This window comes from Pseudoalteromonas sp. PAST1 (assembly GCF_021532515.1).
GTDB classification, from domain to species: domain Bacteria; phylum Pseudomonadota; class Gammaproteobacteria; order Enterobacterales; family Alteromonadaceae; genus Pseudoalteromonas; species Pseudoalteromonas simplex.
In genome coordinates this window covers 1-57,671 of the sequence record NZ_JAKGBH010000020.1, presented here as the reverse complement: position 1 = coordinate 57,671, position 57,671 = coordinate 1, and the positions used below count along the sequence as shown (strand labels likewise).

The 57,671-nt window shown below is 40.8% G+C and carries 50 protein-coding genes and 2 tRNA genes (1 of these 52 running past the window's edge); 37 read left to right on the top strand and 15 right to left on the bottom strand.

The annotated features are described in order from the left end of the window. The 11 genes from L1272_RS11585 to L1272_RS11535 form a co-directional block, all read right to left on the bottom strand. A protein-coding gene (locus L1272_RS11585; RefSeq protein ID WP_235373478.1) for a cupin domain-containing protein crosses the window boundary here: on the bottom strand, positions 1-465 show its 5' end (the start). The gene continues 681 nt to the left of window position 1, outside the view; the window shows 465 of its 1,146 coding nt (coding positions 1-465); its start codon is at positions 463-465; the stop codon falls past the left edge of the window. A 73-nt stretch (positions 466-538) separates the two neighbouring features. Continuing rightward, positions 539-1,909, bottom strand: coding sequence for an adenylosuccinate lyase (gene purB, locus L1272_RS11580; RefSeq protein ID WP_166340281.1), 1,371 nt, complete (start codon positions 1,907-1,909; stop codon positions 539-541). Between the two features lie 33 nt (positions 1,910-1,942). Further along, positions 1,943-2,545, bottom strand: a complete 603-nt coding sequence (gene hflD / locus L1272_RS11575; RefSeq protein ID WP_054561602.1) for a high frequency lysogenization protein HflD — start codon at positions 2,543-2,545, stop codon at positions 1,943-1,945. Next, positions 2,545-3,645, bottom strand: a complete 1,101-nt coding sequence (gene mnmA, locus L1272_RS11570; RefSeq protein WP_054551934.1) for a tRNA 2-thiouridine(34) synthase MnmA — start codon at positions 3,643-3,645, stop codon at positions 2,545-2,547. Before mnmA ends, hflD begins: the two co-directional genes overlap by 1 nt. Positions 3,646-3,732: 87 nt before the next feature. Continuing rightward, on the bottom strand, positions 3,733-4,167 hold the full coding sequence (locus L1272_RS11565) for an NUDIX hydrolase (protein ID WP_235373477.1): 435 nt from the start codon (positions 4,165-4,167) through the stop codon (positions 3,733-3,735). Beyond that, on the bottom strand, positions 4,160-4,807 hold the full coding sequence (locus L1272_RS11560) for an rRNA large subunit pseudouridine synthase E (RefSeq protein ID WP_235373475.1): 648 nt from the start codon (positions 4,805-4,807) through the stop codon (positions 4,160-4,162). The genes L1272_RS11565 and L1272_RS11560 overlap by 8 nt, the downstream gene beginning before the upstream one ends. Further along, the gene (locus L1272_RS11555) at positions 4,807-5,136 is read right to left on the bottom strand and encodes a TusE/DsrC/DsvC family sulfur relay protein (RefSeq protein WP_054551404.1); all 330 of its coding nucleotides are present in this window, start codon (positions 5,134-5,136) and stop codon (positions 4,807-4,809) included. The genes L1272_RS11560 and L1272_RS11555 overlap by 1 nt, the downstream gene beginning before the upstream one ends. A gap of 3 nt (positions 5,137-5,139) precedes the next feature. Continuing rightward, positions 5,140-5,406: a DsrH/TusB family sulfur metabolism protein gene (locus L1272_RS11550; protein ID WP_054551403.1), complete on the bottom strand. Its 267-nt coding sequence runs from the start codon at positions 5,404-5,406 to the stop codon at positions 5,140-5,142. Next, the gene (tusC, locus tag L1272_RS11545; protein ID WP_138600636.1) at positions 5,403-5,759 is read right to left on the bottom strand and encodes a sulfurtransferase complex subunit TusC; all 357 of its coding nucleotides are present in this window, start codon (positions 5,757-5,759) and stop codon (positions 5,403-5,405) included. Before tusC ends, L1272_RS11550 begins: the two co-directional genes overlap by 4 nt. Next, the gene (gene tusD, locus L1272_RS11540; protein ID WP_235373474.1) at positions 5,756-6,109 is read right to left on the bottom strand and encodes a sulfurtransferase complex subunit TusD; all 354 of its coding nucleotides are present in this window, start codon (positions 6,107-6,109) and stop codon (positions 5,756-5,758) included. Before tusD ends, tusC begins: the two co-directional genes overlap by 4 nt. Before the next feature lie 55 nt (positions 6,110-6,164). Continuing rightward, a complete protein-coding gene (locus tag L1272_RS11535; protein WP_054551400.1) occupies positions 6,165-6,830 on the bottom strand; it encodes a Bax inhibitor-1/YccA family protein in 666 nt (221 codons plus the stop codon). Positions 6,831-7,089: 259 nt separating this feature from the next. Here L1272_RS11535 and L1272_RS11530 point away from each other — a divergent pair. The 21 genes from L1272_RS11530 to L1272_RS11430 all read left to right on the top strand — a co-directional run bounded on the left by L1272_RS11530 (position 7,090) and on the right by L1272_RS11430 (position 36,198). Beyond that, positions 7,090-7,180 (top strand) — tRNA-Ser (locus L1272_RS11530). A 41-nt stretch (positions 7,181-7,221) separates the two neighbouring features. Next, positions 7,222-7,312 (top strand) — tRNA-Ser (locus tag L1272_RS11525). 152 nt (positions 7,313-7,464) lie between these two features. Then, positions 7,465-7,860: a hypothetical protein gene (locus L1272_RS11520; RefSeq protein WP_235373473.1), complete on the top strand. Its 396-nt coding sequence runs from the start codon at positions 7,465-7,467 to the stop codon at positions 7,858-7,860. Between the two features lie 125 nt (positions 7,861-7,985). Next, positions 7,986-8,447, top strand: a complete 462-nt coding sequence (locus tag L1272_RS11515; RefSeq protein WP_054561594.1) for a GAF domain-containing protein — start codon at positions 7,986-7,988, stop codon at positions 8,445-8,447. Continuing rightward, positions 8,444-8,722, top strand: coding sequence for a hypothetical protein (locus tag L1272_RS11510; protein ID WP_054551397.1), 279 nt, complete (start codon positions 8,444-8,446; stop codon positions 8,720-8,722). Before L1272_RS11515 ends, L1272_RS11510 begins: the two co-directional genes overlap by 4 nt. A gap of 14 nt (positions 8,723-8,736) precedes the next feature. Next, the gene (proQ, locus tag L1272_RS11505; protein ID WP_166340275.1) at positions 8,737-9,387 is read left to right on the top strand and encodes an RNA chaperone ProQ; all 651 of its coding nucleotides are present in this window, start codon (positions 8,737-8,739) and stop codon (positions 9,385-9,387) included. A gap of 27 nt (positions 9,388-9,414) precedes the next feature. Beyond that, positions 9,415-11,439, top strand: a complete 2,025-nt coding sequence (gene prc, locus L1272_RS11500) for a carboxy terminal-processing peptidase (RefSeq protein WP_199529679.1) — start codon at positions 9,415-9,417, stop codon at positions 11,437-11,439. A 178-nt stretch (positions 11,440-11,617) separates the two neighbouring features. Beyond that, on the top strand, positions 11,618-13,099 hold the full coding sequence (gene nhaC, locus L1272_RS11495; protein ID WP_235373471.1) for a Na+/H+ antiporter NhaC: 1,482 nt from the start codon (positions 11,618-11,620) through the stop codon (positions 13,097-13,099). Positions 13,100-13,140: 41 nt separating this feature from the next. Next, positions 13,141-15,735: an aminopeptidase N gene (gene pepN, locus L1272_RS11490; RefSeq protein WP_235373470.1), complete on the top strand. Its 2,595-nt coding sequence runs from the start codon at positions 13,141-13,143 to the stop codon at positions 15,733-15,735. Beyond that, positions 15,735-15,956 carry a DUF2835 domain-containing protein gene (locus L1272_RS11485; protein ID WP_082389168.1) on the top strand — a complete coding sequence of 74 codons (222 nt, stop codon included), beginning with the start codon at positions 15,735-15,737 and terminating at the stop codon, positions 15,954-15,956. The genes pepN and L1272_RS11485 overlap by 1 nt, the downstream gene beginning before the upstream one ends. A gap of 297 nt (positions 15,957-16,253) precedes the next feature. Then, positions 16,254-18,338 carry a DUF1302 domain-containing protein gene (locus L1272_RS11480; RefSeq protein ID WP_054551392.1) on the top strand — a complete coding sequence of 695 codons (2,085 nt, stop codon included), beginning with the start codon at positions 16,254-16,256 and terminating at the stop codon, positions 18,336-18,338. Between the two features lie 12 nt (positions 18,339-18,350). Further along, the gene (locus L1272_RS11475) at positions 18,351-19,715 is read left to right on the top strand and encodes a DUF1329 domain-containing protein (RefSeq protein ID WP_235373500.1); all 1,365 of its coding nucleotides are present in this window, start codon (positions 18,351-18,353) and stop codon (positions 19,713-19,715) included. A gap of 123 nt (positions 19,716-19,838) precedes the next feature. Beyond that, complete coding sequence (locus L1272_RS11470; protein WP_235373469.1) at positions 19,839-20,843, top strand: WD40/YVTN/BNR-like repeat-containing protein; 1,005 nt, start codon at positions 19,839-19,841, stop codon at positions 20,841-20,843. Next, on the top strand, positions 20,843-23,167 hold the full coding sequence (locus L1272_RS11465; protein WP_054551390.1) for an efflux RND transporter permease subunit: 2,325 nt from the start codon (positions 20,843-20,845) through the stop codon (positions 23,165-23,167). The genes L1272_RS11470 and L1272_RS11465 overlap by 1 nt, the downstream gene beginning before the upstream one ends. Positions 23,168-23,379: 212 nt before the next feature. Continuing rightward, on the top strand, positions 23,380-28,218 hold the full coding sequence (locus L1272_RS11460; protein ID WP_187489256.1) for an NAD-glutamate dehydrogenase: 4,839 nt from the start codon (positions 23,380-23,382) through the stop codon (positions 28,216-28,218). Between the two features lie 114 nt (positions 28,219-28,332). Then, a complete protein-coding gene (gene pyrD / locus L1272_RS11455; RefSeq protein WP_199529676.1) occupies positions 28,333-29,343 on the top strand; it encodes a quinone-dependent dihydroorotate dehydrogenase in 1,011 nt (336 codons plus the stop codon). A 120-nt stretch (positions 29,344-29,463) separates the two neighbouring features. After that, positions 29,464-29,994, top strand: a complete 531-nt coding sequence (locus tag L1272_RS11450; RefSeq protein WP_235373467.1) for a cell division protein ZapC domain-containing protein — start codon at positions 29,464-29,466, stop codon at positions 29,992-29,994. A 178-nt stretch (positions 29,995-30,172) separates the two neighbouring features. Further along, positions 30,173-32,290 (top strand): bifunctional 23S rRNA (guanine(2069)-N(7))-methyltransferase RlmK/23S rRNA (guanine(2445)-N(2))-methyltransferase RlmL, encoded by a 2,118-nt coding sequence (rlmKL, locus tag L1272_RS11445; protein WP_235373465.1) that lies wholly within the window; start codon positions 30,173-30,175, stop codon positions 32,288-32,290. Then, the gene (locus L1272_RS11440; RefSeq protein WP_235373463.1) at positions 32,283-32,516 is read left to right on the top strand and encodes a glutaredoxin family protein; all 234 of its coding nucleotides are present in this window, start codon (positions 32,283-32,285) and stop codon (positions 32,514-32,516) included. The genes rlmKL and L1272_RS11440 overlap by 8 nt, the downstream gene beginning before the upstream one ends. A gap of 14 nt (positions 32,517-32,530) precedes the next feature. After that, on the top strand, positions 32,531-34,441 hold the full coding sequence (gene uup, locus L1272_RS11435) for an ATP-binding cassette ATPase Uup (RefSeq protein ID WP_235373461.1): 1,911 nt from the start codon (positions 32,531-32,533) through the stop codon (positions 34,439-34,441). Positions 34,442-34,452: 11 nt separating this feature from the next. After that, complete coding sequence (locus L1272_RS11430) at positions 34,453-36,198, top strand: DUF3466 family protein (protein WP_235373460.1); 1,746 nt, start codon at positions 34,453-34,455, stop codon at positions 36,196-36,198. A gap of 79 nt (positions 36,199-36,277) precedes the next feature. On the opposite strand, the gene L1272_RS11425 is transcribed toward L1272_RS11430, so the two are convergent. Then, on the bottom strand, positions 36,278-36,787 hold the full coding sequence (locus L1272_RS11425) for a DUF2062 domain-containing protein (RefSeq protein WP_054551382.1): 510 nt from the start codon (positions 36,785-36,787) through the stop codon (positions 36,278-36,280). A gap of 96 nt (positions 36,788-36,883) precedes the next feature. Here L1272_RS11425 and L1272_RS11420 point away from each other — a divergent pair, with 96 nt between their 5' ends. The 8 genes from L1272_RS11420 to tcdA are packed head-to-tail and all read left to right on the top strand — an operon-like array spanning position 36,884 to position 44,218. After that, positions 36,884-37,303, top strand: coding sequence for a hypothetical protein (locus L1272_RS11420; RefSeq protein WP_235373458.1), 420 nt, complete (start codon positions 36,884-36,886; stop codon positions 37,301-37,303). A 5-nt stretch (positions 37,304-37,308) separates the two neighbouring features. Next, positions 37,309-39,036: a DNA internalization-related competence protein ComEC/Rec2 gene (locus L1272_RS11415; RefSeq protein ID WP_328250216.1), complete on the top strand. Its 1,728-nt coding sequence runs from the start codon at positions 37,309-37,311 to the stop codon at positions 39,034-39,036. 59 nt (positions 39,037-39,095) lie between these two features. Continuing rightward, a complete protein-coding gene (gene msbA, locus L1272_RS11410) occupies positions 39,096-40,838 on the top strand; it encodes a lipid A export permease/ATP-binding protein MsbA (protein WP_138600660.1) in 1,743 nt (580 codons plus the stop codon). Beyond that, complete coding sequence (gene lpxK / locus L1272_RS11405) at positions 40,838-41,815, top strand: tetraacyldisaccharide 4'-kinase (protein ID WP_235373455.1); 978 nt, start codon at positions 40,838-40,840, stop codon at positions 41,813-41,815. Before msbA ends, lpxK begins: the two co-directional genes overlap by 1 nt. Next, positions 41,805-42,002: a Trm112 family protein gene (locus L1272_RS11400; protein WP_036968654.1), complete on the top strand. Its 198-nt coding sequence runs from the start codon at positions 41,805-41,807 to the stop codon at positions 42,000-42,002. Before lpxK ends, L1272_RS11400 begins: the two co-directional genes overlap by 11 nt. Continuing rightward, positions 41,990-42,745, top strand: coding sequence for a 3-deoxy-manno-octulosonate cytidylyltransferase (kdsB, locus tag L1272_RS11395; RefSeq protein ID WP_235373453.1), 756 nt, complete (start codon positions 41,990-41,992; stop codon positions 42,743-42,745). Before L1272_RS11400 ends, kdsB begins: the two co-directional genes overlap by 13 nt. Positions 42,746-42,748: 3 nt before the next feature. Further along, positions 42,749-43,423 (top strand): TIGR01621 family pseudouridine synthase, encoded by a 675-nt coding sequence (locus tag L1272_RS11390; protein WP_187489252.1) that lies wholly within the window; start codon positions 42,749-42,751, stop codon positions 43,421-43,423. After that, positions 43,424-44,218, top strand: coding sequence for a tRNA cyclic N6-threonylcarbamoyladenosine(37) synthase TcdA (gene tcdA, locus L1272_RS11385; RefSeq protein ID WP_054561573.1), 795 nt, complete (start codon positions 43,424-43,426; stop codon positions 44,216-44,218). It abuts the gene before it with no gap. A 3-nt stretch (positions 44,219-44,221) separates the two neighbouring features. Here tcdA and L1272_RS11380 read toward each other — a convergent pair whose 3' ends face one another. The 3 genes from L1272_RS11380 to L1272_RS11370 form a co-directional block, all read right to left on the bottom strand. Then, complete coding sequence (locus L1272_RS11380; protein WP_166340247.1) at positions 44,222-44,635, bottom strand: SufE family protein; 414 nt, start codon at positions 44,633-44,635, stop codon at positions 44,222-44,224. A gap of 13 nt (positions 44,636-44,648) precedes the next feature. Continuing rightward, positions 44,649-45,863 (bottom strand): aminotransferase class V-fold PLP-dependent enzyme, encoded by a 1,215-nt coding sequence (locus L1272_RS11375; RefSeq protein WP_235373451.1) that lies wholly within the window; start codon positions 45,861-45,863, stop codon positions 44,649-44,651. A gap of 111 nt (positions 45,864-45,974) precedes the next feature. Beyond that, positions 45,975-47,261, bottom strand: coding sequence for a citrate synthase (locus L1272_RS11370; RefSeq protein WP_054551373.1), 1,287 nt, complete (start codon positions 47,259-47,261; stop codon positions 45,975-45,977). Between the two features lie 408 nt (positions 47,262-47,669). Between L1272_RS11370 and sdhC the strand changes: the two genes are divergently transcribed. From sdhC to sucD, 8 genes are all read left to right on the top strand, one after another. Next, positions 47,670-48,047, top strand: a complete 378-nt coding sequence (gene sdhC, locus L1272_RS11365) for a succinate dehydrogenase, cytochrome b556 subunit (protein ID WP_082389167.1) — start codon at positions 47,670-47,672, stop codon at positions 48,045-48,047. After that, on the top strand, positions 48,038-48,385 hold the full coding sequence (gene sdhD, locus L1272_RS11360; protein ID WP_054551371.1) for a succinate dehydrogenase, hydrophobic membrane anchor protein: 348 nt from the start codon (positions 48,038-48,040) through the stop codon (positions 48,383-48,385). Before sdhC ends, sdhD begins: the two co-directional genes overlap by 10 nt. Beyond that, positions 48,386-50,158: a succinate dehydrogenase flavoprotein subunit gene (sdhA, locus tag L1272_RS11355; protein ID WP_054551370.1), complete on the top strand. Its 1,773-nt coding sequence runs from the start codon at positions 48,386-48,388 to the stop codon at positions 50,156-50,158. It abuts the gene before it with no gap. 10 nt (positions 50,159-50,168) lie between these two features. Then, the gene (locus L1272_RS11350; RefSeq protein WP_054551369.1) at positions 50,169-50,885 is read left to right on the top strand and encodes a succinate dehydrogenase iron-sulfur subunit; all 717 of its coding nucleotides are present in this window, start codon (positions 50,169-50,171) and stop codon (positions 50,883-50,885) included. 84 nt (positions 50,886-50,969) lie between these two features. Beyond that, a complete protein-coding gene (locus tag L1272_RS11345; protein ID WP_138600672.1) occupies positions 50,970-53,789 on the top strand; it encodes a 2-oxoglutarate dehydrogenase E1 component in 2,820 nt (939 codons plus the stop codon). A 3-nt stretch (positions 53,790-53,792) separates the two neighbouring features. Beyond that, positions 53,793-55,292, top strand: a complete 1,500-nt coding sequence (gene odhB / locus L1272_RS11340) for a 2-oxoglutarate dehydrogenase complex dihydrolipoyllysine-residue succinyltransferase (protein WP_166340241.1) — start codon at positions 53,793-53,795, stop codon at positions 55,290-55,292. A 177-nt stretch (positions 55,293-55,469) separates the two neighbouring features. After that, positions 55,470-56,636, top strand: a complete 1,167-nt coding sequence (sucC, locus tag L1272_RS11335; protein ID WP_054551366.1) for an ADP-forming succinate--CoA ligase subunit beta — start codon at positions 55,470-55,472, stop codon at positions 56,634-56,636. Continuing rightward, on the top strand, positions 56,636-57,508 hold the full coding sequence (gene sucD, locus L1272_RS11330; protein ID WP_054551365.1) for a succinate--CoA ligase subunit alpha: 873 nt from the start codon (positions 56,636-56,638) through the stop codon (positions 57,506-57,508). The genes sucC and sucD overlap by 1 nt, the downstream gene beginning before the upstream one ends. The last annotated feature ends 163 nt before the right edge of the window (positions 57,509-57,671 follow it).

Genomic DNA, 57,671 nt, shown 5'->3' with positions numbered 1-57,671 from the left:
TTGCTTTAAGTTCGCATCAGGTAAACCAACGCGCCAATGGCGTTTACCTTCACCTTGAATAATAAATACGTCGTATTGATCTAAATGCGGGCCCACGCCACCACCTGGGGTAGAGTAGCTGATCATCAAGTCATCGATACGCCAGTTGGGAATAAAGCGAAATGGCTCCAATAGTTGCGCTGCATCGCTATGCCAATGGTCAACTGCTTGCACCAGTAATGTTGAGTGCTTTTCAGTTAGCAAGCTAAAGTCTTCAAAAGGACCATGGTATGCTTGCCAATCATCTGAGTGATTGGTCACAATACGTGATTCAATGCTTTCTTCCATGGCAAGACCGGCCAATTCTTCGGGCTCGATCGGATCTGCAAAATCCTTGAAGCCTTGCTTTATAAGTAATGGTTTTTTCTGCCAATACTCAGCTAAAAATTGCTCTTGGGTTAATGAATTGATGGTTAATTGATACATAACATGACCTAAGCGAATTGATATAAAAAAAGCGAAAGGAAGGCCTTTCGCTTTTTTAAGTCTTAATTTGAATTTAAGCTAAGTTGTCGATGAACTCAACAGCACGACCAATGTAATTAGCCGGAGTTAATTTTTTCATTTCTACTTTTGCTTCTTCAGGTAACTCAAGACCATCGATGAAATCAGCCATGATTTCTTGGTTTACGCGCTTACCACGAGTAAGGTCTTTAAGTTTTTCATATGGCTTTTCGATACCATATTTACGCATAACCGTTTGGATTGGCTCTGCTAGTAATTCCCAGTTTTGGTCTAGTTCTGCTAATAAACGCTCTTCGTTTACTTCAAGCTTGCTAACACCTTTTAATGTCGCTTGGTAAGCGATAAGTGTGTAGCCCATACCAACACCTAGGTTACGTAACACTGTTGAGTCAGTTAAGTCACGTTGCCAGCGAGAAACAGGTAGTTTTTGCGCAAGGTGAGTAAAGATAGCGTTAGCAATACCTAAGTTACCTTCAGAGTTTTCAAAATCAATCGGGTTTACTTTGTGAGGCATAGTTGATGAACCAATCTCACCTGCGATTGTTTTTTGTTTGAAGTGGTTAAGTGCAATGTAACCCCAAACGTCACGGTCAAAATCAAGTAATACAGTGTTGAAACGTGCAACTGCATCGAATAACTCAGCAATGTAATCGTGTGGCTCGATTTGTGTTGTAAACGGGTTGAACGTGAGACCTAGGCTCGTTACGAACTGCTCAGCGTGGTTGTGCCAATCGTAATCTGGGTATGCACTCAGGTGAGCGTTGTAGTTACCTACAGCACCGTTGATTTTACCTAACATTTCTACGTTAGCAATTTGGTCACGTTGACGCTTTAAGCGCATGTAGACGTTTGCAAACTCTTTACCCATTGTCGAAGGGGTAGCTGGTTGACCGTGGGTACGTGTCATCATCGCAACTGACTTGTACTCAACTGCTTTTTCTTTTAATGCATTTAGAAGTTGGTCACAGTATGGAAGTAATACTTTGTCACGCGCTTCAGTCAGCATTAAACCGTGAGACAGGTTATTGATGTCTTCTGAAGTACATGCAAAGTGAATGAATTCGTTAACTGCGTTAAGCTCTGCGTTATCAGCTACTTTTTCTTTAAGTAGGTATTCAACTGCTTTTACGTCATGATTAGTTGTGCGCTCGATCTCTTTAACGCGTGCTGCATCCGCTTCGCTAAAGTTATCAACAATGGCATTAAGTAAAGCATTAGCCTCGTCGCTAAAAGCCGGTACTTCTTTGATTGCGCTAGCTGCAGATAAAGCTTGTAACCAACGAACTTCAACAGTTACACGGTATTTGATTAAACCAAATTCGCTGAAAATGCTGCGTAGTTCCGTGGTCTTGCTGCCATAGCGACCATCTACCGGAGAGATAGCGGTTAACGCTGAAAGCTCCATAATGACTCCTAAATTGTCTAGTTTGAACGATAATTAAATTGATTGTTTAGCAATGGCGAGGATTTTTCTTTTTGCAAAGAAAAAGTGACGGCGTTTACCGCCCATTTGTCGCCATAACACGGCACTACGAATTCCGGCCAATAATAGGGCACGAATTTTGTTTTGCGTGAGCTGCTGTTTTAATAACTCTGGCTTGCCATACACTTGAATACGATGCCCAAGGGGGCTTAGCACCGATGAGTAAATATCAGCAAGCGCTGCTACTACAGTATCATCTGTGATAGCAAAATGGTCGAGGCGACGTTTAACATCATCAATGCGACGACCTAATTCATTTAAACTGTTTTGTTTTGAACTTAATGCACGTTCTAATTGCATTAAACCACCCACATATTTTACGATTTCGACGTCTTTGTCGGCGCCAGCCGAAAGCTGTGCAATCAAAATGCGATAGCCTTCACGTAAATTATGCTTACCCTGATACACGTCTTCAGGGCTATTTGGTGATGTTTCAACAATACAGTTTAGTAATTTTTCTAATTCGTGATCACTGCCTTGGCCATATTGCGCAACTTTTTGTACTTGTTTAGCAACTTGACACATGGCAGCTAAAGCCATGACTTGGTGCTCTGTCATTATTTGATCACCGAATCAATAATACCACCACCTAAACAGACTTCGTCAGCGTAAAATACGGCTGATTGGCCCGGTGTCACTGCCTTTTGTGGCTCATCAAATAGTACGCGCGCCATACCATCTTCACCAACAAGTAAAGTACAGCTGATATCTTCTTGGCGATAGCGGGTTTTAACAGTACAGCGTGTGGTCCCTTTCGGACCTTCGCGGTCAACCCAGTGCAGCTGGTTTGCATTTAAACCATTGCTGTACAGGCGAGGGTGGTCTTTACCTTGACCAACCACTAATACGTTACGATCAACGTCTTTATCAACTACATACCAAGGTTCACCCGAACCTTCTTTCATGCCGCCAATTAATAGACCTTTACGTTGACCAAGTGTGTGGTACATCAAGCCTTCGTGCTCACCCACTTCGTTGCCATCGGTATCTTCAATTTTACCTGGCTGTGCTGGTAAGAATTTTTGTAAGAAGTCTTTAAATTTACGCTCACCAATAAAACAAATACCAGTACTGTCTTTTTTATCGTGCGTAATTAAATCTTGCTCTTCAGCGATGCGGCGTACTTCAGGCTTAGCAATATCGCCAACAGGGAAAAGTGTTTGCGCAATATGCTCATGGCTTAAAGTGTATAAGAAATAGCTTTGATCTTTGTTGTCATCGAGGCCACGACACATTACAAATTTATCACCACGTTTTTCGCGGCGAACATAGTGGCCAGTCGCGATGTAATCAGCCCCAAGTGCTTGTGCTGCAAATTCTAGAAATGCTTTGAATTTAATTTCTTTATTACACATGATGTCTGGGTTTGGCGTACGGCCTGCTTTGTACTCTGCTAAAAAGTACTCAAACACGTTGTCCCAGTATTCGGCTGCAAAATTTACAGTGTGAAGCTCAATCCCTAGCTTGTCGCACACAGCTTGTGCGTCTTTTAGGTCTTCAGCTGCAGCGCAATATTCATCATTATCGTCTTCTTCCCAGTTTTTCATGAACAGGCCTTCAACTTGATAGCCTTGTTGCTTTAATAAATACGCTGATACAGAAGAATCAACACCGCCGGACATACCCACGATGACTTTAATGTGACTATTTTCGCTCATAATATTCGCTGTCATTTTTTAACTGCTATGGAAAGGCCGGTATTATAGCATGCTTTTAGACACCCAAACCAGCCAAAATCACAGCGCTTATTGGTAAATCAAACTAAGTGGGTAGGCTTTACCAGCTAAATGATCTTCAATGCATTTTAAAACCAGAGAGCTTCTAAGTGGCAGGCTTTTAATTTGCTCAAGGCTAAACCAATCTGCGCTGAGAATGTCATCATCTTTGGGAGATGGTTTAAACAGCTCTGGGCTATTAAAAGCAAAGCTAAAACGCATATAGTGAATGCCATTCGCGGCGTGTAAATTATAGATACCAACCAGGTGACTAGCATTTAGACTAATCCCTGTTTCTTCTATAAGTTCGCGATGAGCTGCTTCAGCTAAGGTTTCATTGGCTTCCAAATGGCCGGCAGGCTGGTTATAGCAAATATCACCTGTGTGTTTATCACGCTCTTTAACAAGTAAAAATTTGTCTTGGCATGTGACGATGGCGGCCACTGTGACATTGGGTTTATGCATCTGGGTTGTTCACTACTTTAAACTGACCACTGTCTAAGCCATCAAGGGTATAGTTACCAATGCTGTAACGAATTAATCGCAAAGTAGGGAAGCCAACATGCGCTGTCATACGGCGAACTTGGCGATTACGCCCCTCAGTGATAGAGATTTCTAACCAGCTGGTTGGAATGTTTTTACGCTCGCGAACGGGCGGGGTACGCGGCCAAATTGATGGCTCGTCAATACGTCTAACCTTGGCTGGCTTGGTCATGCCATCTTTAAGCTCTACGCCTTTGTTAAGCGCAAAGATTGCCTCATCAGTCACATCACCTTCTACTTGCACCCAATAAGTTTTAGCTGTTTTTTTATTGGGTTCAGTGAGTGTGTGTTGTAATTTACCGCAGTTGGTAAGTAGCAACAGTCCTTCGCTATCTCTGTCTAGGCGTCCTGCTGCATACACGTCTTTAATAGTAATAAAGTCGGCAAGCGTTTTGCGGTTTTGGTCATCGGTAAATTGGCAAAGCACATCAAATGGTTTGTTAAATAGCACCACTTTGCGCTGCTCAGGGCTAATTGCTTTTTTAACTTGGCGTTTTTGAGTCGGCCTTGAATAAGTTCGACCGCTGCTGCGACGTGATTTGCTATTGGCTTTATTAACCATTAAATACACCTAGCCGGTTTAGGTAAACCTGCAATTTTAGTCGCTTGCTTAGCGGGGCCTTTAGGGAATAGTTTATACAAGTACATGCTATTTCCTTTTTCTTCACCTAGCTTTTGGGCCATTGCTTTGACCAGCATGCGTATTGCAGGGCTGGTGTTGTACTCTACGTAAAAATCACGCACAAAATGCACAACTTCCCAGTGCTGCTCACTTAAGGTAATGTTCTCTTGCTCTGCAATAATGGGTGCAAGCTCTTCACACCAATCATTTGAATCAAGTAAATAGCCTTGTTTGTCGGTTTCAATCTGTTTGTCATTAAATTCAAGCATGGTTTACCAAGTAATTGTGTTTTTTGCGTTTAAAGTCATTTCTACAAGCTGTGTATAGTTTATTGCGATATCGCCTTGATTGAATGAAATATCACGAGCTGCAGCATCTTCTTCAAGTAAATGAATTGCTGAAGAGAACTGTTTAAACTGCATGTTGTTATAACAAGCATCACTAACAAGTAGCACTGTATCTTCTGAAGAAATTAAATTGGCCAACATATTATTGCAGTAGTGCGATAAAGGTTTTGAAAAAATATGCAAGGTACTCATAGTGTCACCACCTGATGTTGCTGGCTAATTAATTCACGCTGTTGCTCAAAGTTAGCTACTTTAACATCAATAATTAAGCTTTCTTGTGTGAGGTTAAAATCCATCAACGACTTTTCACATACATATATATTTTCAACATCGTATAATTCAAGCGTTTTAATGGTTTTAAAATAGTTTTTAATGCCAAGTTGCTCTGGCTGCTGGTTTTTCTTCAAAGCTAAAACAGCTTCACCACTGAGTAGCCAACTAATGTTTTGTTCAATAGCAGCAAAAATTAGTGTGGTGTCGAGTGATTCACGAATATGTTGATCATCAAATGGGCCATGCTGGCTGATCACTAAAATGTTTTTCATTTAAATTGCACCCATTTATCCGCTTCACTGACAAGCATCGCAAATTCTGCAAGCCCAGCGACGGTAAACACGCTTGTGTTATCGATATCTAAGCCTCGTTTTTCAGCAGCAGTGACACATAGCAGTAGGGGGACCTCTTTCTCACTCAACGACTGCCACAAACGATTAATTGGCAGCTCGTCACTGGCAAGTTCTAAATGGTTACTTGCGTGGTAAACACCTGCTTGATAAAGAAAGATAGCTGCAATTGAGTGACCAGAGTCAAGACAGGCCTGTGCAAATTTAATTAGCCGTTGAGTTGTGTCGTGATCGGTCGGCGCGGTATGAAGAGAAAGTACAAATTGTGCCAAAACGCATCCAATAAAAAAGCCCCTAGAAAGGGGCTATTTTAGCAGAACTATTTAATTAGTCATCACTTGCACCAAGTAGGTGAAGAAGAGACGTAAATAAATTATATACGTTCAGGTATAAAGCAACAGTTGCGCGGATGTAGTTGGTCTCACCGCCATTAATAATACGGCTAGTGTCAAATAAGATTAAACCAGACATAATAAGTACAACTGCAGCATTGATAACCATAAAGGTGATTGAGCTGCCGATGAATAAGTTAACTAGGCTTGCAATAATCACTACGATTAAACCCACAGTTAAAAAGCCACCCATAAATGAGAAGTCTTTTTTCGTGGTAAGTGCATAAGCAGACAAACCAAAGAAGATTAACGCAGTAGAGCCTAACGCTTGCATAATGAGCATAGGGCCATTTGGCATTGCAGCATAGTAGTTAAGCATTGGACCGAGTCCTGCGCCCATCAAACCTGTGAATACAAACACCCAAGCAACACCTGATGCACTGTCTGCCTTTTTGTGAACAACAAAAAGCACACCAAGTGAAATCAAGCTAAAAACTATCCCCATAAAATAAGGTAGATTCATTGCCATTGAGATACCTGCTGTCACTGCGCTAAATGCCAGTGTCATGGCAAGTAAGAAATAAGTATTTTTTAAAACTTTATTGGTTTCAATAGTCGACATTACTGGTCTTGCAGTATTGTACGATTGATTAAACGCCATTGTTAGAGCTCCTTTAAATGAACTTATACGTTCGTTAGTTCCAATTATTAAACTGAACTAAGCCTATCAAGAGTTATATATTTGGGCAAACTATTGTGGATCAATAGACAAGATAAATAATTGAAAAGTTCAATGTTGCGCACAATCTAAACATTGTTGTACTAATGCTGAGCAAATTAATTGTTTTTTAATCACTTAAACAGTTTTTTTGAAAAAAAGCTTCACAAACACGGCTGCCTTATCTATTATGCACGCCGTCGGAGAGATGGCAGAGTGGTCGAATGCACCGGTCTTGAAAACCGGCAGGGGTTTGTAGCCCCTCTAGGGTTCAAATCCCTATCTCTCCACCATTATTTTTACTACTGGCGTAAGCGGGTAGGTTTTCGCATTCGGAGAGATGGCAGAGTGGTCGAATGCACCGGTCTTGAAAACCGGCAGGGGTTTGTAGCCCCTCTAGGGTTCAAATCCCTATCTCTCCACCATCATTGAAGCCGCTGAATTTATTCAGCGGCTTTTTTGTTTCTTGTGCTTTTCATTTGTTCTGCAAATTACGACTATTGTCGATATTTCGCATTTTAACTAGTTAGTCCATGCTTAACACTTCTCGTATTATCTTTGTGACATTAGGGAATTTATGAAACATCGTTTAGCAAAGAGTGTAGGACTTTCTTTATTATCGCCTGTGATCATCGGTTGTATCTTAGGCCTTTATTATGCATTCACACTTGAAGGAAATGGTTTTAGCATTTTCTTTAATTTACTTGTTAGCGCAATTGCCAATGCACACATAGTAGGCTTAACTATGGCAGCATTTGTAGTGCCTGGTTATTTACTTATGTTTAAATATGCAAAGGTTAATTATTCAGGTGTTCTGACACTTGGCTTACTAGGTGGCGCTATTTTTAGCTACTTACTGAGCGCTACAACAGGTATGGCTTTTGTAGTCAATGCTGTGATGTCTGCTCTGGCAGCTGGACTGTTTTTATTCGGTTTAAGACAGGGCCTTACAACACAATCTTCTCATCAATAGCAGAATATTTAATCAAGCTGACTGAAATTGAGGGCAAAATGTTTTTTTTTGCCCTTAAAAGGTTTCATTTGTCGTCTACAAAGAGTACCTTTAGCTACTGTATGTTTAATAAGAAGTAGTTTGGTATGCAAAAGCAAGATTTTTACCAGTCATTAGTTAAACAAACTGAGTCGCTAATCACTGGTGAATCAAATGTTATTGCCAACATGGCAAATATTAGTGCGCTGTTATTTACCTCTTTAGAGGATATCAATTGGGCGGGCTTTTATTTAATGGATTCACCTGAAGAATTAGTGCTAGGGCCGTTTCAAGGTAATCCTGCATGTATCCGTATTCCAGTAGGTAAAGGGGTATGTGGAACTGCCGCGCAAACACAACAAACACAACTCATTGAAGACGTGCATGCATTTGCTGGTCATATTGCCTGCGATGCTGCATCTAACTCTGAAGTAGTTGTGCCGATTTTCAAAGACGGTAAAGTATTTGCTGTACTTGATATCGACAGCCCAAGCATTGCGCGATTCGATGCTGATGATCAAGCTGGTTTAGAAGCATTGGTAAAATGCTTTGAGGCAAATCTAAAATGAAAGATCTGCTAAATGTGCAAGATTACCTCTTTGCAATCCATGATGTTGGTGATTGGGAAGGGGAAGAAGAAGTTGTTGCCGAAAGGCTCAACGACTTGATTCACATGGCATGGGAGCGTCTACCAGATGACCTTGACTGTGAATCAATTGATGAAATTATAAATGGTATTTGGGAACACCTTCGTGGTGATTTAGCGCTTATTGAAGCGGACTTCGAAGAGTTGACCGACTGGGTAACACACTATGTCGATTCATCACTTGATGAAAAGATGTAATAAAAGGTTCTAACATGGAAACCACAAACAAGCTAAAAGATATTAATGAAGTATTGGATTTCTTATACCAAGAATTTCCACAATGTTTTAAACAAAAAGACGGTATTCAGCCGCTTAAAGTAGGTATCTTTAAAGATATCGCTGAGCGTATTGAAGGTTCTGAGAAAGTAAGTAAAACTCAGGTTCGTCAAGCACTAAGAAAGTACACATCAAACTGGCGCTATTTAGAAGCGGTGACTAAGTCTGAGTTCCGTATCGATCTTGATGGTAATCAAGACGAAAAAGTAGAACAAGAGCACATTGAGCACGCACAAAAAGCGTTAGAAGAAAGCCGCGCTAAAATGGCGAAGCGTAAGAAGCCACAACGCCCACGCAAAGACGGTGACACAAAATCTTACAAAAAGAATAGTGGCCACCACGCTAAATCTGGCGAAAAAGGCGCTAAAGTAAGTAATAAGCCTGCTAAAGCTGCTCCTGCAAAACGTTCAGGAAAAGTTGAACCTTTACCTGCCTCAGAGGTCAAGGTTAATAGCAAAGTTAAAGTTAAACTTGGCCAAGCACTTGTAAACGCGGTTATTACTGAAGTGAATAAAGATGAAGTTCACGTTGAGTTAGTAACAGGGATGCAAGTTAAGACCAAAGCAGACAGCCTGTATATCATTTAATAGCTGTAAAAAATAAAGGAGTTGTGTATGAGTAAAAAGTTTACGCTCATTCCGTTAGTCGCTGCCCTGTTTTCAGGTTCATTATTGGCATCTTCAGACAATTTGACTGAAAAAGACCTGCCAGTACTCAAGCAAGAAAGCCAACATAGTACGGCAAGCAAACGGGTGACAAACTTATTTACTCGTGCACACTACAAACCAATTAAATTTAACGATGAATTATCTGAGAAGGTTTTTGATCGTTACATTGAATCTCTCGACTACAATAAAAATGTGTTTTTAGCCTCTGATATTGCCTCGTTTGAGCAATATAAAGACCAGTTTGATAATGCATTGTCGACAGGTAAATTGGGATTTGCTTTTGATATTTTTAATTTAAGTTTAAAACGTCGTTTTGAACGCTATGACTATTCTTTATCGTTACTTGAAAACGAAATGAAGTTCGATAAAGAAGATGAGTACCTGTTTGACCGTGAAGACGCTGAGTGGGCAACAAGCCAAGCTGAGCTTGATGAACTTTGGCGTCAGCGCGTTAAATACGATGCTTTACGATTAAAAATGACTGGTAAAGATTGGCAAGGCATTAAAGAAGTCTTGACCAAACGCTACCACAACGCGCAAAAGCGTTTAGTACAAACGAACAGTGAAGATGCTTTTCAAATCGTGATGAACTCATTCGCACGAAGCATTGAAGCGCATACCTCTTATTTATCACCTCGTCGCGCTGAGCAATTCAAGATGGACATGGATCTTGAGTTAGAAGGTATTGGTGCGGTGCTTAGCTATGACGAAGATTACACGGTAATCCGTAGCTTAGTCCCAGGCGGACCGGCTGATAAGTCTGAACAAATAAAGGCAGATGACCGTATTATTGGTGTTGCGCAAGAAGGTGAAGAGTTTGTTGATGTGATTGGCTGGCGTTTAGATGACGTCGTTGATTTAATCAAAGGCCCGAAAGGGACAAAAGTTCGCTTGCAATACTTAAAAGGGGCGGATGCTCACGGTACACCAAAAGTGGTTGAAATCACGCGTGATAAAATTCGCTTAGAAGACCGTGCTGCAAAATCTGAAGTATTTGAAGCAAAATATTCAGACTTAACCAGCAAAATTGGTGTGATTGAAATCCCTGGTTTCTATAACAATTTATCGCAAGACGTAAAAGTTGAAATTGCAAAATTAAAAGAAGCCAAAGTTGACGGTATCATTATCGATTTACGTCAAAACGGCGGTGGTTCACTTTACGAAGCGACGCAACTTTCTGGCTTATTTATCGATCAAGGTCCTGTAGTACAAATTCATACGCTAAATAATCGTATTGAAGAGCAAAAAGACCGTGATGGTGTCACTTTTTACGATGGCCCACTGACAGTGTTAGTTGATCGCTACAGTGCGTCTGCCTCAGAAATTTTTGCAGCAGCAATGCAAGATTATGGCCGTGCAATTGTGATTGGTGAGCAAACTTTTGGTAAGGGAACTGTACAGCAGCATAAACCACTTGGCCGTGCTTATGACCTATACGACCACCCATTAGGTAGCGTGCAGTATACCATTGCAAAATTCTACCGAATTAACGGCGGAAGCACACAGCACAAAGGCGTGATCCCAGATGTGTCATTCCCATCGGCAATTGAGCCATCAGAGTGGGGTGAGAGTCAACAAGACAACGCGCTACCTTGGGATAGTATCATACGTGCTAAGTACAACTCTGTTGATAACCTCAAACCAGCGATTGCTTACGTTAATAAGCTTCATGATGCCCGTATTGCAGACGAGCCTGAGTTTGGCTATGTATTTGCTGACATTAAACGCTATCAAGAAGAGAAAGACCGTAAGACTATCTCATTGGTTGAAGCGACGCGTCTAAAAGAGAAAGACGAAGGTGAAGAACGCGCGTTAGAACGTGCTAATGAACGACTTGTTCGCCTTGGTGAAAAGCCAGTTGAGAAGCTTGACGATTTACCTGATAGCCTTGACGAGCTAGACCCTTTCTTAGAAGAAGCGGCATTAATCACCCAAGATTATATAAAATATGGTCGTATCGCTAAGAAATAATTAGCAATTAATTAGCAATATCGATTAATAAAAAGGCGCTTAAGCGCCTTTTTTGCTACCTAAAACAGGTTAGATTGGTATAATCACAAAATCTGGCTGCATAAGGCCACTGAAGTTTTGCGTCAAAGCTTACAATAATAATTAAACACGCCACATAAGACGTGTAGGAGACTATCTTTTGAATTCAATTGAAGAGAAGCCAATTAAACAGGCCAGTTTTTTAGATGCCTTAATCCCAATTACTGTGCTCGTGTGCCTACTAGGCGCTGCTGTTTATTTATTCGGTGATAACTCATCATCTGGTCCTAACCAAATCGCTTTATTATTCGCTACATTTACCGCGGCATTAATTGGCTTAAAAAATGGTTACACCTGGAAGAAACTAGAACAAGCCATGATTGAGGGGATCACCTTATCCCTTGGAGCAATCATTATACTGTTAATGGTGGGTGCCTTAATCGGTACTTGGCTGTTATCAGGAACTGTACCCACTCTAATTTACTATGGCTTACAAATTATCAATCCGAGCTGGTTCTATGCCGCTAGCTGTTTGATTTGTGGCATTGTGGCTATGAGTATTGGTAGCTCTTGGACCACAGCTGCGACTATCGGTGTGGCGTTATTAGGTGTTGCAACTGGTCTTGGTCTTGAACCAGTTGTTACAGCAGGTGCGGTCATTTCTGGTGCCTACTTTGGTGATAAATTAAGCCCGCTTTCTGAAACAACTAATTTAGCGCCAGCAGTGGCTGGGGCTGATTTATTTGAGCATATTCATCACATGCTTTGGACTACAGTGCCAAGCTTCATTATTGCGTTAGTTATTTTTATCTTTATGGGCTTTAATGCCGGTGGTTCAACAGAAGCGGGCCGTATTGATGAAATAGTTAATTTATTAGAGCAAAACTTTAATATTGGTTTTGAAATGCTAGTGCCACTGGTGGTGTTGTTGTTTTTAGCAATTCGTAAGATGCCAGCTTTCCCAGCTATTTCGATTGGTGCGGTGCTAGGCGCGATTTGGGCTATGTTATTTCAATCTGATTTAATCAATAGCCAAATTGATGCATCACAAGGCCAAGCAATTGGTTACTTCAAATTAGTTTGGACAACGTTCTTTGATGGTTTCAGCATCGACACTGGCGATGAAAAAATGGATTCATTATTGAGCGGTGGTGGTATGGCTGGCATGTTAACAACCACTTGGCTGATTATGACGGCCTTGATGTTTGGCGCTATCATGGAAAAAACTGGCTTACTTGATATGTTCGTTAAGAGCATCTTAAAAATTGCTAAAAGCACGGGTTCTCTTATCACTGCAACGATTGCAACCTGTATTGGTACCAATGCGGTTGCAGCTGACCAATATATCGCGATTGTTGTTCCTGGACGTATGTTTAAAGACGAATATGAAAAACGTGGTTTAAAGCCTGTTAACTTATCTCGCACATTAGAAGATGGTGGCACAATTACTAGCCCACTTATTCCTTGGAATACCTGTGGTGCCTACATGCAAAGTGTTTTACTAATCAATCCATTTGACTATGCAATGTACGCGTTCTTTAATTTAATTAATCCATTCTTAGCGGTTGTTTATGCCTATTTTGGTATTAAAATTTTACGTATTACCCCAAAACATCTTAAACAAGAAGCTAACGCCGAATAAACTATTTAGGCCCTGCTAAGCAGGGCCATTTGGAGTCAGTAATGTCTGCTACGAGTAAACCTCAAGCTCAATATTTAAAAGATTACCAAGCCCCACAATTTTCAATCCAACACATCGATTTACGCTTCGAATTAGCCCCTTTAAAAACATCAGTGCAGTCAACAATGACAATCAATCGTACCGATGAAAGCAATGCAGATCTTTTGCTTGATGGTGTTGATTTAACGCTAATTTCATTGATGGTTGATGACAAAGCGTATGATGATTACACGCTAGAAGATGAAAAGCTGATCATTCATAACTTACCTGAAAGCTTTATTCTGAAAATTGAAAACCATATTGACCCGCAAACGAATACCTCGTTAGAAGGTTTGTACTTGTCGGGTGGTGCTTATTGTACGCAATGTGAAGCTGAAGGGTTTAGAAAGATTACCTATTACCTTGACCGCCCAGACGTACTTGCCAGCTTTGATGTAACCATTATTGCCGACAAAAAGTACACTCACTTGCTGTCTAATGGTAACCAAATTGAATCAGGTAACTTAGATGACGGTCGTCATTTTGTAAAATGGCAAGACCCATTTAAAAAGCCTAGCTACTTATTTGCATTAGTCGCCGGTGATTTTGACGTATTACGTGACCATTACACGACGAAGTCTGGACGAAAAGTTGAATTAGCTTTGTTTGTTGATAAAGGTAATTTATCAAAAACGCCACATGCCATGACATCTTTAAAGAAATCAATGCAATGGGATGAAGAGCGATTTAACCTTGAATACGATTTAGATATTTACATGATTGTTGCCGTTGATTTCTTCAACATGGGCGCAATGGAAAATAAAGGCCTGAATATCTTTAACTCTAAATGTGTTCTTGCAAATCAAGAAACAGCCACAGACAAAGATTACCATACGATTGAATCTATTGTAGGGCACGAGTACTTCCATAACTGGACCGGCAACCGTGTGACTTGCCGTGACTGGTTCCAACTGTCGTTAAAAGAAGGCTTAACGGTTTTCCGTGACCAAGAGTTTAGTAGCGACTTAGGTTCACGTGCGCTTAATCGTATTGATGCCGTTAAAGTCATGCGTACTCATCAGTTTAGTGAAGATGCAGGGCCGATGGCGCACCCAATTCGCCCAGAAAAAGTCATTGAAATGAATAACTTTTATACAGTGACTGTGTATGACAAAGGAGCTGAAGTTATTCGTATGATGCACACCTTACTTGGAGAAGAAAAGTTCCAACAAGGTATGGCATTGTATTTCGAGCGCCATGACGGACAAGCAGTTACTTGTGATGATTTTGTTGCAGCCATGAGTGATGCGTCTGGCATTGATTTAACACAATTTAAGCGTTGGTATAGTCAAGCGGGTACACCTAAGCTCAATGTAGAGCAGGCGTATGATGAACAAAACCAGACTTTCACATTAAGCATTGAGCAGTTTGCACCTGATAATCAGCCTAACAATGCCTTACTGCACATTCCTTTTGCTATTGAGCTTTTAGATAGTGAAGGGCAGTCATTACCTCTTGTGATTGATAATCAGCCGCAAGATTCGGTATTGAATGTCACTGAAAAAACGCAGCAGTTTGTTTTCGAAGGTATTAAACAGCGCCCAGTAGCAGTGCTACTCGAAGATTTCTCTGCGCCATGTATTGTTAATCAAAATACATCTGCCGCTGATCTGTTACATATTATGCGTTTTGCTCGCAGTGACTTTTCACGTTGGGATGCTCAGCAGCGTTTATTTACTAATGAAATGAAAGCAGCGATTGCCAGTGGTGAAGCTTGCTTATCTGATGATATCTTGTCGGCATTAAAGCTACTAGTTGATAATCGTGAAGGTGACCTTGCATTGATTGCGGAGCTGTTAAAACTGCCTAGCTACGATACTCTTGCAGCAGAATATGCCGTCATCCCTGTTGATGACATTATTGCTGTACAAAATGCATTTGAATCGCAAATTGCCAACTTCTTAACAGAATCATTGGTTAATTGTTATAACGTGCTTGAAGATGATGGTTCAACATCCGCTACAGCCGTTGCAGTACGTGCTCTTAAGCAACTTTGTTTATACTATTTAGCGAAAACAAATCACAGCGATGTTAATAGCCTCATCAGAGAGTCAGCCCACAGTAATAATATGACCAATGCCCTTGCTGCATTAAGTGCTGTTGTAAAAGCAAATCACTCACTATGTGATACGCTTTTAACAGAGTTTGATGCTAAATGGCGTCATGATGTACTCGTTATGGATAAATGGTTTGCACTGCAAGCGATGAAAGATTCAGCAACGAGTATCAGCGATATCAAAGCGCTTTATGATCATCCAAGTTTTGACTTTGGTAACCCTAACCGTGTGCGTGCTTTGGTTGGTAGCTTTAGTCACTTTAATATCACTCAGTTCCACCGAGCTGATGGTGAAGGGTACCAGCTATTAGGTGACTTATTAGTGAAACTAAATGATATTAACCCGCAAAATGCATCGCGCATGCTGACACCTTTTATGTCATGGAAACGCTATGATGAAAATCGTTCAGCGGCAATGAAAGCACAATTGCAACGTTTAGCTGATTTAGATGGCCTTAGTGATGATCTGTTTGAAAAAGTAGAGAAAGCACTCGAAAGTTAATGACAGAATATTATTTTGCCTTGTATCTGAGTTACTCGGAATGTCTTGATTATTACCATGGTAAATATAAATCAGTGCAAGTCACAGAGGATGGTGGCAAGACAGTTCGCTTTGATGCTCACCATTTGCGTCCTTTTATTTCTTCGCTAGGAATAAGAGGGCGTTTTAGGCTGACATTAACGTCTGAAAATCAGTTTTTAAAACTCGAGAAAATTAGTTAAAAAAGCAGCTACGGCTGCTTTTTTTGATGATTTTTCATAAAAAACACTAATTTTATCTATCCCCAATTCGCTAAATTTATTATATTTTTGTTAATTCGATTTGTTCTATTGTTAATTTACGTGTATAAATTATCTGGTATGACGTCTTACCAATACGTAAACGTCACATTTTTAAATAAATATTAACCGATTAGACGCGTTCTATATTGTAATTTTACTGTTTCGCTTCTATCGTTAGAAAGATACTAAAAACAACAATTTGATCACAAAACAACCCGTTACAGGGGGATGAACACAATGATAAAACGATCGCTTTTTGTTAAAAACAAAATAGCTTTGGGGCTTGCAGCAGCAACACTAGGTCTCTCAAGCACATCTTTGCACGCGGCTAATTTCGAGTTAGGTGACTTTGACATACGTTTTGACTCTAACTTTTCTTATGGTCAAAGCATTCGTGTTGAAGACCGAGACTTTCAACACATAGGTAAAAGTAATAATCCATCATTTGATTGGACAGGTTATCACTCAGCTCTAAACCCTATTTATTCTTCAGCTGATGTTTGGAACCAACCAGGTGCTTACTCAAATAATGGTGATGCCGGAAACTTAAACTTTGATAGTGGAGATTCATTCTCAAAGTTATTAAAAGGCACTCATGAGCTTTCTATCAGTAAAGATAACTTTGGTTTCTTCACTCGCTTTATGTATTTTTATGATTTTGCCTTAATGGATGGTGACTTTGCTTATACCAATCCAACGTCGGGTAAAAAAGTTGACCCTTGTGATGATGACGACACTAAAGAACAAGTATGTGCTGATTTACGTTTACTTGACGCCTATGTTTGGGCAAATTTTGATTTAAATGAAGGCCGTAACCCGCTGTCTATTCGTTTAGGCCAACAAGTTGTGAACTGGGGTGAGAGTACTTTGATTTCTCATGGTATTAACGTTAACCCTGTTGATATCGATCGTTTAAAAGCGCCAGGTGCAGAGTTAAAAGAAGCTTTCATACCTGTTGGTATGCTTTGGGCATCACTAGGCATCACAGATAACTTGACGCTAGAAGGTTTCTACCAATATGAATGGCATGAAACACGCCTTCCAGCGGCTGGTACTTACTTCTCGACGAACGATTTCGCGTCAGAAAATGGCTATCAGCAGAATATTCAATTAGGCTTCACGTCTAACCCAGATATCGATTTAGCATTCTTAACAGAAAGCTTAAATAATTTAGATGATATTGTTCGCTCGCAAGGTGTTGACCCTACATCAGCACAAGGCATAGCGATGATGTCGCAAATGTATCTCGCTTACCCAACCAAAGTTGCGTTGAAAGGTAAGGGCGGTGCAGGTAAAAATGAACCTGATGATGGTGGTCAATACGGTTTACGCTTGGGTATGTTTTTACCTGAGTTAAACGATACTGAAGTAGCGTTATACCACATTAACTACCATAGCCGTCGTCCTGTGATTTCAGGCCAGGTATCAAACTTCACTGATGCGGCAATCGCTGCTGATATCGGTATGTTATTAACAACAGATATCACTGAAGATAATGTAACTAGTTTACAAGCATTTACCAAAGGCCAGCTAGAATACCCAGAAGACATTAAGCTATATGGCTTGAGCTTCAATACATCAATTGGTGAAACGGCTTTTTCTGGTGAATTTGCTTTCCGTCAAGATGAGCCTCTGCAAATTGATGACGTAGAGTTACTTTACGCGGGTATGCCAGAGCAATTGGCTGTTGCAGGTATTCGCCCTGATTTTGCAGGTATTTCGCAAATGAGTCCGGGTGATGCAACTAGCGTTGTAGGTCCTGGTGAAGTAGCACAAGGATTTATTCTTCGTAACACTGCTCAATTACAATTTACTGCAACACACTTATTTGGTCCATCATTAGGTGCTGATAGCTGGGCGGTAGTTGGTGAAGTTGGTGGCGTTAGAATTAACGATATGCCGGATTATGACGAGCTCCGTTTAAACGTTTCCGGTACTGGTCGAAGCGGCATTATGCAAGGCCCATTAAGTGATGATTATTCAACACTTCACCTAGGTCTGTCTAATGGTCCTGAAACAAACCCATTCCCAACAGCGTCTGCATGGGGCTATCGCCTTATCGCTAAGGGTGATTACTACAATATTTTTAGTGGCGTAAACTTCTCACCTCGTTTTGTTTTCTCACACGATGTGAATGGTATTACACCAGATCCGATGTATTTATTTATTGAAGACCGTAAATCACTCGGTGTTACTATGAACTTCAATTATCAAAATGCGTGGTCATTCGACTTTAGCTACAACTCATTCTGGGGTGGTGGCGCAACGAATACTTTCTCTGACCGCGATTATGTTTCATTTAATATTAAATATTCAATCTAAGGGTAAATTATGATTATTAGAAAACCTACCCTCATTGCTGCAGCGTTTTGCGGCGTTTTCGCAAGCTCAAGTGTACTTGCAAAAATTACCGCTGATGAAGCGGCACGTTTAGGCAGTGATTTAACGCCAATTGGCGCTGAAAAAGCAGCGAATAAAGACGGTTCTATTCCAGCTTGGGATGGTGGTATCACAACACCGCCAGCAGGTTACAAACCGGGTATGCACCATCCAGATCCATATGCCGATGATAAAATTTTATTCACGATTGATAAATCGAACGTTGCCCAGTACAAAGACTACTTGAGCCCAGGTCAAATTGAATTATTCAATACCTATCCTGATACGTTCAAAATGAACATTTACCCAACCCGTCGTAGTGCGTCATATCCACAGTTTGTATATGATGCAACTAAAAAATATTCGACGACAGCTGAATTAGTTGAAGGTGGTAACGGTATTAAAAATACCGCTGTGGGTGTTCCTTTCCCAATTCCTAAAGATGGTTTAGAAGCTATTTGGAACCACTTGTTGCGATTCCGTGGCCTATCAATTGAACGTTCTGGTGGTCAAGCTGCACCGACAGCCTCTGGTTCATATAACTATGTAGGTTTTGATGAGCAACTGTTAGTTGAGTACTCATCACCTGAAGCAACACCTGAGAAGCTTCAAGAATCTAATATCTTGTTTAAGTTTAAGCAAAAGGTAACTGAGCCTGCTCGTCTTGCCGGTACTGCGTTATTAGTACATGAAACGATGGACCAAATTTTAACACCACGCCAAGCATGGACATACAATTCAGGCCAGCGTCGTGTTCGTCGTGCACCAAATGTTGCCTACGATGCACCGGGAACAGCAGCTGATAGCTTACGTACGACTGATGACTTTGATATGTTCAATGGTTCTCCGAATCGTTACAACTGGACATTAAAAGGTAAGCAAGAACTTTATATTCCTTATAACAGCTACAAGCTTCACAGCGACAAACTAAGCTACGATGATATTCTACAAGCAGGTCATATCAACCCTGAGCATGTTCGTTATGAAAAACACCGTGTTTGGGTGGTTGAAGCGAACCTAAAAGAGGGCACGCGTCATATTTATAAGAAACGTGTTTTTTATATTGACGAGGATAGCTGGCAAGTACATGTAGCGGATATCTATGATAACCGTGATCAAATGTATCGTGTAGCGATGGCGCATGGTCTTAACTACTATGAAGTACCAACTCATTGGAGTACGTTAGAAGTTTATCATGACCTTAACTCTCGTCGTTATTTAGCAATTGGTTTAGACAACCAAGAAAAAATGTATGATTTCTCACAATCATTCAACGATAACGAGTTTACTTCAAGCGCATTACGCCGCGAAGGTCGTTAATCCATTTAAGGCACCTGACTCCAGGTGCCTTTTGCAATTCGCGTAAGTCATCAGTACACGCATTAGGTTTCCCAGTGACTTTTTTGACTTCTCTTTTTATTTTTTCGAAGGCGATTTATCTTTATGAAGTATTTGCTTTATGCCTGTCTTGCTTATAGTGCTTCATGTTTTGCTCAAGACATGCCTATGCCACAACAAGCCATTAGCGCTGTTAACGCAAACAAAACTCTTCTCACCGACATTGAACTAGCTGGCCCAAATCTCATTGCAGTTGGCAAACACGGTGTGGTTATCACAAGTACAGACGCTAAAACTTGGCAACAAGCCAGTGTGCCTACTCAAGTGCTGCTAACAGCCGTTGATTTTTATAATAGCGATTTAGGTTGGGCATGTGGCCATGATGCTACCATCATCAATACCGTAGATGCAGGTAAAACGTGGCAATTACAGCAATCATTACCAAACATGGATAAGCCATGTTTAGACATTTTATTTACTACAGACAAACAAGGGTATGCAGTCGGTGCATATGGAATGTTTTATGAAACTAACGATGGTGGCCAAACTTGGCAGAAACGTTTTTTAGATAGCCTGTTATTTGAAGAAGACCGTGAATACCTCAATGATTTAAAAGACAGTGACCCAGAAGGCTATGAAATTGAAACTGCTTCAATACTGCCGCACTTTAATCGCATCGTTAAAACCGATGAGAGTCTATTTCTAGCCGGTGAAATGGGTTTAATGGCACAAAGTGTCGACAATGGTCAAACCTGGCAGCGTCTTGAGGAGATATATATGGGCTCTTTCTTTACGTTTGCGTCAACTGCGGATCAAGGTGGGGAAGACCTAGTTGCAGGCCTTCGAGGCAACATTTTCACTCGCCAAGCAGGCAGCGAACAGTGGCAACAAATACCACACGACAATTATGCAACCGTAAATAGCGCGATTAAATACAACAACCAGTGGTTATTATTTGCCAATAGCGGGGTGATATTCCAAATTGAGGATGGCCAATTATCAGAACAACAAATGGCCGATGGTAAATCGTTACTTGATGGTGTTGTGTTTCAAGACAAACTAGTTATGGCTTCAGAAAATGGCATTAAAGTGAAGGAGTTGAATCCGTAATGCGTGGTTTTTTAGATATTTTAGAAAGAGCGGTGTTTCGTCATCGCTTATTCGCAATTATTTCCTTTGCTTTGATCACTTGTTTCTTATTATTCAAAGCAACACAAATTCAATTAGACGCGTCGTTTAATAAAAATATTCCGCTTAATCATGACTACATGAAAGTTTACACCAAACATGAAAAACAGTTTGGCGGAGCTAACAGCATTTTAATTTCTGTCTGTGATGCAGATGGTGATATTTTTAATGAGGAATTTTTCACCCAACTTAAAGCAGTTCATGATCAGCTTTACTTTATTCCAGGTGTAAATCGCCCGTTAGTTAATTCAATCTTCGCACCGAGTGCGCGTTTTGTTGAAGTAGTTGAAGATGGTTTTGCTGGCGGTCCAATTATTCCGGCAAACTTCACTGCTGATAAACGTGGTCTTGCGGTTGTAAAAGAAAACATCGAAAAAGCAAAAGTCGTTGGCCGTATGATTGCCAGTGACTACTCGTGTGCAATGGTAACCGCTCAGCTACTTGAGACTGATCCACAAACGCAAGAAAAACTCGACACTTTAGCATTTGCAGAAAAGCTAGAAACACAAGTTCGTGAACCGCTCAGTACTGACAAGGTTAGTATTCATATTATCGGTTTTGCGAAAATGGCAGGGGATGTCGCAGAGGGCGCTAAGGGCGTACTGCTATTCTTTGCTATTGCCATTGCTTTCACATTTGTGATGGTTTGGCTGTTCTGCCACTCTTTAAAACTGACAATTTTACCGATTGCCTGTTCAATCATTGCCGTTGTTTGGCAGTTAGGCTTGCTCTCAAGCTTAGGTTTTGGTCTAGACCCAATGTCAATTTTAGTGCCGTTTTTAGTGTTTGCGATTGGTGTAAGCCATGGCGTGCAAATGATCAATGACATCGGCAAAAAAGTGTCTACGGGTAGTTCAACTCGGGTTTGCTGTCAGGCAAGCTTTAGAGCACTTTTGATCCCGGGTGGTATTGCACTGCTATCAGACACAATTGGTTTTTTAACCTTACTCACCATTGATATTGGTATTATCCGTGAACTTGCTATCACCGCAAGTTTGGGTGTAGCGGTAATTATTTTCACTAATTTAATTTTATTACCTGTATGGGCATCCTACATGCGCTTTGAAGGCTCTGTGCATATTCAAGCAGGTACTCACACAGACAAACCAAATCTACTAGACAAGTTACGCGAGCTATTAGTAAAAGCCACAGATCGTAAAACGGCAGGTTTTATTATCGTCTTTACGGCTGTGTTATTTGCAGTGGGTTACTGGCAAGCTGACAAAATGCGTATTGGTGACTTACATGCTGGTGCGCCATCTTTGCACCAAGATGCCCGCTATAACCAAGACACCTTTTTGATTTCTGATAAATACACTATTTCTTCAGATATCCTAAAAGTGATTGTAGAAGCGTATCCTGCTGCGTGTACGGAGCATGATGTTATGGAGCGTATTAGTCGTTTCCAATGGCAGATGGAAAACGTTGCCGGGGTACAATCGGCTGTGAGCTTAAGCTCAGTTGCACAGTCAGTTAATGCCGGCTTTAACGAAGGGAACTTAAAATGGCAAAGCCTGCCGCGCAATACGGCAAGTTTAGTGCAAGCTACTTCACGGGTTGAAACAAGCTCAGGTTTACTCGATGGTAACTGCTCAGTAATGCCAGTGATTATTTTCTTAAATGACCACAAAGCAGAAACGATTGATCATGTGGTAGCGAAAGTTAAAGAGTTTGCTAAGGCAGAAGAAACCGATGAATTAAAGTTTAAGCTAGCGTCAGGCCCTGTCGGTGTTATGGCCGCAACGAACGAATCGGTATCAGCTGCACAGCTACCTATGATGCTTTACGTTTACGGCGCCGTAATCCTGCTATGCTTAATTAGCTTTAGAAGTGTGAAGGCAACGGTCGCGGTTGTATTACCTCTGTACATCGTATCAACCTTAGCACAAGCGTTGATGGTACAACTTGAAATAGGTTTAACAGTGTCGACATTACCAGTTATCGCTTTAGGTGTTGGTATTGGTGTCGATTACGGGATTTACATACTTTCATCAATGATGGGGCAGCTAAAACAAGGTGTGGCACTGGAAGTCGCTTATCGTAATGCATTAGCAGAGCGAGGTAGTGCAGTGCTGTTCACAGGTATTACCTTAGCCATTGGTGTTAGCACATGGATTTTCTCTGATCTGAAGTTCCAAGTGGATATGGGTATTCTTTTAACCTTCATGTTTTTGGTTAACATGTTGGGTGCAGTACTACTTTTACCTGCAATTGGTAGCTTCCTCTGGACTGACCAGAAAAAATAATGTGAATAATTGTGCTCCGATATGGCCAGTAATGGCCATTTATATCTATATTTTGTGAATAGATGACCAAATAGCTGAAAAGCTTAAAATGATTTCATCGAAAAGGCTGTTTATTAGCTGTAAAAGAGTTAGAATTTACCTGACTCCACGCTAATAAATGGCTGTACAAATATTCTACTAATCGATAAGTAGTATAGATTAAGGAACATACAATGACACGAAATGAAGGGCAAGCCTCGGTTATCTTAGATAATGTCTGTAAGCTGATCCAGAAAAAAGTTCACGCTGATAATGTGTTACTCGTTGAGAAATTCGCCAAAGCCTTGTACAGCAATATGTCTAAAGAGGATTTGGCTCATCGCAACGATAGTGACTTATATGGCGCTGCACTAAGCCTATGGAACTCGCTAGAAAAAAATAATTCTGATGACGCGGTTGTCCGTGTTTTCAATCCTGAAGTGGCAAAAGATGGCTGGCAGTCATCGCACACCATTGTTGAAATCATCGCGAAAGACATGCCTTTCCTCGTTGATTCTGTGCGTATGGCCATGACCCGCGCAAACATCGCTTCTCACTTATTACTTCACTCTCCGCTGAAAATCCAACGTGATAAAAATGCTAAAATCACCGGTATTTCAAGCTTAAAAGCAGAGCAAGAATCAACGTCGACAAAAACTGTGTTCTTTATCGAGATTGATCGTCAAACAGATGCAAAAGTAATTGAGTCTTTCAAAAAAGAACTTGAGTCTGTGTTAGTTGACGTATCTATCGCTGTAGAAGATTGGCAGCCAATTCGTGAAAAGCTTATTGCGGTAACGAAAGACTTACCTAAACGCCACCATAACAATAACGAAAGCGAAGTTGCAGAAACGGTAGAGTTTTTAGACTGGTTAGCTAAAGATAACTTTACGCTAATGGGTTACCGTGAGTATGAACTTTCGCCAGTGCAGGGTGATTACCAGTTAAAAGGTAAAAAAGGTACTAGCCTTGGTCTGATGAAAAACACAGACGAAGAGCATAGCCGTTTACTTTCTGAGTTACCTGAAGTAGCGCGCCAAGAAGCGCGTAGCAGTAACTTATTAATTTTAACGAAAACAAATTCAGTGTCTCGTGTACATCGTCCAGCGTATATCGATTATGTAGGTATTAAGCGTTTTGATGATGAGGGCAATGTAATTGGTGAAGACCGCTTCCTTGGTTTATTCTCATCAAGCTTTTACAACAACAGCGCCGCTGATGTACCTGTACTGAAAAGTAAGATTAACCGCATTATGGAAATGTGTGACTTTGCAAAAGGCACCCATGCATACAAAGCGGTATTAAATATTTTAGAAACGTATCCACGTGATGAACTTGTGCAAGCACGTGAAGCTGAACTACTTGAAGTTGCCATGGGCGTATTACAAGTACAAGAGCGTGATATGTGCCGTATTTTTGTGCGTAAAGACGCATATGGCCGTTTCTTCTCTTGCATGGTTTATGTACCGCGTGAACGCTATAACACAGCACTACGTCGTGAAACGCAACGTATCTTAGCCAATGCATTTAATTCTGACGATAAAGTCGAATTTACTACTTTCTTCTCTGAGTCAACATTAGCCCGTACACATTACACGGTGCGTGTGACTGACAATAATATTGAATATAACGTGAAAGACATCGAAAACAACCTAATTGAAGCAGCCCGTACTTGGGAAGATAGACTCCAATCTGCACTACTTGAAAGCGCAGGTGAAGCACGCGGTAAAGAATTAAACCGTAAATATGCACAAGCGTTTGCAAGTGCGTATAAAGATCAGGTTTTACCAAGTGCAGCGGTTGTTGATATTGAAAAGCTAGAACTTCTGAATGACGAGAACAAACTAGAAATGTTGTTCTACCGTCCACAAGAAGAAGCAAACACTAATGTTGTTCGTTTAAGCTTATTCCATAAAGATGAGCCAATCCACCTGTCTGACGTTATGCCAATGTTAGAAAACTTTGGTTTACGCGTAGTTGGTGAAACACCTTACTCAGTGAAAACGACTGACGGTAAAGTTAATTGGATCATGGATTTCACCATGCTAATTGACAACAAGGGCATTGCTGATTTTGATAAAGTGTCAGCGCGTTTCCGTGCAGCGTTAACGAACGTGTGGAATAACCGTTTAGAAAACGATGGTTTCAACCGTTTAGTATTAATGGGTGGCTTAACAGGTCGTGAAGCGTCTATTCTTCGTGCCTACGCTAAATACATGCGTCAAATTGGTGTAACTTTCTCGCAAACTTACATCGAAAGCACATTTGCAAATTACCCACACATTGCATCGCAAATCGTTAACTTATTCACTAAAAAGTTCTCAGTTAAGAACCCAGGTAGTGAAAAGACACTTGAGAAGCTAGTTGCACAAGTTAATCTTGAGCTTGAAAACGTAGCAAACCTAGATGATGATCGTATCATTCGTTTATACGTTGATATGATCAATGCAACTCTTAGAACGAACTTCTTCCAAAAAGAAGCGGATGGCCAATTTAAGTCATATGTATCGTTCAAGGTTCAGCCTTCTATGATCCCTGAAATGCCATTACCACTGCCTGCGTTTGAGATCTTTGTATACTCGCCGCGCGTTGAAGGTGTGCATTTACGTGGTGGTAAAGTTGCTCGTGGTGGTTTACGTTGGTCAGACCGTCGTGAAGACTTCCGTACTGAAGTACTGGGTCTTGTTAAAGCGCAACAAGTTAAAAATACGGTTATCGTGCCAGTCGGTTCGAAAGGTGGCTTCGTATGTAAACAGCTACCGACAGACCGTGAAGCATTCTTCAAAGAAGGCCAAGAGTGCTACAAGATTTTCATCCGTGGTTTATTAGATATCACAGATAACATTGAACGTGGTGAGATTGTGCCACCAGTTGATGTTGTTCGTCATGATGAAGATGACCCGTACTTAGTTGTTGCTGCCGATAAGGGTACTGCGACTTTCTCTGATATCGCAAACGGCATCGCAAATGAATATAACTTCTGGCTAGGTGATGCATTCGCATCAGGTGGCTCAGTAGGTTACGACCACAAGAAAATGGGTATCACTGCTAAAGGTGCGTGGGAATCTGTTAAACGTCATTTCCGTGAAATGGATATTGACTGTCAAACAACTGATTTCACTGTTGTAGCAATCGGCGATATGGCGGGTGACGTATTTGGTAATGGTATGTTGCTTTCTAAGCACATTCGCTTACAAGTAGCGTTTAACCACATGCATATCTTTGTTGATCCAAACCCAGATGCAGCGACATCTTACCCAGAGCGTGAGCGTTTATTTAATCTACCGCGTTCTTCTTGGGAAGATTACAACAAAGACCTTATTTCACAAGGTGGTGGCATTTTCTCTCGTGCGGCTAAATCAATTAGCTTAAGCCCAGAAATGAAGAAAATGCTTGGCACTAAGAAAGCAAGCATGACACCTAACGAGTTAATCAAAGCGGCTCTAATGATGGAGTTTGATTTACTTTGGAATGGTGGTATCGGTACTTACATCAAGAACTCTAAAGAGACTGATGCTGATGTGGGTGACCGCGCGAATGATGCGCTACGTATTAACGGTTCTGAGCTTGGTGCGAAGATCTTAGGTGAGGGCGGTAACTTAGGTGCAACTCAATTAGGTCGTATCGAATTTGCGGCTAAAGGCGGTCGTGTTAACACTGACTTCATCGATAACGTAGGTGGTGTTGCGTGTTCAGATAACGAAGTAAACATCAAAATCTTACTTAATGGCCTAGTTGCTGAAGGTGACTTAACACGTAAACAGCGTGATGAGTTACTTTATTCAATGACAGATGAAGTGTCTGAGTTAGTATTAAAAGACTGTTATCGTCAAACGCATACCTTATCGATTACTCAATCAAAAGGTACGTCAACGCTTAAAGAAAAAGTACGTTTCATCCATGCCCTTGAAAAAGATGGCAAGCTTAACCGTGCAATCGAGTTCATCCCAACGGATGAAGAACTTGCAGAGCGCGCAGCAGCGGGTAAAGATTTAACTCGTCCAGAGCTTTCTGTACTTGTTTCTTACGCGAAGATGGTATTAAAAGAGTCTCTAGTGGTTGATGAAATCACTGAAAACCCTTATTACCGTCAGTTATTAGTTAAGTCGTTCCCAGTGCCACTTCGTGAGAAGTTCAACGATGCAATGGATAACCACCCACTTCGTAAAGAGATTATCGCAACGAAACTTGCAAATAACATCGTTAACGATATGGGTCTTAACTTCATGATTCGTATGCACGAAGAAACAGGTGCTAACGAAGCTGAAATCGCACTTTGCTACTCAATTGCAAAAGAAGTGTTCCAGATGCCAGAAACATGGTCATCAATTGTTGCACTTGATAATAAGATCCCAGCAGCTGTACAAACAGAAATGCTATATCAATTACGTCGTACGGTTCGTCGTGCAACACGTTGGTTCTTACGTCATCGCAATAAAGCTCAAACGATTGAGCAAGCAATTGAATTCTTTGCACCAACATTTGCTGATTTAAGTGAAAACTTAAACAGCTACATGGTTGAAAAAGAAAGCGATCGCCTAGTTAAAGCGGCTGAGAAGCTAATTGACAGCAATGTACCAAAAGCACTTGCAACACGTATTGTGTCACTATCAAGCCTATTCTCTGTAATGGACTTAGCTGAAATCGCAGATAATTCAGAGCGTAGTATTGATATGGTTTCTAATACCTACTTTAAGCTTGGTGCGCGTATGGGCTTACATTGGTTCCTTGACCAAATCACCAACCAACCAGTTGCAAACCACTGGCAAGCACTTGCTCGTGCTTCATACCGTGAAGAGTTGGATTGGCAACAACGCACATTATCAGCTGTGGTACTTAATAGCTTTGCTGCAGACAGCAAAGACATTGATGCACAAATTGATGAGTGGATGGATAACCAAGATCTACTATTACAACGTTGGAAGCAGATGCTATCTGAGTTCAAAACATCGCAAAGCCATGATTTTGCGAAGTTCTCAGTGGCACTTCGTGAACTAATGTTGTTAAGCCACAACTGTGACACTTCCAAATAAGTGAAAAGTCGTTAAAATACATACCCCAGCTCGCTGGGGTATTTTTTTGCCCTTAATTTGCAATGGTCCGTTTATAAACGGCTACCTTGTTTATTTTTACCTAAGGAACAAACCATGTTTTATGATCTAGCTCGCCGTTTTATGTTTACCCGTGATGCGGAGTGGGCTCATGAATTTGCACTTAATAATTTACGCCGATTTGCTCATACGCCATTGAGTGCTGCGTGGTCTCAATCTGTCCCTAATAAACCCGTTAACTTTTTAGGTTTAGAGTTTAAAAACCCAGTAGGTTTAGCGGCAGGCTTAGATAAAAATGCCGAGTGTATTGATGCATTTTCGCAAATGGGTTTTGGTTTTGTTGAAGTAGGTACTGTTACACCACGTGCTCAAGCGGGTAATGACAAGCCACGTATTTTCCGCTTACCTGAATCAAATGCGATTATTAACCGCATGGGCTTTAACAATAAGGGCGTTGATAACCTAGTTAACAATGTTAAAGCAGCGAAATACGACGGTATTCTAGGTATTAATATTGGTAAAAATAAAGATACACCAAACGAGCAGGGTAAAGATGATTACATTCACTGTATGCGTAAAGTATTTGAGCATGCATCCTACATCACAGTAAATATTTCTTCACCGAATACCCCGGGTCTTCGTGACTTACAATATGGTGAAGCGCTTGATGACTTATTGCAAAGCTTAAAGAATGAACAACTTGATCTAGTTGCTAAACATAACAAACAAGTACCTATGCTAGTTAAGATCGCCCCTGATCTTGATGAAGTACAAATTGGCCAAGTTAGTGAGTCATTGATCAACAATAAGATCGATGGTGTTATTGCTACAAATACCACGCTTGAGCGCGCGATGGTACAAGGTCAACAATACGCAAACGAAGCGGGCGGTTTATCTGGCCAACCAGTTCGTCAGCGTTCAACCCACGTGGTTAGTGAGCTTAAGCGTTTAACCGAAGGTAAACTACCTATCATTGGTGTGGGTGGTATTGATGATGCGGATTCTGCAAAAGAGAAATTTGCAGCTGGTGCAGACCTTGTACAAGTTTACACTGGATTCATTTATAAAGGCCCAGAATTGGTAAAAACGATCCTAAATAGCTTATAAGGATCAGTTATCTAAGCAATTGATCATTAATAAAATGTTCTAAGAAATCATTTTATTAATGATCTGCTTTAGTTATAATTTATGATTAAGCGCAGAGTATTTATTCGTTAGGGAGGAGACATGTTACAAGCATCTAAGCAATGGAAATGGCTTGCTTGTGCGAAAAATAATCGTCTTTTGGTTGACCTTGACCAAGATATGCAACTGTGCACGCCTTACAAACTTCGCCAACTTACTGATGCTGTTTTACAAGAGCCAAACTTTAGCCTTGAAGATGCTGCATTTTATCAGCAAGTTTATCAATACCTCGAAACATTCTCACTGTGGAACCCTGCACAGCTTTGCCAAATCGCGCTAAATGCCACTGCGGCCAAATTTCATTTAAAGCCTGTACTTGCAAAAAGTTGGTTCTTTCATGAGTATCATGGCAGCCAGCCAAGTGTTGAAGCAGTGGTTAAATTGTGCTCGCAGGCACAAGAAGGTGAGTTTTTAATTGTTGACCACTCGAGCGAAGCCTCAGTGTGTATTAACCTAAGCCAACACTTTCAATTAGACGAAAACCTTTCTCTTGAACAGTTTGAAGCTATTAAGGTTTTAAATAACCGTATCCATCCTGTTTATATTCAACAAAAACAGTTCAAATCAGCCTAGGGCGTGTTGACCTTTGTGAATTAAAATTTGTTCACTCTAGGGGCGATTTAATCGCGGCGCGAGATTTGTAACCTAGTGGGCTAAGTAAAAATCCAGCTAATATCCCTGCAAATGTTGGCGTTTTTGTTCGCCAAGCTATGCTATAATCCTGCGCAATTAGCATTTAAGGGTTTTTACTTTGCAATTTATCGCACTTACTTCTATCGGAATAGAAAATTTACTTGTTGATGAGCTTACAGCACTCGGTGCAGAAGTCTCAAAACAAACCGTGGGCTCTGTACGTTTTGAAGCAGATAGCTTATTAGCACAAAAGATTTGTTTATCGAGCCGTTTTGCGACTCGTATCATGATGCTGATAGAAGAAAAAGAAGGCGTAAAAGACAAAGACAGCCTTTATCAATTTGCACGCTTACAGCCTTGGCAGGAGTGGTTTGGCCCTAAGCAAACCTTTGCTGTTGATTTTAGTGGTACAAATAACGATTTAAAAAATACGCAATTTTCAGGTCTAGTTGTAAAAGATGCGATTGTTGATTACTTCGCGGATTTATTCGAGCAACGTCCTGATGTTGATAAATACAATGCCAATGTACGTGTTGTAGCAAGATTGAACCGTCAAGGTGTTGCGCTTTACATCGATTATTCAGGCCCGCGTTTATCTGAGCGTGGTTATCGTCAAGATCAAGGCAAAGCGCCGATTAAAGAGCATTTAGCTGCAGCCCTTGTAAAACGAAGTGGTTGGCTTGAAAACGTACAACAACCTTTATTCGATCCATGTTGTGGTTCGGGTACTATTTTAATTGAAGCTGCAAGCATGGCACGCAATGAAGCGCCGGGCTTATTCCGTGAAGGTTTTGCTTTTGAGCGCCTGCCTAGTTTCAGAATTCAAAAATACAAAGAATTAAAAGCAGAACTAACTGCACAAATTACAGATCCTAAACTTTGGCTTATTGGCCATGATATTGACGGAAGTGTGATTGCAAAAGCGCAAGAAAATGCAGAGCGTGCTGATCTTGGTAATGTTATTAAGTTTAAACAAAGCGATGCCACTAAGTTAACCTCCGTTGCGAAACTACCTGGTGTAGTGATTTCAAACTTACCTTATGGTGAACGTTTAGGCTCAATGGCTGAGCTGGTTAACTTACACCGTAGCTTAGGTGTTGGCTTCAAAAAGCACTTTAATCATTGGAAACTTGCTTTGCTTGGCACTGACGAAAGCTTATTTAAGTTATTAAAGTTAGTTAAGTTAAAACGCTATAAATTTAAAAATGGCCCGTTAGATGTTGTGTTGAATTTATACCAACTAGACGATAAACAAGTAGAACTTAGCAAAGAAGATAAGCCAGCTCTTAACTTTGAAGGTTCAACCGCCTTTGCAAACCGTTTAAAGAAAAATAAGCAAAATTTAAAGAACTGGTTAAAGCAAAATGAAGTGAGCTGCTACCGTGTTTATGATGCGGATATTCCAGAATATAACGTAGCTGTTGATGTGTACGATGATTCTGCGGTTATTTTTGAATATGCTGCACCGAAAGAAATCGACGATAATACGGCTCAAAAACGTTTGCAAGATGTGATCAGCCTGACTGCAGAGCAGTTAAATATCGCACCAGAAAATATCGCAGTTAAAGTGCGTAAAAAGCAAAAAGGTGAAGAACAATATACTAAGGTAGCTAAACAAAATCGTACGCAAGTCGTTGAAGAGTTTGGCGCTAAATTCAAAGTTAATCTATTTGATTATCTAGACACTGGTTTGTTCTTAGATCACCGTTTAGCTCGTCGTTATATTCAACAAAACGCACAGGGCAAACGCTTCTTAAACTTATTTGCTTATACAGGCAGCGCATCTGTGCATGCTGCTGTGGGTGGTGCCAAAGCGATTACCACGGTTGATATGTCAAAAACCTACTTAAAATGGGCACAAGAAAACTTTGCCCTTAACGACATTAGCAATACGCGTTATCGTTTTGAGCAAGCAGACTGCTTGAAGTGGCTTGAGTATGCACAAGGCCAATATGATTTAATTTTCTTAGATCCACCGACGTTCTCAAACTCAAAACGTATGAAAGATGCGTTTGATGTTCAGCGCGACCACATCAAACTCCTTACCTGGGTTAAGAAGATTTTAAGCCCGAACGGTACGCTTATATTCTCAAACAATAAGCGTGGCTTTAACATGGATGAAGTAGGGCTAATGGGGCTGGGTTTAAAAGCAGAAAACATTTCTGACAAGACTTTATCACCAGACTTTAAACGTAATAAGCAAATTCATAATAGCTGGCTTATTACTCATGGCTAATTTTACCCTTTATCACACCGATGGCTGTCATCTGTGTGAAATGGCCGATGAATTATTAATTGCTGCAAACGCTTCGTTTGTAGCAAAAGACATTATGCACAGTGAACAGCTGATTGAACTTTACCAAACCAGTATTCCGGTTGTGGAATCTCATCAAGGCGAGAAATTATTTTGGCCTTTTGATGCTGAGCAATTAGCGCAATTTATTGCTGATAATAAAGAATAAGAGTAGTAATCACGATGGATTTAATCAGAATAGCCAAAGCTCAACTTGCTTATGGTACGCATCCGCTACTAGATGATGCTGATGCCGTTATTGAGTCAGGTGAGCGTGTTTGTATCGTTGGTCGAAACGGGGCAGGTAAATCAACACTACTAAAAGTGCTTGATGGCCAAGTGACTTTGGATGATGGCGAAATCAACCAATTAGGCGGTATTCGCATTTCACGTTTAGAGCAAGATCCACCAAAAGGGGCGGCAGGCTCTGTATTTGATTATGTAGCGCAGGGTATGCCTGACATCGCTAACTTACTGATAGAATATCACCAAGTTAGTAATCAAATGCAAACAGACTATAACGATAAATTGCTCAACAAATTAGAGCGTTTATCTAATCAATTAGAAACTGTTGATGGCTGGCGCTTTGATACCCGTATTCAGCTCGTTTTATCTCGTTTAGAGCTAGACCCAGAAGCCAAGCTTGAATCATTATCAGGTGGTTGGCTACGTAAAGTTGCGCTTGCAAAAGCCTTGGTTAGTGAACCCGATTTACTGCTACTTGATGAACCTACCAACCATTTAGATATGAGTAGTGTTATTTGGCTTGAGCAGTTTTTAAAAGAGTTTAAAGGCGGTATCGTTTTTATTTCTCACGACCGTGCATTCATTCGAGCAGTTGCAACCCGTATTCTTGATTTAGACCGTGGTAAGCTGGTTTCGTACCCTGGCAATTACGCGACGTACCTTGAGCAAAAAGCGCATGATTTAAAAGTAGAAGAAACACAAAACGCACTATTTGATAAGCGCTTAGCAGAAGAAGAAGCGTGGATCCGCCAAGGTATTAAAGCACGTAGAACGCGTAATGAAGGCCGTGTGCGCGCTTTAAAAGAGTTACGTAAAGAGCGTAAGCAGCGTGTTGATCAGGTCGGTAAAACCGATTTCAATATTGAAACAGCGGATCGATCAGGTAAATTAGTATTCGAAGCGAAAAACATCGGTCATGCATTTAAAGATAAAGTGATCGCGAAAGATTTCTCGACCCTTGTTATGCGTGGCGATCGTGTTGGCCTTGTCGGACCCAATGGTATTGGCAAAACAACACTGCTTAAAATTTTATTTGGTGACTTAACACCAGATAGCGGCAGTGTTAAGCAAGGTGTTAATTTAGAGTTTGCTTATTTTGACCAGTATCGTCAAAAGCTTGATGAAGAAGCCACAGTGCAAGATAACGTAGCTGAAGGTAAGCAAGAAGTGATGATGGGCGGGCGCTCACGTCATGTACTTGGTTACTTGCAAGACTTCTTATTTCCACCGGCAAGAGCGCGAACGCCAGTAAAAGCACTTTCAGGTGGTGAGAAAAACCGCTTATTATTAGCAAAGTTATTTTTAAAGCCATCTAACATTATTGTTCTCGATGAACCAACCAATGATCTTGATATTGAAACCTTAGAGCTCTTAGAAGAGATCATTAACCAATATCAGGGCACTGTGCTGATTGTAAGCCATGACCGTGAATTTATTGATAATACCTGTAATTCTGTATGGGCATTTGAAGGTAACGGCAAGATCACTGACATTGTCGGAGGCTATAGCGACTATGAAGCGTATGCAGCTCATTTAGCTGAGCAAGAAAAACAACAACAGCAACAAATTAAGCAAGAAAAGCCGGCCGTTGTTAGCCAAGATAAAACACCAAAGAAAAGTAATAAACTCTCTTACAAATTAAAACTTGAATTAGAAGAATTACCCAGTAAAGTGGAACAACTTGAAAAAGCGTTAGACGCTCAGCAAGTTGTGGTTAATGACCCTGACTTTTTTAAGCAAGATGCTGCAATTACAACAGAAGCATTGAACCATTTAGCCGAGTTAGAGTCTGAGCTTGAAGTCGCTTTTGAGCGCTGGGAAGAACTCGAAGATTTAAAGAATCAGTAGTAAGGATTAAAATGAAATACAAATTACTCGCTGCCAGTATTTTAGCCACCCTAAGTACCTCAGCGATGAGCGCAACCTATAAATTAGAAGAATTAGGTGGGCTAGACGGAGCAAAACATAATTACGTAACAGATGTCAGTGAGAATGGTCATATTATAGGTATAGCCAATTCTCTTTATAGGTTACCAATTGATATCTCATATATTGATTTTACAGACTCTGCTATCAAGAATGCCTATGATGCTCGTGAATCATATTTTGAATCAATAGACAAAGAGATTACTTTTACATTAGATGATATTGAAAATAATGATGCAGTGAATACCAATGCTGATGCCCATCAGTTTATGATTGATTTTATTACAGACACGCAATCTAACCGTTTAACTAATTCAGAGTATCAGAAACTATCAAGTGTAGCTGCGACGATATACGGCTCCGAGGGTGTTTCGGAACAGGTATTATTCGATGAGCAATCACTAGATTATGATGGCTTAACGCGTTCAACTACGAACATCCTAAATGCAGTTAGTGATGATGGTGTTATGGTTGGTTGGGGGAGTGCCCCATATGAAAAAACATCGTTTACACAAACTGATGAAGATGAAGAGGAAACACATTTCTTAAGAGATTTTATTAGTCGTGCTATTGTAATTACAGAAGACGGTGTAAAAGTTGAACTTGCACCAGAGTTCGACGAGTACGGCGGTATTAGTACAGCAAATGATATTATCAAAACAACTAACGGCTATGAGGTTGTAGGTAGTGTTTCAATTGATATCGCAGTTGACCCTCTCGATGATATTACTGATAACTGTGATGGTGAAGATGAACCAGTCTCAGACTGTGTCGAAACATACAATCGAAGCTATACGGCGGGTATTTTTAACAAGCGTGCTGTTAAGTGGACGTTAGATAGCTCTTTAAACATCACTAATACAGAATTGTATGGTTTAGGTTTAACACCAGAAGATGATGAAGATTTCGCTTTTCGTAGCAACGCAATAACTCTGAACGATTCAGGTTTAATTGTGGGTACATCAGATGTTCGTTACAAAGACACCGATACTAGAATTACAATGCCAGTTATCTTTGAAAATGGTGAAGTAAAACAGTTTATAGACCAAGACGATGATTGGACTTCGGGACAAGCTTTAGCTGTAAATAATAATGATATTATTGTTGGTTATGCTGCTAAAAGAATTGACACAGCAACACGCACTAAGTTTTTTTATTATGATAAAAAAAGCGATAGTGTAGTTTTCCCATCCGATTATTTCTCTAGCTCTAGCTCAGTTGCAAACGATATTAATGATAACGGTATTATTGTTGGTGAAGGTGAAACAGATATCTATAACACCACTACTCGTCGTAGAGAAGGCTTTATTTATACGGTGGGTGATGATTCTATAGTTAATCTCAATGACTTGTTACCTTGTTATGAAGAAGATGGTGAGACTCATTTTAAATACACGGTCGCTGAAGCGAAATCAATTAACAACAATAATGAAATCTTTGGTGTTGCGACTAAAACTGTTGAAAAAACAGATTCATTCGGTAATGTTGTAGTCGATGTTGATGGCAATATCGAATATGAAAGTATTGCTGTTGCTGTTAAGTTAACACCAATTGATGGCAGTGTTGAGGAATGTCCTGCAGAAGAGATTGAACAATACGAGCGTCAATCAGCAAGCTTCCCATGGTATGCTTTATTGCTATTACCATTTGCAGCTGCACGTCGCTTCTTTAAAAAGTAATCGTTTCGTAATCGAGACTTACTAATCAATATTAAAAAACCCAGCTTTAAGCTGGGTTTTTTGTCTATACTGAAATCAGTTATTTTTTATGGCGATGTATCCATGCTTTTCGGACTGAGCGTTTCCAAAGCATGTCGGTAGCAAAATAACCGATGATAGCAGCAGCAGTAGCACAAATAAGTGAGCCAACTAAAAAGGCTGGGCCAATTGTTGTAAGGCTATCTATAAACCATTGCCAGCTTGGTTCAAATTGGAAGTGCTGTTGTGGCTGAGCAAGGGCAATCGTGCCTACAATATATGAACAATAGAAAATAGGAGGCATGGTTAGTGGGTTCGTGATCCACACGGTTGCAACAGAAATCGGTAAATTTACTCGAAATGGAATAGCCAGGGCGGCTGCAAGAACCATTTGAAAAGGAACAGGGATGAACGCAAAAAATAAACCAACCGCAAATGCACCACGTGCTGAGCGTCTATTTAAGTGCCATAAATTGGCATCATGCAATAAACGACCAAAAATTCTTAAATACTTGTGTTCTTTTACCTTGTTATGATCTGGTAAAAAGCGTTGGATCGTTTTCTTAGCCATTTAAAGCAACCATTTACATCTATTTGGTTATGCAGCGGCTTTGTCATAGGCTGTTTTTTCACCCTATATACATTTGGCACTGCGGCGTTTTATATAATGAGTTTTGCTGTATTGCTAGCAGGTGCCTATTTTAAGCCTTTTTTAACTCTATTGTCAGGGTTTATTTGCGCTATTTTGGTAGTGATTTTTCATTACTTCATCTTTTACTCAATCTCTGACTGCAAAATAGATTATCAACAAAGCCGATTAGTTCGATTTGAGGTAGTTGAAACATACAGTGAACAAAGCCCTTACTACATTAAAGCAAGTCTGAAACATATTGAATCTTGCCCTACAAGCATCCGACCTGCTCCTAATGCAATGCTCAGCATTACTTCAGATAAACCAGTTACTAGTGGAGATGAATTAAGCGCAGTACTCAAACTTAAACCTTATCGGTCAGTAAAAAATTTCTACAGTTTTAATGAGAACGGCAAGCATTATTTGAGCGAGTATTTTATAAAGGCCGAAGCGTAGGAGAGATAAGCTATTTAAATCATCATCAATATGACTCCCTGCGTGTGAGTTACCGCACTTATATTGATAAAATTACGGCAAACACCCAATTACAATGGCTTTATTATGCGCTTTTAACCGGTGATAAAAGTAAAATAGGTTATGAAGATAAAAAGCACTTGCGTGAATTAGGATTGTCTCATCTACTTGCTATTTCGGGTCTTCATATCGGACTTATCTTCGCAGTCGGTTTTTATAGTAGTAAGTGGCTGCTAAGAGTGAGTCACTTTCGTGTAAGCCAATCAATTCAATTAAATAAGCTATTTGTTGTAATAGGGTTCAGTTGCTCGCTCGTTTATGTTTACTTAAGTGATTTTATAGTTTCTGCAAGCCGGGCGCTGCTAATGTTAGGCTGTTACCTTGTAATCTATAACTTAGGAAAAAACCCAGTGCGTTGGCGTTCAATTTTGTACGCCTTGAGTGTGGTGTTGTTTATAGACCCATTTACGCTGTTGAATCCTGGGCTCTATTTCAGTTTTTTGGCCGTTACGATCATCTTTCTACTGACTAAAAAAACAATTAATTTGTCACTTAGTTTTTTAAAGCGATTTGTACAGCTACTGCAAGTTCAATGCGCTTTATTTGTTGGTTTACTACCGCTATCCTTATATTACTTTTCAGGTACTAGCGTGATAGGTTTATTGATTAACCTTATTGCTGTGCCCTTGGTTGGTGTGCTGTTATTGCCTTTGTTGATTTTTTATAGTCTGATTTCTAGCCTACTGGATATTTCAGGTCTGTTATCACTGATCGACAGTGCCCTGTATTTTAGTTATCAACTATTGCTTTCTATCCCTAATGACTGGCGTTGGTTGTCGTTCAATGAGTTTAATTTCTCATTATTGATCATCAGTTACATAACACTTCTGCTGTTGTACTTTAGCCCTAATAAATATGTGTGTTTAATTCCTGTTTGTATATATGCCGTTGATAGTGAATTACAGCCAGAAGCTAAGTTTCAGTTGGATGTGTTTGATGTCGGGCATGGCTTAATGGTGATGGTAAGCAGTAAAAATAAAGCGATAATTTATGATTTAGGCCCACAGTATTTTGGCCGTTATGATTATGTACACCGCGTATTACTTAACAACATCAATAAACAGCAGCTATCTGTGATTGACACCATAATAAGTCACTTAGATAACGATCATTCTGGCGGTTTAGCCAGTTGGAAAGAGGCTGGCTATCAACACACTTTAGCTACTTTTCATCCTCAGGGACTGTTAAATAAGTGCAAAACAACCACCATCAAACTTGCTGAGCTTAATATCAGAAGTTTTACAGCAAAGGTAGAAAAAGCGAGTCGCAATGACCAGTCTTGCTTATTAAAAGTAATGGGTTTTAATTATTCACTTTTACTAACTGGAGATATATCAGCAGCGGCAGAAGCTAAACTTGTTGAAGAGGAGGTGGATTTACGAGCGACTATTTTAATAAGCCCCCATCATGGCAGTAATACCTCGTCAAGTTATGAATTTATAGATGAAGTAAATCCTGAAGTAGTTATCCATTCATCTGCTTATCAAGGGCAATGGCGCTTTCCTCATCCTGAGGTTGTAAATCGTTATAACCAACACCATATACAGCAGTTATCGACGGCAGAATATGGCCATATACGCATAAAATTTTATTCAGATACGTATCGCTTAGAATTTGCGCGAGAGCAGGAAAGTTATTGGTTCGAACAAGATTGACGTTTTGTTTTTACCCCCTAAAGGCTACAATAGTCGAAGTCTATGAATAAGAGAGTGTTATGGATCAAACTACATCCCAAATCTATAAGCGATTAATCAGTTATGTGGGTGATTATAAGTTAATCGCGTTTTTCGCCATTGTAGGCATGATTGGCTATTCAGCCATGGATGCATTGTTTATCAATTTAATGAAGCCCTTCATTGATGAAGGTTTAAATGATCGTAACACTGATGTTTTAACTTATGCACCATTTGTTGTGATTGCATTGGTATTAGGTCGTGGCATGTTTAACTATATGTCGTCGTACTGTTTAAGTTATGTTGGCTCTCAAGTTGTAAGAACGTTGCGCCAACAATTATTCGAACATATTTTACATCTGCCGGTGTCTTTTCATGATAAAAATTCAAATGGCGATTTAATCTCTAAAATCACCTTTGATACTGAGCAGGTTCAACAAGCCATTACCAAAGCCCTGTTAATTGTTGTTAGAGAAGGGGCCTTTGTTGTTTTCTTACTTTTTAATATGTTTTATACCAGCTGGAAGCTATCACTAATATTTTTAGTTATTATTCCGCTGGTGGCCGTGATCGTTGCCTTTGTATCGAAACGCTTTCGTATGATTTCGAAAAAAATCCAATCAGCGATGGGCCAAGTAACTCGCAGCTCAGAGCAAATGCTATCTGGTCATAAAGTGATACATGGCTTTGGTGGTCAACAGCAAGAGATATCGCAATTCTCGGCTATTAATAATCATAATCGTCAGCAGCGCATTAAAATGGATGCAACTAAAGCGTTAAGCGTTTCTGTTATCCAAATTTTGGCAGCAAGCGCGATGGCGGTGATTTTGTGGGTTGTTTCTATGCCGTCGATGATTGATACCATCAGTTCAGGTGACTTCGTATTACTAATTTCATCAATGATGATGTTACTGCGTCCACTTAAGCAACTTTCAAACGTTAATAGCGATTTACAACGTGGTATCTCTGCAGCGCAAAGTATCTTTTTGGTACTTGATGAAGAGGTAGAAAAAGACACAGGCACCTACAGCGTTGCTAAAGTAACTGGGAAAATTGAAGTGAACAATGTGACCTTTAAATACCCAACGAAAGATGAACCTGTATTAAAGAATTTATCACTTTCGATTAATGCCGGCGAAAGCATAGCATTGGTTGGCCGTTCTGGCTCAGGTAAATCGACCATCTCAAATTTATTGCCGCGTTATTATGAGCTTGAAGGTGACAGTGAAATTTTGCTTGATGGCGTCAACATTGCTGATTACAAACTGACAGACTTACGTAAGCAATTTGCACTGGTTTCACAGCAAGTGGTTTTATTTAACGACACCATCACGAATAATATTTGCTATGGCCTTGACCGCGAATTAACAAACGAGGAGTTAATGGCGGTTGCTAAGCAAGCCCATGTTTGGGAGTTTGTTAAAGACTTACCAGAAGGTTTAGATACCATGGTGGGTGAAAATGGCGTTATGTTATCAGGCGGTCAGCGTCAGCGAATAGCCATAGCACGTGCAATATTAAAAGATGCCCCTATTTTGATTCTTGATGAGGCGACATCTGCGCTTGATACTGAATCTGAAAAACTGATTCAGCAAGCACTTGATAGCTTAATGAAAGAAAAAACATCGATTGTGATAGCACACCGTTTATCAACAATAGAAAACAGTGATTGCATTTATGTCATCGACCATGGTCAAGTTATCGAAAAGGGCACGCATGGCGAGCTACTTGAAAAAGACGGTACCTATAGTGCGTTATGTAAGATGCAGTTTGGTGAGCAGTAGTGAGTGTTATTGAAAAAAGCTGGTATAAAAAGCCAGGTTTATTAAGCATTTTACTCTTGCCTTTCAGTGTGCTTTTTTGGCTTATCTCAACGCTTCGTGCTTTGTTTTATAAGATAAATATACTAAAAGCATTTAAAGCGCATGTTCCGGTTATTGTGGTTGGTAACATTAGTGTGGGTGGAAACGGCAAAACGCCCTTTGTTATTTGGCTTGCTGAGTACTTACAGCAGCAAGGTTTAAAAGTGGCGGTGATCAGTCGTGGCTATGGTGGTCAGTCTGATTCGTATCCTTTGTTAGTGACTGAACAAACGAGCACAGCGCAAGCTGGCGACGAACCTGTACTTATTAAACGCCGCCTAGGTTGTGTTGTAATGGTTGGCCCTGACCGGCAAGCGAGTATAAAAAAATTAGAACAACATGATATCGATGTCATTATTTCTGATGATGGCATGCAGCATTATAAAATGGCGCGTGATATCGAATGCTGTATTGTTGATAGTGAACGCCAATTTGGTAACGGTTTATTAATGCCTGCAGGTCCACTTCGTGAAACCAAAGCGCGCTTAAAATCGGTTGATTTAGTCATAGAAAATGGTGGCAACGCACAAAGCCGCTATGATTTAGCATCAAGCCCATTTCGAACCGTAAGTAATTCAGAACTCGCCAATTCAGTTCAAGATAAAGGCCATGCGGTCAGTGCTATTGGTAACCCCAAACGCTTTGAAATAAGTCTTGAGCAGCAAGGCATTAACTTACTATCTACTCATCATTTTCGTGATCATTATGCCTACCAAGCAAATGACTTTAGCGATTTTGCAGATGACGCTGTATTTATGACAGAAAAAGATGCCGTTAAATGCTTTAGTTTTGCTAAACCAAATTGGTATTATTTACCTGTTGATGCAAAGCCAACAGCAGCAGTTATCGAAAAACTTAATTTATTATTAAAACAAAAAGGGATCCTCAATGGCCTTTGATACAAAATTACTTGAAATTATCGCTTGCCCAGTGTGTAAAGGTAAATTACGTCTTGATAAAGAGAATCAAGAGCTTATCAGTACTGCTGCGAAATTAGCGTACCCAATCAAAGACGATATCCCGGTGCTTTTAGAAAATGAAGCCCGTGAATTAAGCCAAGAAGAGGTTGATAAGTGGAATTCGTAGTCGTTATCCCAGCTCGCTACGCATCGACGCGTTTACCAGGTAAACCACTTGCTGATATTTGTGGTAAACCAATGATCCAACATGTTTATGAAAAAGCGGTTGCTTCAGGTGCATCACAAGTTTATGTAGCGACTGATCATCAAACAGTGTTTGATGCAGTAAAGAAGTTTACTGATAATGTATTGATGACACGAGAAGATCACCAATCAGGCACAGAACGTTTAGCTGAGGTTGTTGAACAGTTAAAACTCGAAAGTGACACTATTGTTGTCAACGTGCAAGGTGATGAGCCTTTATTGGCAAGCGAAAATGTATCTCAAGTTGCCATGCTACTTGCTGATTCTGATGCGCCAATGGCGACTTTGAGCACCAGCATTGATGAGATTGACGATATATTTAATCCCAATTGCGTGAAAGTCATTAACGATGCAGACAACAACGCACTGTATTTTTCGCGCTCGCCAATCCCTTATCATCGTGATGCGATGATGAATGATGACAAAGATAAGCTAAATCTTGCTGATTTTGCGCGCCATATTGGTATTTATGCTTATCGTGCTGGCTTCATTAAAGACTACATCGAATTACCAGAATCTCAATTAGAGCTTTTAGAGTCATTAGAGCAGCTTCGTGTACTTTATCATGGTCACAAAATTAAAATCGCAAAAGCTCTGTGTGCACCGCAAGCAGGCGTAGATACTCCTGAAGATTTAGCGCGCGTTATTGCAGTGCTTGGCCACTAAAAAATGCATGATGTAAACAATGTTCATCTTCATGCCATTGAAGATGACTTCTTTGTTTTTTATAAACCAGCAGGAGTGAGCTTTCATAGTGAACAATGTGCTGGTTTTGTCGTACTTGCTGAAGAGCTTGTTAATGAGAAGCTCTATCCGGTTCATCGGCTAGATAAAGTGACATCAGGTTTAATTATATTAGCCCGTAACAAAGAAGCTGCAGCCGAATTCACTTCACTATTTTCTGATCATAAAATAAATAAGTTTTATCTGGCCGTTAGTGATGCTAAGCCTAAGAAAAAGCAAGGTTGGATAAAAGGGGATATGCAAAAAAGTCGTCGTGGTGCATTTAAGCTGTTAAAGAGCCAAACGAATCCTGCTATCACACGCTTTTATTCAAAAAGTATTCGACCAGGGCTTCGTGCATACTTGTTAAAGCCATTCTCTGGTAAAACACATCAGCTTAGAGTCGCAATGAAAAGCTTAGGCGCTCCAATTCTAGGTGATAGTACCTATGCGGGTAGTGAAGACGAGCGCACAAACTTGCATGCCTATGCACTACAATTTAGCTATAAAGGGCAGCTTAAAGAATATCGATGCGATTACACTTTAGGTGCTCATCTTAATGAAGTTTTTAACTCAGACGAATTCAAAGAGTGGACAGCTCCTTGGACGTTGGATTGGTAAATGAAAGAAACAACACAAGACATCCGTTTTGGTGGCATTAAACGTTTATATGGTCATCAACAATTTGATTGGTTACAACAAGCACATTTTTGTGTCATTGGTATTGGTGGCGTAGGTAGTTGGGCTGCTGAAGCATTGGCTCGAACGGGTGTAGGGCAACTAACCCTCATTGATTTAGATGATATTTGTGCAACGAATGTTAATCGTCAAATTCATGCTTTAACTGGCACCGTAGGCGAAGCAAAAGTAGAAGCGATGAAAACACGTTGTGAGTTGATAAACCCAGATATCAAAATTAATGTTATTGACGATTTCATTACGCTAGATAACATTCGTGAGCATATTCAAGGTTTTGACTATGTGATTGATTGTATTGATGCTGTAAAAGAAAAAGCTGCGCTTATTGCTCACTGTAAACGCATAAAACTACCGGTTATTACCACCGGAGGCGCAGGCGGGCAAACCGACCCGAGTCAAATCAGTTTTGGTGACGTTGCAAAGACAACTCATGATCCATTGCTTGCAAAAGTACGTTATATTTTGCGAAAACAGTACAACTTTAGTAGCAATCCAAAGCGAAAATTTAACGTCGATTGTGTTTATTCTACAGAGCAGCTTGTATATCCAACCTCTGAAGGTGAGGTTTGCCAAGCAAAACAAGGTGCAGATGGTTCAATGAATATGGACTGTAATAATGGTTTTGGCTCTGCAACTATGGTAACAGGCAGCTTTGGCTTTTTTGTTGCAGCCAAAGCGATTAGAAAATACCTCGATAAAAAACAGCGTAGTTTATAAAACTTATTGTTTTTGTTCAGCCATGGTTTGAATTTTATCAACCATGGCTTTTATACCATTACCACGAGAAGGACTCAAATGGCTAATTAGACCGAGTCGTTCAAATTCATCATAGGCATTAATTTGCGTTGCTTGCTCCGGTGTTAGACCATTGTATAAGGCTAAAATTAAAGCTAATAGTCCTTTAACGATGCGAGTATCTGAATCGCCCGCTAAAACCAGGCTGTTTTCAGTATGATCAAAGTCGATATATAGCCAAACTTTACTTTCACAGCCTTTAACTAGAGCATCATCTACTTTGAGTACTTCAGGCATAACAGGTAATTGCTTACCTAAGAGCATTATTTGGCGATATTTTTGCTGCCACCCAGCAACTGTTTCAATGTTTTTACTAACGGCTTCAAACGCTGAATTCATAACTTATCCAAAATTAATCTAATAACTCAATACTACTTTTAACAGCACTGATAAAGGCATCGACATCAGCTTTAGTGTTATATAACGCAAAACTTGCTCGTACAGTACCTGGGATGCCTAAATGACTCATTATAGGTTGCGTACAATGATGGCCACTACGTACCGCAACGCCAAATCCATCAAGTAGGGTGGCTAAATCAAACGGATGTTCATCACGATAATTAAAACTAATGTTACCGATGTTATCTGTTTGGTTTGAATAGATATTAATACCATCAATAGCTGATAATTGTTTTATCGCATAGTCAAAAACTGTATGCTCATGTTGACGCATTTGCTGAAAATCTAACGATATTAAATAATTTATTGCCTCATTAAAGGCAATGACACCTGCAATATTGGGTGTTCCTGCTTCAAATTTACCCGGCGCATCACGAAAAGTGCTGTGTGTTAGGTTCACTGTTTCGATCATTTCGCCACCGGTTTGATATACATCGAGCGAATTTAACAGCTCAAATCGGCCATATAGGCCTCCTAAACCTGTCGGCCCGAGCATTTTATGGGCAGAAAACACGTAAAAATCACAGGAAATTTCTTGTAAATTAGGGCGTAAATGCATCGCTGCCTGCGCACCATCAATAACCGAAATAGCATTAATGGCTTTACATGCGCTAATGATTGGCGCTAAATCAGTAATATTACCTAGAGTATTTGATGCATGGGTAATAGCGACTATTTTAGGCTTTTGTTGCTTGATAAATTCACTACAGTGCACGCTATTAATAGTTAAATCATTTTCTATCGGCAAAATAATGACTTCTGCACCGGTGCGCTGTGCTAGCTGTTGCCAAGGGACTATGTTGGCGTGGTGTTCAATAGCAGATAGGGCAATTTTATCGCCAGGATTGAGCCTCGAAGCCAGACCATTTGCGATTAAATTAATCGATTCGGTTGCCCCTTTGGTCCACACTATCTCATTATTTTTTACAGAAAAATAATCTGCAAGTAGCGTTCGTGTATGCTCATATTGGCGTGTCGCGTTTTCACTGAGTGTATGGCGGCCGCGGTGCACATTGGCGTTCTCATGGCTATAAAAACGGCTAAGAGCATTAATAACTGCCTGGGGCTTTTGAGAGGTCGCTGCTGAGTCTAAATACACCAAAGGCTGCTCATTGACTGTTTCATTCAGTATTGGAAAGTCAGCACGTATTTTTGTGATATCGAACATGAAAGGCCTTAAGCTACAAGAATGCGACGATTTTAATTACTTTGCACAAATAGACAAGTGCAGGGCAACAAAAAAGGCCGCATAGCGGCCTTTTTTAAACGCAAATTCGTATTAACGCTTGTCTGTTGGCACGTAATCGCGTGAAGTTTCACCAGTGTATAACTGACGAGGACGGCTGATCTTGTGACCAGGTTGAGAAAGCATCTCATCCCAGTGAGATATCCAACCAACAGTACGTGACATTGCAAAGATTACAGTGAACATGCTTGTTGGAATACCGATTGCTTTTAAGATGATACCTGAGTAGAAATCTACGTTAGGGTAAAGTTTCTTCTCAACGAAGTATGGGTCTTCAAGTGCAATTTGCTCAAGCTTCATAGCGATATCAAGAAGTGGATCTTGAATGTTTAGCTCAGCAAGTACTTCGTGACATGTTTGACGCATTACTGTCGCACGTGGGTCGAAGTTTTTGTATACACGGTGACCAAAGCCCATAAGACGGAAAGGATCAGACTTATCTTTCGCTTTAGCAACGTACTCATCGATACGGTCAACAGAACCAATTTCTTCTAACATGTTAAGACATGCTTCGTTAGCACCACCGTGCGCAGGACCCCATAGAGATGCGATACCAGCCGCGATACACGCGTAAGGGTTAGCACCTGAAGAACCTGCTAGACGAACAGTTGACGTTGATGCGTTTTGTTCGTGGTCAGCGTGAAGCATGAAGATTTTGTCCATTGCTTTGGCAAGAACAGGGCTTACTTTGTATTCTTCAGCTGGTACTGAGAACATCATGTGTAAGAAGTTTTCAGCGAAGCTTAAGTCGTTACGTGGGTAAACGAACGGTTGACCTACATTGTATTTGTAAGCCATCGCAGCGATAGTTGGTAATTTAGCAACTAGCTTGATTGCGCTTGTTTTACGTTGTGTTGCGTCAGTGATGTCTAAATCTTCGTGGTAGAAAGAAGAAAGAGCACCTACAACACCACACAGCATTGCCATTGGGTGAGCGTCAAAGCGGAAACCTTGGAAGAAGTTTGCGATTTTAGTATCAAGCATTGTGTTGTGCGTGATTTCTTGAGCAAACGCTTCGTATTGTTCTTTAGTCGGTAATTCGCCGTTTAATAGTAAGTAGCAAAGCTCGATGTAGTTTGATTCATCAGCTAATTGCTCGATTGGGTAACCACGGTGCAATAGAACACCTTTGCCGCCATCGATGTAAGTGATTGAAGATTCACAAGAACCGGTCGACATGAAACCTGGGTCGTAAGTGAAGTGACCGTGTGAACCTAACGTACGTACGTCGATTACGTCTTGGCCAGCAGTGCCTTGGTAAATTGGAAGTTCGATTGGATCAAGACCATCAATATGGACCGTGGCTTTCTTATCCGCCATCTATTTATCTCCTATTAAGATAACAACTCTGATTGTTATGTTCTGAATCTGTTTAAGCACATTCTTTTCATTTTAACGTGAAAGAGGGGTATAAAGTCAATTTTTATAAACATTATGCACAAATGGATAATAAATATTCTGTCAGGATTAAATATTATACTATTGGCTAATTCGCAAACGTCTCTTACTAAACAAGAATTGTAAAAAGACCTTTGGCTATATATACTATCCAAGGTTTTATACCGTATTGTCTGTAGGTAAACTTTATTTTTACATTTGAGTTTTGCATAAGTGTGAACTTTTTGTGTATCAACACGGTTTACTTAGATAGTTCCATCGAAATTCATTTTGATGGGTTTTAGAAAAACAAGTAGATGAGCCCGATAAGGGCAAGATGGGCAAGTAACTGTGAAAAAGCAAAGACCTGTAAATCTAGATCTAACAACTATATCTATGCCGGCAACGGCTAAAGCATCAATTTTACACCGCGTCACCGGTGTTGCATTATTTTTTGCTTTAACGTTTGTCATTTGGGCTTGGTCTGAGTCTCTTTCTTCTGCAGAAGGTTTTGAATTCGTCAAGGGTCTGTTCAGCGGATTCATTGCCAAATTCATAGCATGGGGCACCATTTCTGTATTGGCGTATCACTTAATTGGTGGTATCCGTCATATCATTATGGACATGGGTCACTGGGAAGAACTTGAATCAGGTAACTTCAGCGCTAAAGTTGCATTAGCTTTAGGTGTTGTAGCTGCAATTCTAGCAGGAGTGTGGATATGGTTTTAAATCAAGCAACTCTTAAACGTGATGGTGTACAAGATTTCGTATCACTACGTGCAACAGCATTAATAATCAGCGCTTACGCGATTTTTATTATCGGCTATTTTTTATGTACGCCAGAAGTCACTTTCGAAGCCTGGCAAGGCCTATTCTCTAACCTAGCAATGAAAGGGTTTACCTTAATTACCCTAGTTTGCATCATGGTTCACACCCGTATCGGCCTTTGGCAAGTTCTTACTGACTATGTTAAATGCGCTAAATTACGTGCTGTTTTAGGCTTTGTATTAAACCTTATGGCTGTTGCTTACGTAGCAATTGGTCTAATCGTTTTATGGGGTGTTTAAGTGAATTATTCTGTTCGTGAATTTGACGCTGTAGTGATTGGTGCCGGTGGTGCGGGTATGCGCGCAGCACTAGCTATCACTGAATCAGGCAAAACCTGTGCACTTATCTCAAAAGTTTTCCCTACACGTTCTCACACTGTGTCTGCACAGGGTGGTATTACGGTTGCGCTGGGTAACTCACATGAAGATAACTGGGAATGGCACATGTACGATACTGTTAAAGGTTCCGATTTCATCGGTGACCAAGACGCTATCGAATATATGTGTAAAACAGGCCCAGAAGCTATTACTGAATTAGAAAACATGGGTTTACCATTTTCTCGTTTTGAAAATGGCCGTGTTTATCAACGTCCTTTCGGCGGCCAGTCGAAAAACTTTGGTGGTGAACAGGCTGCACGTACTGCAGCAGCAGCTGACCGTACAGGTCACGCGCTATTACACTGTTTATACCAACAGAACGTTAAAAACAAAACTAACGTATTCTCTGAGTGGTACGCACTAGATTTAGTTAAAAACAGCGACGGTCACGTTGTTGGTTGTACAGCAATCGACATCGAGTCTGGCGAAGTTGTTTACTTCAAATCAAAAGCTGTTGTTTTAGCAACAGGTGGTGCAGGCCGTATCTACGCATCGACAACGAATGCACACATCAATACTGGTGACGGTGTTGGTATGGCTACACGTGCTGGTGTTGCAATGCAAGATATGGAAATGTGGCAGTTCCACCCAACAGGTATCGCCGGTGCCGGTGTACTTGTAACTGAAGGTTGTCGTGGTGAAGGTGGTTACCTTCTAAATAAAGACGGCGAACGCTTCATGGAACGTTACGCTCCAAATGCAAAAGACTTAGCGTCTCGTGACGTTGTTGCTCGTTCAATGATGACTGAGATCCGTGAAGGTCGTGGTTGCGATGGTCCTTACGGTCCACACATCAAGCTTAAGCTTGACCACTTAGGTGAAGAAACACTTAACTTACGTCTTCCAGGCGTATGTGACCTTGCGAAAACATTCGCACACGTTGATCCGGCAAAAGAGCCAATTCCAGTTATCCCAACATGTCACTACATGATGGGTGGTGTTCCAACTAACGTAAATGGTCAAGCATTACAAATTGATGCAAACGGCCAAGAGAAAGTAGTTGAAGGTTTATTCGCTGTTGGTGAGATTGCATGTGTATCTGTACACGGTGCTAACCGCCTAGGTGGTAACTCACTACTTGACTTAGTTGTATTCGGCCGCGCAGCTGGTAACTTCTTAGGTAAGTACCTTAACGGTGTTGAAGCAGGTAAAGATGCGTCTGATTCAGACCTTGAAGCATCACTTGCACGCTTTAACCGTTGGGAAAGCTCTAAAGCTGGCCAAGGTGAAGACCCAGTACAAATCAAGAAAGACCTACAAATGTGTATGCAACTTAACTTCTCGGTATTCCGTGAAGGTGATGCAATGGCAACAGGTCTTAAAGAGCTTAAAGAAATTCGTGAACGTCTTCAGTACGCTCGTCTTGACGACAAGTCGACTGAGTTCAACACTGCACGTATCGAATGTCTAGAGCTTGATAACTTGATGGAAACAGCTTACTCAACAGCAGTAGCTGCAAACTTCCGTACAGAAAGCCGTGGTGCACACTCTCGTTTTGACTTCCCAGATCGTGATGACGAAAACTGGTTATGTCACTCAATCTACGATCCTAAGAGCGAAGAAATGAGCAAACGTGATGTAAACTACGCGCCGAAACTGCGTGAAGCTTTCCCACCTAAAGCACGTACATACTAGGAGCGAGACGATGGCACAAGTACAATTTTCGGTTTATCGTTACAATCCAGATGTTGATAATGCACCACGTATGCAGGACTTCTCGCTAGAAACGCAAGAAGGCCAAGATATGATGGTATTGGATGCCCTTATGCAATTGAAGGAGCAAGATCCAACATTATCATTCCGTCGTTCATGCCGTGAAGGTGTGTGTGGTTCAGACGGTATCAACATGAATGGTAAAAATGGTTTAGCGTGTATCACGCCTTTATCAACGCTACTTAAAGGTGGCAAAGGTAAAATCGTAATTCGCCCATTACCAGGTTTACCTGTGGTACGTGACCTTGTTATTGACATGAGTCAGTTCTACACTCAATACGAAAAAGTTAAGCCTTACCTAATTAACGACACGCCAGCGGCGGGTGAGCGTCTTCAGTCAATCGAAGAACGTGATAAGTTAGATGGCTTATATGAGTGTATCTTATGTGCATGTTGTTCAACATCGTGTCCTTCGTTCTGGTGGAATCCAGACAAGTTCATCGGTCCTGCGGGCCTTCTTCATGCGTATCGTTTCTTGGCTGATAGCCGCGATACAGCGACTGAAGAGCGTCTTGCTGACCTTGACGATGCGTTCAGCGTGTTCCGTTGTCACAGTATCATGAACTGTGTTAGCGTGTGTCCAAAAGGTCTTAACCCGACCAAAGCAATTGGACAAATCAAATCAATGCTTTTAAACCGCGCTGTTTAAAGCTTGAATATGTAAGGTGGTTAAGTGATTAACCACCTTGTTTTTACAACAATTAATTTCTGCGCTAAAGAAAAGGGCTTATAAATGCACGAAGGTGTGATGAAGGCATGGCTAGAATCTTCTCACTTAAACGGCGGTAACGTTGCTTACGTAGAAGAGCTTTATGAAGCGTACTTAGATGATGCGACTTCTGTGCCAGAAGAATGGCGAGAAGTGTTCGAACAATTACCAAAAGTTGATGGTGTGGATGTTGATGTTAAACATTCAGAAGTTCGTTCACAATTTGCACAGCTTGCTAAAAACAAGCATAGAGAAGTAGTGGTAGCAGAGGGTGGCTCTGGTGATCCTAAACAGGTCAAGGTGCTACAACTTATTAATGCTTTCCGTTTCCGTGGTCACCAAAATGCCAACCTAGATCCATTAGGTATTTGGCAACGCGAACGTGTTCGTGATCTAGAATTAGAGTACCACGATTTATCTGAAGCTGATTTTGACCGTGAATTCAATGTGGGTTCGTTTGCTGTCGGTCGCGAAACCATGCCATTAGGTGAGCTATATCAAGCGCTCAAAACGACTTATTGTGGGTCGGTTGGTGCTGAGTATATGCACATCACTTCAACTGAAGAAAAGCGTTGGTTACAACAACGTTTAGAATCAGTGCAATCACGTCCAACGTTCTCTAAAGAAGAAAAGCTACGTATCCTTAAAGGATTAACAGCTGCAGATGGTCTTGAAAAATACTTAGGGGCTAAGTTCCCTGGTGCAAAACGTTTCTCACTTGAAGGTGGTGATGCGTTAGTACCAATGCTTAAAGAACTAATTCATCGTGCAGGTGAAAGCGGACAAAAAGAAGCTGTTATTGGTATGGCTCACCGCGGTCGCTTGAACGTACTAGTGAACGTTTTAGGTAAAAACCCATCAGAATTATTCGATGAGTTTGCTGGTAAACACAAAGACACATTAGGCTCAGGTGATGTTAAATATCACATGGGTTACTCATCTGACTTTGCAACTAAGGGTGGCAACGTGCACATGGCACTTGCATTTAACCCGTCTCACTTAGAAATTGTTAACCCAGTGGTTATGGGTTCGGTACGTGCTCGTTTAGACCGTCTAGGTGATAAGTCAGGTATTAAAGCATTACCAATTACTATTCACGGTGACTCTGCAATCGCAGGTCAAGGTGTTGTACAAGAAACATTTAACTTATCGCAAACTAATGCATTTAGTTGTGGTGGTAGTATCCGTATCGTTGTAAATAACCAAGTTGGTTTCACAACGTCTAAACAGTCTGATGTACGTTCTACACCATACTGTACTGATATTGCGAAAATGGTTCAGGCACCAATTTTCCACGTTAACTCTGACGATCCTGAAGCGGTTGCATTTGTTACTCAAATCGCACTTGATTTCAGAAACCAGTTTAAACGTGATGTAGTGATTGATTTAGTATGTTATCGCCGTCATGGTCATAACGAAGCGGATGAGCCGAACGCGACTCAACCACTTATGTACCAAAAAATCAAAAAGCATCCAGTACCTCGTCTAATTTACGCAGACCAATTAGTTGCTGAAGGTTCATTCTCAGAAAATGAAGTAAAAGCACTTGCTGATGATTACCGTAACGGTTTAGACAAAGGCAACTGTGTTGTTGAAGAAATTCAACTAGAAACATCACACTCTTCTGATTGGGCTAAGTTTGTTGGTCACGATTGGGATGTTGAGTACGATGCAACAGTATCGGTTGAAAAGTTAAAAGAGCTTGGCGAAAAAGTAGCAAGCTTCCCAGAAAGCCACAAAGCACAGTCGCGCGTTAAGAAAATCTACGACGACCGTAAGTTAATGGCAACAGGTGAAAAACCACTTGATTGGGGTATGGCTGAAACACTTGCTTATGCAACGCTTGTTGATGCGGGTACAGATATCCGTTTAACAGGTCAAGATTCAGGTCGTGGTACATTCTTCCACCGTCATGCTGTTGTTCATAACCAAAAAGATGCATCAACATACTTGCCGCTGCAAAATATCAGCGAAAAGCAAGGTGCATTTGAAGTGTATGACTCAGTTCTTTCTGAAGAAGCGGTACTTGCATTTGAATATGGTTACGCAACAGCTGAACCTACGTCGCTTGTAATGTGGGAAGCACAGTTTGGTGACTTCGCGAATGGTGCACAAGTTGTATTTGACCAATTCTTAAGTTCAGGTGAGCAGAAGTGGGGCCGTTTATGTGGTCTTACATGTTTACTTCCACACGGCTACGAAGGTCAAGGTCCTGAGCATAGCTCGGCACGTTTAGAGCGTTTCTTACAGTTGTGTGCTGATCACAATATGCAAGTATGTGTTCCTTCAACACCAGCGCAAGTTTATGCAATGCTTCGTCGTCAATCAGTACGTCCACTTCGTCGTCCATTGATTGTTATGACGCCTAAGTCGCTACTTCGTCACCCGTTGGCAACATCTTCACTTGAAGAGTTATCTGAAGGTGTGTTCCATAATATGATCGATGAAATCGATGATATTGCAGCAGATAAAGTAGAACGCGTTGTATTCTGTAGCGGTAAAGTTTACTACGAGCTACTACAAGAGCGTCGTAAGCAAGAATTAAATAACATTGCTATTGTTCGTGTAGAACAATTATATCCATTCCCACACGCTGAGATGGATACAATCATGCAGCGTTACCAACACGTTAAAGATTTTGTTTGGTGTCAAGAAGAGCCACAAAACCAAGGTGCATGGTATTGTTCTCAACACCACTTTGTTGATGCAATCCCAGCCGGTGCTAAATTAACTTACGCAGGTCGTAAAGCATCAGCATCACCAGCGTGTGGTTACATGTCAGTGCATAATAAAGAACAACAAGCGCTCGTTGCAGATGCGCTTACTATTGAAAAGAAAGGATAAGCAATGAGCACAGAAATTAAAGTTCCTGTACTTCCTGAGTCGGTTGCTGATGCTACTGTTGCAACATGGCACGTAAGTGTTGGCGACAAAGTAAGCCGCGACCAAAACTTAGTAGATATCGAAACAGATAAAGTTGTTTTAGAAGTTGTTGCACCAAATGACGGTGTAATCACTGAAATTTCACAAGAAGAAGGTGCAACGGTACTTGGCGAACAAGTAATTGCATTACTTGGTGATGCAGATGCTGCACCAGCAAGTGACGACTCTGCACCAGCTAAATCAGAAGACGCGCCAGCGGCGCAATCAGCACCAGCATCAGAAGGTAAAGAAGTGGACATTAAAGTACCTGTACTTCCAGAATCAGTCGCAGACGCGACAATTGCTACTTGGCACGTTCAACCAGGTGAAGCGGTAACACGCGACCAAAACCTTGTTGACATCGAAACTGATAAAGTTGTTCTTGAAGTTGTTGCTCAAGAAGACGGTATCATGGGTGAGCACATTCACGCTGAAGGCGAAACAGTACTTGGTGAGCAAGTAATTGGTACAGTTAAAGCGGGTGCAGCACCGGCAGCAGCAGCTCCTAAAGCTGAAGCAGCACCAGCAAGCGAATCAAATGACAGCTCTGACGTATTAACACCGTCAGTTCGTCGTTTAATCGCTGAGAAAGGTCTTGATGCATCAAAAATCAAAGGTACTGGCAAAAATGGCCGTGTAACTAAAGAAGATGTTGATACATTCTTAAAAGCACCGGCAGCAGCGCCTAAAGCAGAAGCAGCAGCGCCAGCAGCACCTATGGGTGACCGTACGCAAAAACGTGTTCCTATGACTCGTTTACGTAAAACAATCGCTAATCGTCTTCTTGAAGCGAAAAACTCAACTGCAATGTTAACGACTTTCAACGAAGTTAACATGAAGCCAATCATGGATCTTCGTAAGCAGTACCAAGAAGTTTTCGAAAAGCGTCACGGTATCCGTTTAGGTTTCATGTCTTTCTACGTGAAAGCAGTAACTGAAGCACTTAAGCGTTTCCCTGAAGTAAATGCGTCTATCGACGGTGATGACATTGTTTATCACAACTACTTCGACATCAGCATCGCGGTTTCTACACCACGTGGTCTTGTTACACCAGTACTTAAAGACTGTGACAAGCTATCAGTTGCTGAAATCGAAAAAGGTATCCGTGAGCTAGCGCTTAAAGGTCGTGACGGTAAATTATCAATTGATGATATGACAGGTGGTAACTTCACTATCACTAACGGTGGTGTATTCGGTTCATTACTATCTACACCAATCATCAACTTACCACAGTCTTCAATCTTAGGTATGCACAAAATCCAAGAGCGTCCTATGGCTGTAAATGGTAAAGTTGAAATCTTACCAATGATGTACTTAGCGTTATCTTATGATCACCGCCAAATCGATGGTAAAGAATCAGTAGGTTTCTTAGTAACAATTAAAGAGTTACTTGAAGATCCGACTCGTTTACTACTAGATGTTTAATCTGGTTGTATGAAAACTAAGCTGTGAACCTCGTTCACAGCTTTTTTTTTGCGCCTTTGGTCTAACTGGGGTTTTCATGTGGAGCCTTGGGATTTATACTAAGTGCGCAATTTGGGATAGCTGTTTATTTTGCATAAATATTCAGCTCTTTTAGTATAAAAAATTGGATAAAGCATCATGAATTTGCATGAGTATCAGGCAAAACAACTTTTTGCCGAATATGGTTTACCAGTTTCTCAAGGTTTCGCTTGCGATACACCTGAAGAAGCTGCAGCAGCTGCTGAGAAAATCGGCGGTGATATGTGGGTTGTTAAAACACAGGTTCACGCAGGTGGCCGTGGTAAAGCTGGCGGTGTTAAGCTAGTTAAAACAATCGACGAAGTTAAAGAGTTCGCTGCGAACTGGTTAGGTAAAAACTTAGTTACTTACCAAACAGACGAAAATGGTCAGCCAGTAGCTAAAATCCTTGTTGAAAGCTGCACTGACATCGCTAACGAATTATACCTTGGCGCTGTAGTAGATCGTGCTTCTCGTAAAGTTGTTTTCATGGCATCTACTGAAGGTGGTGTTGAAATCGAGCAAGTTGCAGAAGAAACTCCAGAATTAATTCACAAAGCTGAGATTGATCCATTAGTTGGTCCTCAAGCTTACCAAGCTCGTGAATTAGGTTTCAAACTAGGTTTAAACCCTACTCAAATGAAACAGTTCGTTAAGATCTTCATGGGTCTTGCAAACATGTTCAACGATTTCGATTTCGCATTATTAGAAATCAACCCGCTAGTAATCACAGACGAAGGTAACCTTCACTGTCTAGACGGTAAAATCGGTGTAGATGGTAACGCGCTTTACCGTCAACCTAAAATCCGTGAAATGCACGATCCTTCACAAGAAGACGCGCGTGAAGCTCACGCTGCAAGCTTCGAACTTAACTACGTTGCACTAGACGGTAACGTTGGTTGTATGGTTAACGGTGCAGGCCTAGCGATGGGTACTATGGACATCGTAAACCTACACGGTGGCAAGCCAGCTAACTTCCTAGATGTTGGTGGCGGCGCAACTAAAGAGCGTGTATCTGAAGCATTCAAGATCATCTTATCTGACGACAACGTTAAAGCTGTTTTAGTTAACATCTTTGGTGGTATCGTTCGTTGTGACATGATCGCAGAAGGTATCATCGGTGCAGTTAAAGAAGTAGGTGTAAATGTTCCTGTAGTAGTACGTTTAGAAGGTACTAACGCTGAACTTGGTCGTGAAGTACTAGCTAGTTCTGACCTTAACATCATCGCTGCTGAATCACTAACAGACGCAGCTGAAAAAGTTGTTGCTGCTGCGGAGGGCAAATAATGTCTGTATTAATCAATAAAGATACAAAAGTTATCTGTCAAGGTTTCACAGGTGGCCAAGGTACTTTCCACTCTGAGCAAGCGCTTGAGTACGGTACACAAATGGTTGGTGGTGTAAGCCCAGGTAAAGGCGGTCAAACGCATCTTGGTCTTCCAGTATTCAACACAGTACGTGACGCTGTTGAAGCAACTGGCGCAACTGCATCAGTTATCTACGTACCAGCACCTTTCTGTAAAGATGCAATCTTAGAAGCTATCGATGCTGGCATCGAGCTAATCGTTTGTATCACTGAAGGTATCCCAACACTAGACATGGTTGACGTTAAAGTTAAGCTTGATGAAACTGGTGTTCGTATGATCGGTCCTAACTGCCCAGGTGTTATCACTCCGGGTGAAACTAAGATCGGTATCATGCCTGGTCACATCCACAAGCCTGGTAAAGTAGGTATCGTATCACGTTCTGGTACTCTTACTTATGAAGCGGTTAAGCAAACTACTGACGCTGGTTTCGGCCAATCAACATGTGTTGGTATCGGTGGTGACCCAATCCCTGGCACTAACTTCATCGACGTTTTAGAAATGTTCGAAAAAGACGAGCAAACTGAAGCTATCGTTATGATCGGTGAAATCGGTGGTACTGCAGAAGAAGAAGCTGCAGAATACATCAAGCACAACGTGACTAAACCTGTTGTTTCTTACATTGCTGGTGTTACTGCACCTGCAGGTAAGCGTATGGGTCACGCTGGTGCAATCATCGCAGGCGGTAAAGGTACTGCTGATGAGAAATTTGCTGCATTAGAAGCTGCTGGCGTAAAAACTGTACGTTCATTAGCTGATATCGGTAATGCACTTAAAGAGAAAACAGGCTGGTAATCAGTTCTAATCTCTTAAAAAAGGCTCGCTAATGCGTAATGCCAGTCAGTTAAGAGCTGACTGGCATTTTCTTTTATAGGGATATTTATTAGGTTTCCTTCTTACCACCCTTGGATAATGCCTGTCTGGTAGCCTATCGGGTAAGATAAACAACCTAAGAGTT

Excerpts from the sequence above, each read along its gene's own strand:
- L1272_RS11550 (WP_054551403.1), bottom strand. The coding sequence starts at position 5,406 with ATGAGTACCTTGCATATTTTTTCAAAACCTTTATCGCACTACTGCAAT.
- L1272_RS11380 (WP_166340247.1), bottom strand. The coding sequence starts at position 44,635 with ATGAATTCAGCGTTTGAAGCCGTTAGTAAAAACATTGAAACAGTTGCT.
- L1272_RS11565 (WP_235373477.1), bottom strand. The coding sequence starts at position 4,167 with ATGCATAAACCCAATGTCACAGTGGCCGCCATCGTCACATGCCAAGAC.
- L1272_RS11470 (WP_235373469.1), top strand. The coding sequence starts at position 19,839 with ATGAAGTATTTGCTTTATGCCTGTCTTGCTTATAGTGCTTCATGTTTT.
- L1272_RS11440 (WP_235373463.1), top strand. The coding sequence starts at position 32,283 with ATGGCTAATTTTACCCTTTATCACACCGATGGCTGTCATCTGTGTGAA.
- prc (WP_199529679.1), top strand. The coding sequence starts at position 9,415 with ATGAGTAAAAAGTTTACGCTCATTCCGTTAGTCGCTGCCCTGTTTTCA.
- sucD (WP_054551365.1), top strand. The coding sequence starts at position 56,636 with ATGTCTGTATTAATCAATAAAGATACAAAAGTTATCTGTCAAGGTTTC.
- sucC (WP_054551366.1), top strand. The coding sequence starts at position 55,470 with ATGAATTTGCATGAGTATCAGGCAAAACAACTTTTTGCCGAATATGGT.
- L1272_RS11390 (WP_187489252.1), top strand. The coding sequence starts at position 42,749 with ATGCATGATGTAAACAATGTTCATCTTCATGCCATTGAAGATGACTTC.
- pyrD (WP_199529676.1), top strand. The coding sequence starts at position 28,333 with ATGTTTTATGATCTAGCTCGCCGTTTTATGTTTACCCGTGATGCGGAG.
- sdhD (WP_054551371.1), top strand. The coding sequence starts at position 48,038 with ATGGTTTTAAATCAAGCAACTCTTAAACGTGATGGTGTACAAGATTTC.
- L1272_RS11345 (WP_138600672.1), top strand. The coding sequence starts at position 50,970 with ATGCACGAAGGTGTGATGAAGGCATGGCTAGAATCTTCTCACTTAAAC.
- L1272_RS11370 (WP_054551373.1), bottom strand. The coding sequence starts at position 47,261 with ATGGCGGATAAGAAAGCCACGGTCCATATTGATGGTCTTGATCCAATC.
- L1272_RS11485 (WP_082389168.1), top strand. The coding sequence starts at position 15,735 with ATGACAGAATATTATTTTGCCTTGTATCTGAGTTACTCGGAATGTCTT.
- L1272_RS11460 (WP_187489256.1), top strand. The coding sequence starts at position 23,380 with ATGACACGAAATGAAGGGCAAGCCTCGGTTATCTTAGATAATGTCTGT.
- L1272_RS11480 (WP_054551392.1), top strand. The coding sequence starts at position 16,254 with ATGATAAAACGATCGCTTTTTGTTAAAAACAAAATAGCTTTGGGGCTT.
- L1272_RS11375 (WP_235373451.1), bottom strand. The coding sequence starts at position 45,863 with ATGTTCGATATCACAAAAATACGTGCTGACTTTCCAATACTGAATGAA.
- proQ (WP_166340275.1), top strand. The coding sequence starts at position 8,737 with ATGGAAACCACAAACAAGCTAAAAGATATTAATGAAGTATTGGATTTC.
- hflD (WP_054561602.1), bottom strand. The coding sequence starts at position 2,545 with ATGACAGAGCACCAAGTCATGGCTTTAGCTGCCATGTGTCAAGTTGCT.
- tusC (WP_138600636.1), bottom strand. The coding sequence starts at position 5,759 with ATGAAAAACATTTTAGTGATCAGCCAGCATGGCCCATTTGATGATCAA.
- odhB (WP_166340241.1), top strand. The coding sequence starts at position 53,793 with ATGAGCACAGAAATTAAAGTTCCTGTACTTCCTGAGTCGGTTGCTGAT.
- uup (WP_235373461.1), top strand. The coding sequence starts at position 32,531 with ATGGATTTAATCAGAATAGCCAAAGCTCAACTTGCTTATGGTACGCAT.
- tcdA (WP_054561573.1), top strand. The coding sequence starts at position 43,424 with ATGAAAGAAACAACACAAGACATCCGTTTTGGTGGCATTAAACGTTTA.
- L1272_RS11510 (WP_054551397.1), top strand. The coding sequence starts at position 8,444 with ATGAAAGATCTGCTAAATGTGCAAGATTACCTCTTTGCAATCCATGAT.
- L1272_RS11350 (WP_054551369.1), top strand. The coding sequence starts at position 50,169 with ATGGCACAAGTACAATTTTCGGTTTATCGTTACAATCCAGATGTTGAT.
- L1272_RS11450 (WP_235373467.1), top strand. The coding sequence starts at position 29,464 with ATGTTACAAGCATCTAAGCAATGGAAATGGCTTGCTTGTGCGAAAAAT.
- L1272_RS11535 (WP_054551400.1), bottom strand. The coding sequence starts at position 6,830 with ATGGCGTTTAATCAATCGTACAATACTGCAAGACCAGTAATGTCGACT.
- mnmA (WP_054551934.1), bottom strand. The coding sequence starts at position 3,645 with ATGAGCGAAAATAGTCACATTAAAGTCATCGTGGGTATGTCCGGCGGT.
- L1272_RS11520 (WP_235373473.1), top strand. The coding sequence starts at position 7,465 with ATGAAACATCGTTTAGCAAAGAGTGTAGGACTTTCTTTATTATCGCCT.
- L1272_RS11465 (WP_054551390.1), top strand. The coding sequence starts at position 20,843 with ATGCGTGGTTTTTTAGATATTTTAGAAAGAGCGGTGTTTCGTCATCGC.
- L1272_RS11430 (WP_235373460.1), top strand. The coding sequence starts at position 34,453 with ATGAAATACAAATTACTCGCTGCCAGTATTTTAGCCACCCTAAGTACC.
- L1272_RS11400 (WP_036968654.1), top strand. The coding sequence starts at position 41,805 with ATGGCCTTTGATACAAAATTACTTGAAATTATCGCTTGCCCAGTGTGT.
- L1272_RS11425 (WP_054551382.1), bottom strand. The coding sequence starts at position 36,787 with ATGGCTAAGAAAACGATCCAACGCTTTTTACCAGATCATAACAAGGTA.
- L1272_RS11420 (WP_235373458.1), top strand. The coding sequence starts at position 36,884 with ATGAGTTTTGCTGTATTGCTAGCAGGTGCCTATTTTAAGCCTTTTTTA.
- msbA (WP_138600660.1), top strand. The coding sequence starts at position 39,096 with ATGGATCAAACTACATCCCAAATCTATAAGCGATTAATCAGTTATGTG.
- L1272_RS11560 (WP_235373475.1), bottom strand. The coding sequence starts at position 4,807 with ATGGTTAATAAAGCCAATAGCAAATCACGTCGCAGCAGCGGTCGAACT.
- L1272_RS11515 (WP_054561594.1), top strand. The coding sequence starts at position 7,986 with ATGCAAAAGCAAGATTTTTACCAGTCATTAGTTAAACAAACTGAGTCG.
- pepN (WP_235373470.1), top strand. The coding sequence starts at position 13,141 with ATGTCTGCTACGAGTAAACCTCAAGCTCAATATTTAAAAGATTACCAA.
- purB (WP_166340281.1), bottom strand. The coding sequence starts at position 1,909 with ATGGAGCTTTCAGCGTTAACCGCTATCTCTCCGGTAGATGGTCGCTAT.
- L1272_RS11555 (WP_054551404.1), bottom strand. The coding sequence starts at position 5,136 with ATGCTTGAATTTAATGACAAACAGATTGAAACCGACAAACAAGGCTAT.